Below are 56,489 nucleotides of genomic sequence, written 5' to 3'. Positions count from 1 at the left end.
CGTCCATTGGCGGCATGAACGTGGTGCAGGTACTGCGGGATGTGGTAATCATTCTGATTCCGATGCTACTGATTCTGCTGCTGATCATCGTCTTCCCGGAGCTCGCGCTCTGGTTGCCGAAAATGCTGCTGCCGGACACCTTTAAATAGGCCAGGGGCCTCAGTGACAGGCAAGCTGTAGTGTTGCGGTTTTTGCGCCCGGCGATTCATTTCCCGGGCGTTTTTTTGTATATGGACGTATTTATTGTTGCTTTACCTGCAATAACGACATTTTTCCCTCTCTGGCGGTTCTTTGGAAAATGCTCCCTGTATTAGGGAAATGGCAGTCAGGCTGCACTCGCTTTAATGCACAGGCGCGGGGTTGGATTCTGAGGGGCTTAAAGCGAAAGTCTGGGCTGGAAGAAATCAAGAAAGGCGCTGATGCGTGCTGACAGCGCCGTGTTGCGATAGTAGACGGCGTTGACCTGCTCGCGCGGGTGGGGTGACTGTATCTGATCCATTAGCAGCGGGATCAGTCGCCCTGCGGCGAGGTCGTCGGCGACCATGAAGTGGGACAGGCTGGCGATGCCCTGGGATGCCAGACACAGCTGGCGGATGACTTCGCCGCTGCTGGCCGAGACTGCGGCATTGATGCGCATGCCGGTGCCCACCGGCCACTGATTAAGGCTGGCGGGGGAGGTGAAGCCGATACAGTCATGCCCGGCAAGTTCCGCCGCTGACTGCGGCGCCGGGTGAGTTGCCAGGTAGGTGGGGCTGGCCACCAGGTGGAGTTTGGAGCGGCCAAGAAAGCGAGCGTGCAGGCTGGAATCCTGCATCTCGCCAATGCGGATGGCGACATCGGTGCGTTTTTCTAGCAGGTCGATAAAGCCCTCGCTGGTGGTGAGTTCCAGTTCGATCTGTGGATAAGATTCGCGGAATGCCCGAATGTGGGGCACCAGCTGATGCAGCATAAAGGGGCTGGCGGCATCGACGCGCAGGGGGCCGGCCGGTGCCTGGTGACGCAGGCGCAGCTGTTCCTCGGCGCCTTCAAGCTGAGCCAGGCCCTGGCGTACCTGGGCGACAAAAATTCGCCCGTCTTCGCTGAGTTCAACCCGCCGGGTGGTGCGATTGAGCAGGGTCGTGGCCAGCTGTTGTTCCAGCCGGGTCACTGCGCGGGAGGCCCGCGCCACCTGAATGCCCAGTAGCTCGGCGGCGGTGGAGAAACCGCCGCTATCGACCACGGCCAGCAGTATTTCCAGATCATCGGATCGGCTTATCATTGTTGTTTCTGCAAATATGTTTTGATGTTTATGGCGTTTATTGAAAAAATATTGCGCCGCACAATGCACGCCGTCAAGTATTCATTCTGGAGACGGCTCATGCCCCTTGCCTTGCTGGCGCTGACACTCAGCGCCTTTGCCATTGGTACCACCGAATTTGTGATCGTCGGATTGGTGCCCACTATCGCCCAGGACCTGGGTGTTTCGCTGCCCTCGGCCGGGCTGCTGATCAGCCTGTACGCCCTGGGCGTTGCCATAGGTGCACCGGTGCTTACGGCCCTGACCGGACGCTGGAACCGCAAAACAGTGCTGCTCAGCATCATGGCGCTCTTTGTGCTCGGTAACCTGCTGGCCTGGATGGCGCCCGGCTACAGCTCACTGATGAGTGCGCGCATTCTGACGGGCCTGGCCCATGGCGTATTTTTCTCCATTGGATCCACCATTGCCACCGGTCTTGTGAGCAAGGACAAGGAGGCGAGTGCCATCGCCATTATGTTTACCGGCCTGACCGTAGCGCTGGTAACTGGTGTGCCGCTGGGCACCTGGATCGGACAGCATTTTGGCTGGCGCGCGACCTTCCTGGTGGTGTCACTGCTGGGGGCTTTGGCGCTGATCGGCAGTGCAATACTGGTACCGGGTAATCTGAAACAGCCCGCGGCGGCGACAGTGTCACAACAGCTGGCGGTACTGAAAGAGCCACGCCTGCTACTGGTCTACGCCATGACGGCGGTGGGCTATGGCGGCACCTTTGTGGCCTTTACCTACCTTGCTCCCATTCTGCAGCAGGTATCGGGCTTTGAGCCCAGCGCCATCGGCCTGATCATGCTGGTTTATGGTGTCTCGGTGGCGGTGGGCAATATCTGGGGCGGCCGACTGGCTGACCGCCTGGGGCCTATTCCTGCGCTGAAAATTATTTTCGCGGCGCTGGCACTGGTACTGCTGGTCTTCACGTTCAGCGCGGCCAACCCGATTACAGCGGTACTGACAGTATTGATCTGGGGCGGCTTTGCTTTCGGCAATGTGCCGGGCCTGCAGGTGTATGTGGTACAGCTGGCGGAAAAATATGCGCCCCATGCGGTTGATGTGGCCGCGGGGTTGAATATCGCCGCCTTTAACGTCGGCATCGCCCTGGGCTCGCTCATCGGCGGGGTCATCATTGCCGATATGGCACTCACCGATACTGCCTGGATCGGAGCCCTGATTGTACTGCTGGCATTGCTGCTGACCCGCTGGTCGGGCGCGCTCGATGCGCGCGCCGCGGCGGCGGGTGTTTAAGCCTGGCCGGTAGTGCGCACTTGCGGTGCATCTTTACGGTTTGCTGCGCTTTATCTGTCCACAGGCGCGCCTTGATGCTCGGTAGCAGGAGCAATTTCCGGGCGCGCAGCAGGCACCTGAGTGGCTGTTTACGCGACCCTAAAGCGGATAACGGAGCTTAGGCACGACTATTGCTTTACCCAGTATGAGTTTTGACAGGTAGGGTTTTCAATCCTGTTAGGTGGATTGCCATTGGGCCGCCCCAGACTTCTACAAATTGTTTGTTACGGACAACGGCGTCCTCACTGAACTGCTTTTGCAGGTCGGTTGTGGGCGCTTTTTTGTGCCTGTTCACACGCAAGTGTCGGAGGCTGCAGGCGTAGGCCAAGGGATGGGTCGCCAATGCGCAGTGACATATTTTTCCTGGAAAGAGGCAATAGCTATGGCTTATCTGGTTCCGTCTGAGTTTGTGACAAAGATGGTCGATGCCGGTGAATCCAAGATTCACATGTCGACTCGCGATACGCTGATCAGGGCCTATATGGCCGGAGCCATACTGGCGCTGGCGGCGGTGTTTGCCATTACTATCGCCGTGGAAACCGGTGTCTTTTTGATTGGGGCCATTCTGTTTCCGGTGGGTTTTTGCATGCTGTACCTGATGGGCTTTGACCTGCTCACCGGGGTATTCGTGCTGACGCCGCTGGCATGGCTGGATCGGCGTCCGGGGGTGACCGTTAATGGCATTCTCAGGAACTGGGGTCTGGTGTTCATCGGCAACTTTGCCGGCGCCCTGACGGTGGCCGTGATGATGGCCTTCGTTTTCACCTACGGCTTCAATACGGACCCCGGTGCTGTGGGTGCGAAGATTGCCAGCGTGGGCGAAGCCCGTACCCTGGGTTATGCGGAATACGGAGCGGCGGGATGGATCACCATCTTCCTGCGCGGCATGCTGTGTAACTGGATGGTATCCATGGGAGTAGTTGGCGCCATGATTTCCACCACGGTGAGCGGCAAGGTCATCGCCATGTGGATGCCGATCATGCTGTTCTTCTTTATGGGCTTCGAGCATTCAGTTGTGAACATGTTCCTGTTCCCCTCTGGCATCATCATGGGCGGTGATTTCTCCATCATGGATTACCTCATCTGGAACGAAATCCCTACTGTGCTGGGTAACCTCGTCGGGGGTCTGGCGTTCACCGGGCTGACGCTCTATACCACTCACATTCGCACCGGCAAGAAACGTACGGTTCAGACTGTTTCTGTCTGATATATCAACCCGGTGAGTTAATACATGAAGCAGGGATGCTTCATCATTGGTCGCAGGCCAATGCGAACGCCATCTCTTCGCCCCCAAGAAGACCAGCAAGTCCATGCACTTGCGCCCATTCTTTTAGGCTAAAGAGTTCTGGCGTGACGGACAAATAGGGAGGGAACCTATTTGTGTCCACCGGGTTAATAGCCAAGCCCCGGTCACTTATGGTGGCCGGGGCACCGGGGAGTACCCATGAGCAGTCGCTTAAAAGTATCAGTGGGTCAGTATGCCGATAAGGGCCTCAAGGCCTCCAATCAGGACTTTCACGGTTGTTACCTTCCCACCGAGCCCTTGCTCAGTCGCAAGGGAGTGGCCTTTGCCATGGCGGACGGGATCAGTAGCAGTGAACTGAGTCATATCGCCAGTGAAACGGCGGTAAAAAATTTCCTCGATGACTATTTCTGCACCTCGGATGCCTGGTCGGTACAGCATTCGGTGGAGCGTGTGGTTAGGGCCTGCAACGCCTGGCTGCATAGCCAGACGCTGAACAGCCCCTACCGGTTCGACAAGGACCGGGGCTATGTCTGCACGCTCAGTGCCCTGGTGTTCAAGGCGACTCGGGCGCATATCTTTAACGTCGGTGATACCCGTATCTACCGGCTGCACGACAAGGGTCTGGAGCAGCTGACCCACGATCACCGTCTCTGGGTGACGCAAACCGAAAGTCACCTCAGCCGCGCGCTGGGGGTTGAAGCTCATATTGAACTCGATTATCAAATACGGCCGCTAAGCGAGGGGGATATCTACCTGCTGGCAACCGATGGCGTCTATGAATACGCCGACACGGCCTTTGTGCTCGACAGCATTGCAGGCAGCAGCGACCTGGACACTGCCGCCAGGAGCATCGTCGAGCATGCGCTGGAGCAGGGTAGCGGGGATAACCTCAGTTTGCAGATCGTGCGTGTAGATGCGCTACCAAAGCCCGGTTCAGCTTCGTTGCAGCGGGATGCCGAGGCGCTGGAACTGCCACCCATACTGGCGGCGGGGGCACGCTTTGATGGTTATAAAATCCTGCGTGAACTCCATGCCACCAGTCGCAGTCATGTGTATCTGGCGCTGGATGAGGCCGCCAGTAGCCGGGTGGTGCTGAAAACGCCGTCCATTGATCTGGGTGCTGACCCAGCTTATCTGGAACGTTTTCTGATGGAGGAGTGGACGGCGCGGCGCATCAACAGCGCCCATGTACTCAAAGCTGCGGCCCAGAGCCGCCCCCGCCAGTACCTGTACACGGCAATGGAGTTTATCGAAGGCCAGACGCTGAAACAGTGGCTTGTGGATAATCCCAGGCCGGAACTTGAAACCGTGCGCGGCATTATCGAACAGGTCGCCCGCGGGCTGCAGGCGCTGCATCGCATGGAAATCCTGCATCAGGACCTCAGGCCCGACAACATCATGATCGACAACAGTGGCACGGTGAAAATCATCGACTTTGGCGCCGCTCGGGTGGCGGGCATTGTGGAGTCTGAGCCAGACGCACAGCAGGACGTGATTCTGGGCACTGCGCTCTATACGGCACCTGAGTACTTCATGGGGGAGCTGGGTACTTCCTGCTCCGATCTGTATTCCCTGGGCGTGCTGACCTATCACATGCTGTCGGGCAATTTTCCCTACGGCACCGAGGTCTCCAAATGCAGAACCGCGGCGGCGCAGCGGCGACTGCACTACGGCTCAGTACTGCATGATGAGCGCGAGATTCCCGCCTGGGTGGATGAAACCCTCAAAAAGGCTGTTCATATAAACCCGTACAAGCGCTATCAGGAACTGTCTGAGTTCATGGCCGACCTGCGCCAGCCCAACCGGCAGTTTATTAACCGGACGCGTCCGCCTTTGCTGGAACGCAACCCGGTACGCTTCTGGCAGGGCGTCGCGGCCATTCTGGGCGGCATTATTGTTGTGCTGCTGCAGCGCTAATCCGGCGTCCAACGACTTCAAGGTTGTTTTAAATCAGTTCTATTTCCCCAAAGCTAAAGAGGACACAGCAATGATCAGTAATCGTGATGAAGTCACTCAAATGATTCTGAGCGCCAAGGTCGCGAGGGGTATTAAATGGAAGGATGTCGCTACGGCAATTGGCTTGTCGAAGGAGTGGACCACCGCTGCCTGCCTGGGGCAGATGACGTTTAACAAGGCGCAGGCGGAGATCGTCGGCGAGCTCTTTGGCCTGTCGGATGAAGCCATGGCCTGGCTTCAGGTGACGCCCAGCAAGGGCTCATTGCCGACGGCAGTGCCGACAGACCCATTAATCTACCGCTGGTACGAGCTGGTGAATGTGTATGGCAGCACCATCAAGGAACTGATTCACGAAGAGTTTGGTGACGGCATTATGAGTGCCATCGACTTTTCTATGGACTTGCAGCGCCAGCCCGATCCCAACGGTGACCGTGTCAATGTGGTGCTGTCGGGCAAGTTCCTGCCTTACAAAGCCTACTGACAGGTCTGTTCGCTGCCAGAACGCCAATATTCTGCTGAGGTCTGTGCCCGCTTCGATTAGCATGGGCGGGCATTACCGCATCAGGCTTTTACAGCAGGACAGACTCTCTTGATGGACTTATTGGACTGGCTGCGGCCCGCCGCGCTGGAGCAGGGGCAGTTTCTTTTTCTGATCGGCCTCAGTGCCTTTACCTCTGCAATGACGGCCATGATGGGGGTGGGCGGCGGCGCCGTGCTGATCGCTGTCATGGCCAATGTGATGCCGCCCATCGCCGTGATTCCCGTACACGGCACCGTGCAGCTGGGGTCGAATCTGGGTCGTCTCTGGACCATGCAGGAGCACATTCGCTGGCCGCTGGTGGGCTGGTTTGCCCTCGGCTGCCTGGCTGGCAGCCTGCTGGGTGGCCAGATCGCTGTAAGTATTCCGGCGCACTGGCTCAAACTCATTATTGGCAGCTTTATTCTTTACAGCTGCTGGTTGCCGCTGCGCACCCGGCTGGCGGGCGGCAAGTCCGGCGTGCTGCTGGGGGCCATCACCGCCTTTGTGGCGATGTTTGTTGGCGTCACCGCCACCTTCATTATTGCCGCGCTGCGCAACAGCCTGTCCGAGCGCATGGAGCTGGTAGGTACCATGGCGGCGCTGATGACGGTGCAGCACGCCCTGAAAGCACTGGTGTTTGGTCTGTTCGGCTTCGCTTTCGCAGACTGGCTGGGGCTGGTGCTGCTGATGATCATCACCGGCTTTATGGGTACGCTTGTCGGCAAGAAGGTGCTGGATCGCATCCCCAACGAGCGCTTTTCCCAGGTGTTGAAGCTCACCCTGACGCTGCTGGCCCTGAAGCTGCTGTGGGACGGTATAAGCCAGTGGCTATGATCTTTGGGCAGGCTTTTGTTATCCACCGCCTGCGACAGCTATTCTTCAAGCGTGTAAATCTGATTTCGACAGCTTTTCTATGCTCGAAACGGTGCTGTTATCCGAGGGATCGCTGATGCTGAAATCAAGCCGGCTGTGCATGTTACTCGTGGTGGGTTTGCTGATGGGAGCGCCAACGCAGCTTTGGGCGCACAGCTTTGATATTGCGGTGATCGCTCCCTTCTCTGGGCCTGAGGCGGCGGTGGGATCAAGCCTGTGGCAGGGCATGCGAGTGGCCACCCGCGAAACCGATGGCCATCCGCAGGAAACATCGGATGGTCACCTGGGGGGCGTGGATTCGAACCTGCGCCGGATCGACAGCCAGGCGGGCACCGTACAGGTCGCGCAGCAGCTGCGCGCCCTGGGTGAGTCCCAGGGTTTTCTTATCGCCGTACTGAGCCCGGATCAGGCCTCTATGCTTGAGACGTTGCCAGAGGGCATAGCTGCGGTGGTAATGCTTACCGCAGACCAAGATGACCAGGTGCCCAATCATTTCACGCCGCCGACGTTGCCTGCAGCATCCAGGCTCGCCTTCAGTGACGCCTATCGACAGTTCTACGGCAGTGAACCGGACGAGATGGCGCAACGCGGCTATGCCATTGCACGCCTGATCGACATAGCCGTGCGCCCGACTGACGGCCATTTCAGTGACAAGGCGCTGCTGCAACAGCAGTTTGCCGACGCGCTCTTGCTGCAGCGGCAGCAGAAATAACAAAAACCACAGCAATAACCGTCACGGGTTTGAGGTGGACTCACCCTCGATGTTGGTCGCCTGCCGGGCCGCCAGCTTGCGCTCGAACAGCTGCAGCAGGCGTTGGAATGGTGGCTGCTCAAGGTCGGTATTTTGGAAGAACTGCAGCAAAGCGTGCATCTGCTCCTGATCTCCTTCCTGCCAGTTGAATGCCGCCAGCTGCACCAGTGGGCGCTTGAATGCTGGTCGGCTGTTGTAGTCAGCTCCCGGAGGGCCGTCACGCCCAGGCAGACGCCGGCGCTCACCGAGAAAACCGGCAAAGCTGTAAAAGGCATCATCGGGCGGGATAAACGCCAGTTCATACTCGGCTTCCCGTACCGCTTGCGTCAGATCATATCCGGTGACCCAGGGTTTGGGTTCGCCTGTTACCAGGTAGGGCAGGGTGTCGGGGTTCAAAAAGCGCACTACCGGATGCTCTTTTATTCCCGGGTGCCAGGGATAAAGCTCGTTTGATCTTTTCGCCGCCACCAGACGCACGGCAAGGTTGTCTGGCGTCAGCAGGTCGACGCCCAGTACATAGCTGCGCAGGTTGTTATGTTGCTGCAGCATCAGCGCCAGAGGTTGGGACTGCGGATCCAGCACCAGGGTGGCAGCGGTGTAATGATCCAGCTGGTGCCAGTCGTCAAGATCGCCCGCCAGTGGCAGCAACAGGGACTGCCAGCCGGGTAAACTTGCGACTATGCCGGAGTTGCGAAACACAAAGTGGTAAGTTAAAAAACTGAGCCTGCCGAGCACTGGGTGCTGATCATAATCGACGCGGCCAAAGGCTTGTGGGTTAACGGGGCGGGACTCAGGTTGGTGACTGAATACAACCTCCGAGCTGGCTTTGTACTGGTTCAGTAGCTGGCTGTCGACCTGGCGGGAAAGCAGGGTTCCGTCCGCCGCACTCAGGCTGCCCTGGGCTATATAGTCAGCATAAAAACTGATCGGGCCTTCAGCGTCCTGATCCAGAAACAGGCGCGGGCGAAAGCGTTGCAGCAATGCCTGCTCGGCGGCCGTCGCGGCCTGGGTGCTGCGCGGATGCTGGGCGTAATAGTCACTAAAACCCGGATACTGCGAAAAATTGCTCCATGAGCGACTGCATCCCGTTACCAGGGCTGCCATGGCTAGCAGCGCCAGCAACACTAGCCCTGCTGTAAAGTAGCTACTCCTTGTTGCCCTAGGCATAGGCGCCGATCTCCGTGTCTGTTGCAGCATCTGACCCTGTATCGGGGCTGAGGCCGGATTAGTTTAGGCTGCAGAGTACCCCGCTCCGGGGCACGATGGTAATTTCCCCCTGATCAGCATCGGCATTATTTACGCGATGGCTGTCTCTGTGCTGTATGGGCTGGCGTTCAGAAAATGGCGGGGCTGTGGCATATTGTCACCGGCGCTGCTGGCAGAGCGTTACTGTTGGCGCTCTGTCGTTACCTCTATGTACACAGGACAAAAGGAATTCGCTGATGACCGACCTTTCCGCCTTTGACGTGACCCGCAAGTGGCCCGCCCGTCAGCCAGAGCGGCTGCAGCTGTATTCGCTGCCGACGCCAAACGGGGTCAAGGTTTCCATTATGCTGGAGGAAACCGGCGTGGCCTACGAGGTCCATCGGGTGGATTTTGCTGCTAATGATCAGCTGTCGCCGGAGTTTTTGTCGCTTAACCCTAACAACAAGATTCCGGCGATTCTTGATCCCCAGGGGCCGGGGGGCAAGCCTCTGGCGTTGTTCGAATCCGGGGCCATTCTCGTCTATCTTGCCGACAAGAGCGGGCAGCTGTTGCCAGAGGATCCTGCCGAGCGCTACGCGGCGCTGCAGTGGCTGATGTTCCAGATGGGGGGTATCGGGCCCATGTTCGGACAGGTGGGTTTCTTTAATCGTTTTGCCGGCAAGGAGTATGACGACAAGCGCCCACGGGATCGCTACGTGGCCGAGTCCAGGCGTCTGCTCGGGGTTCTGAATCAGCGGTTGCAGGGGCGTGAATGGATTCTGGGCGACAACTATTCCATCGTCGATATAGCCACCTTCCCCTGGGTGCGTAACCTGATCGGCTTCTATGAAGCGGGGGATCTGGTGGGCATTAGCGACTTTCCTGAGGTTACCCGGGCGCTGGATGCCTTTCTGGCGCGCCCTGCGGTGCAGCGAGGGCTGATGATACCTGCAGCGCCTTAACGGCTTGAGTGCGGTTGAGTTGCCTAGCCTGGGATAGGTGCCGCAGCCTTTTTCAGGCTGAGATCAGCAGCTCATGGCCGATTACTTCCTTGATAATGGGGTAGGGGACTTTGTATTTTTTGCCATCGTACTTGATGACGGCATAGTCCGGACACATGGTAACGACGGTGCAGTTAACGACTTTCTTGCCATCGGTGATGCGTACGATATTAAAGTTTCGAAGAATTACAGCCAAGGTCATCACCTCTGTGGTTAGGGCATGCAGTGTATTTTAAAGCGGAAAGCTGAGCGTATGGCAGCAGCTATGTTAGTGCTGCTGTAACAGCTTGGCCTTGCTGCGCGCAGGTTTCAATCCCCAATATTAATTCCCGGCTAATAGTAGCAGAGGTCGGGCTTATCACTACAGGGTGCTCCGTTCAGTGCCGGGCCATACCATGGCCTTAGCGGCTATCAGCCGTCGGAGGCGGTTGGCGAAACACTTCGGTATCCGGATGAAAGGCCGCCCAGGCAAACCAGTACAGTGTGACCGGCGGTAGCAGGTTGCCGTTGTTATCTCGGATACTGGCTGAACCGTGTTCAGGATCGAAGTGCACCACAATGGGCATATCACCGAGGCGGTCCTGCAGCGGGCTCTCAACTTTACCCAGCTCTACGAAAGGCCAGGCTTTGGTCTCGCCGTTCAGTTCCAGGCCGATCACGCGCTCCTTGGGGTGATAGCCCAGTGCCCGGAATTTGACCGGGAAGTAGGTTGCCGCTGAGTCTTCATAGCCGCCATAGGGGTTGGAATCGTAGTCGCGCCCAAAGCCGGTTTCAAAACTCAGCACCTGGGTATCGGGGTGGCGCTGGCGCCAGTCGAGCCAGCTTGTATGTTCGACGGCGATCTGTGTCAGGAGCTGACCGCGGTAGTGTCCGGTGAGGGCGCGGGCCTGAATCTGGGACCAGAGCGACTCGGTTTCGCGGTCGTAGAGCAGCACGTCACTGTTGTAGAGCAGGCCCGACACGCCAAAGCTGAGTGGCTGGCTTTTCACCTGGCCCGTTCCCTCAGGCGTCACCTCACGTAAAAAAACCATGCCGGAGCCGCACAGCGGACAGAAGGTGATGGCCACGGGCTCATCCCCAAAGTGGTCGTTGACGATCTCATGCCAGTTGAGAATGCGGATCGGATAGGCCTTGCTGATACCGTTTCGACTCAGCCCCATGACCCTGTCCGCGTCGCGCAGGGTTGTGGCCTTATGGGCTTGTACGAAGCGCGGCGCATCGATCGACGGGATGCCGTCCCGGGGTGGTCCGCCGCGCAGGATGTCGTCAGCCGGAACCAGCGCGCCCTGCAAATTGAAGCCATTCAGCTGTTGTGCAAAGACCTGTGCGCAGAGCATCAATGCCAGCGCGGACAGAATCCTGAGCCTAAGACGTTGCATGCTTTTCATCCAGCCCTCCCGCTTTTTGTTTGCGACCGGCACTCAACCTATCATTATGCCCAGTCACCTTTGACCCCGGCGCGGCCATTAGCTTCCATTTGTTTCCGGGGTGGCGTGATTGGCGTTTGCGTCCTTTAGGGTAATTCAGCGGATAGTCGGTTAGGTCGATAGTGCGTACTTACTCTGTCTCTATCGACGGCCGCAGCTGCAGTAACAACGCCTGAATCAGGGCGTTGTCGCGGTTTTCCGGTGAGCAAACCCAGGCAAAGCGCCGGGTCAGGTTGAGTGAGGTGTCCAGCAGTATCAGTTGGCCTGCGGCCACTTCATCGGCGATGGTGAGGCTCGACAGGCAACCGATGCCCAACCCCGCCCGTACGGATTGCTTGATGGCTTCGTGGCGTGTCAGTTCCAGGGCTATGCGGGGCCTGAGCCCCTGCGCCTGCAGGGCGGCATCCAGTACCGCGCGGGTACCGGAGCCCGCCTCGCGCACTATCCATTCCTGATCCTCCAGGGTACGGGTATCCAGTGGGCTTTTGCGGGCCAGCGGGTGTTCGGGCGCACAGAAAACCACCAGCCGGTCCGAGCGCCAGGGCACTATATCGAGGCTGGGGTGCAGGGCCGGGCCTTCGATCATCCCCAGCTGTGCCTGGCCCTTTTCGAGCCGGCTCAAGACGCCCTCGGTGTTGGTGATTTCCAGCTTGGCGTCGGCTTCAGGATGCTGGCGGCGAAACTGGGCAATCAGTTTGGGCAGCAGATAGCTGGCGATGGTGACGCTGGCCGCGATGCGCAGGGTGCCGGCGATGCGGCGATCGTCCGGGCGGGTCAGGCTGTCGCTCAGGCTGAGGATCTGGCGCACGCGGGGCAGAATGGTCTGGCCGGCTTCTGTTACCACCAGCTCGCGGCCGATGCGATCCAGCACCTTGTAGCCCAGGGCACGCTCCAGTTCCTTGATCGCCTGGCTGGCGGCGGACTGGCTGATGGCTTGCTCTTCTGCTGCCAGCCCGAGTCGCCCCAGACGCACGGTGGCTTCAAACAGATGGAGCTGACGCAGGCTTAGATTCATCGGTTTTTCTTAAGTTATATGTAAGTACAATCCAATATACTTACAGTATTGGCGATTATAAAGTCCTCCTTAATTGGAATAAGGGGACCAGGCCATGCTCATTCGACTGTTACTTATCGCTATTGCCGCGACAGCGCTGGCTCAAACCGAGTCGTTCAGCGCCATCGGGCTCAGCGCGCTACCGCTGGCGATCCTGATGGGCATTACCTACGGCAATGTTGCCAAGCCCGCGAGTAGCGGGCGCGATGCTGCGGTACTTGCGTTCAGCCAGCAAAAACTGCTGCGCCTGGGCATTATTTTGTTTGGCTTCAACCTCAGTTTTCAGCAAATTGCGGCGGTCGGTTATCAGGCGATTCTGCTCGACATGATCGTGATCACTGTAGTGCTGTCGATGGGTATTTTTGTCGGTATTCGGCTGTTCGGGCTGCCACGGGAGATCGCCATATTGACCTCGGTCGGCAGCGCTGTGTGCGGCGCCGCCGCCATCATGGCGACGGAACCGGTGATTCGTGCCAAGGAGCAGGACGTGACCGTGGCGGTGGCAACGGTGGTGCTGTTCGGCACCCTGGCGATGTTCAGCTACCCGGTGATTTACAGTTTCGTTGGTATGGAGTCGTCGCTGTTCGGTATTTATATCGGCAGCACTGTGCATGAAGTGGCCCAGGCGGTGGCGGCGGGCCAGTCCATTGGCGGTGAGGCCATGCAGAATGCCGTGGTCGCCAAGCTGATCCGGGTGATGCTCTTGGCCCCGGTGGTGATTGTGCTGGGCAGCCTCTATTTCCAGCGCGCCGCCGGCAGCAGTGAGCGCCGGCCGGTGCCCATTCCCTGGTTCGTCTTCGGGTTTATTGCCACGGCGGCCCTGAACAGCGTGCTGACCCTGCCAACCATTGTGCTGGAGGGCTTGCAGCTGGCATCTCAGCTAAGTCTGGCCATCGCCATGGCGGCGCTGGGGATCAAAACCCGTTGGGCCACCATCCGCCAGGCGGGTATCAAACCGCTGGGGCTGTCGCTGGTGCTCTTTATTGTGTTGATGGTGGGCGGTTTTGGTCTGAATGTGCTGTTCTACGGCTAACAGCTTCCAGGGCGCCGCTTGGGCAGCGCCCGGTACAGATTCGTGACAGCCAGATGTCATATCGGCTCACGCAAGGCGGAGGCAGATCAGAGACAATAGCGGTTGACCATCTGGTAAAAATGCTGCTATGTTTCTGGTCTCACAGCCTGCATACAATAATAAAAGGTTCTGATCATGGTGAGCATTCTGATGCAATATCATGCCTCCTGCCGTCATTCATTCCAGAGGTTGCAGGTACTGCTTGCGGGCACTTGTCATTTAGTGACCCTGCTTACGCAGCCCTTCGCCTTGATAACCTTGTTATACGCCCTGATGACGCAAAGCCTGTCTTTCATCGGCGCAGCCCGCGGCCGACATTTTCACGTTATTCCCCCCTCCTTGCTGTCCATCTATCTGTTCAACCAGAAGCAAACCAAGCTGTTTACCCTCGTTAACGCCTGATTTTCCGCTCACACCTTCACCTGCTTATTCGTCTGCCTTTGCGCTTTTTTGCATTGATTTTATATTGCCTGGGCTTTATCCGGCGATGCATCAACAGTGGCGGACTCCATCTTATTGTTTGAATGCGGCAGTCGGCAGACCTTATATTCAAGGCTGTTTGTGGTCGCGTATTTAAACGAAGCTCATTTTAGTCTGAGGATTCAAGCATGCTGGATATGCTCGTGCGTAATGTGAACTTGCCCGATGGTAGCAAGGGCATTGATATTGCCATCAAGGACAAGCGTATTGTCGACATGGCGTCTGGCATCCAGGCGTCGGCCAGCATCGAGATTGATGGCCAGGGTCAGCTGGCATCGCCGCCCTTTGTAGACAGCCACTTTCATATGGATTCAGCCCTGAGCCTGGGTCAGCCGCGGCTGAACACCAGCGGCACCCTGCTTGAGGGTATCGCCATCTGGGGCGAACTCAAGCCGGATCTCACCGTGGAGGCCGTCAAGGCGCGGGCGCTGGAGATGTGCCGCTGGTCCATCGCCCGCGGCACTCTGGCCATTCGCAGCCATGTGGATATCTGTGACGACCGCCTGCTGGCGGTGGAGGCCCTGCTGGAAGTGCGCCAGCAGATGAAACCCTACATAGACCTGCAGCTGGTGGCTTTCCCCCAGGATGGTTACTACCGTTACCCGCGCTCCCATGAAAACCTGCTGCGGGCGCTGGACAAAGGCGTCGATGTGGTGGGCGGCATTCCCCATTTTGAGCGCACCATGGCAGACGGCTCCGCCTCCATCCGGGCGCTGTGCGAGATCGCCGAACGCCGCGGGTTGCGGGTCGATATGCATTGCGATGAATCGGACGATCCGCTGTCGCGACACATAGAAGTGTTGGCTGCAGAAACGCAGCGCCTGGGGCTGAACGGGCGGGTCTGTGGCTCCCATCTAACCTCGATGCACTCCATGGATAACTACTACGTCAGCAAGCTGTTGCCGCTGATACGCGAAGCCGGTGTGCACGCGGTTGCCAACCCGCTGATCAATATCACCCTGCAAGGGCGTCACGACACTTACCCCAAACGCCGTGGCATGACCCGAGTGCCGGAAATGCTGGCGGCGGGGATTAACGTCGCCTTCGGCCACGATTGCGTGATGGATCCCTGGTACAGCTACGGCACCCACGACATGCTGGATGTGGCCCATATGGGCGCTCACGTGGCTCAGATGACGGGGCTAAAACAGATGCAGCAGGCCTATGGGGCCGTGACCACAAACGGCGCCCAGGTGCTGGGGCTGGATGATTACGGCCTGGAGGTGGGCAAGCCCGCTGATATGGTGATTCTGCAGGCCAGCAGTGTGGTCGAGGCGCTGCAGCTGAGGCCCGCGCGGCTGTTTGTGATCCGTGGTGGCGAAGTGATTGCTAAAACGCCGCCGACCCGCACCCAGGTGGTACTGAATGAGGGGCCGGCTGACGTCAGTTTTTCTAGAGGCTTGTTTTAGCCGCCGGCTCTCTGCGTTTATCGAATGATTAACCGTATCTATCAGCGAACTCTATTTAAAGACGAGTAATTATCACACCCGAGGCGCCGTCGGTACTAACCGATGGCGCCCATTATCCCAACAGGAGACATTCCAATGTCTGAACAGCAAGAAAATAAAAACTATGCTGCTGAACATGATGACTATGCATTAACCCCGGTCCCCGAAAACGCACGTCGCGGCTTGCTGTCCATGTCGGCGGTGATGCTGGGCTTTACCTTTTTCGCCGCCAGCATGTGGACCGGCGGAACCCTGGGGCAGGGTTTTAAACTCTGGCCGGATCTGATTATCGTCATCCTGGCCGGCAATCTGATACTGGGGGGCTATGGCGCGCTGCTGGGATATGCGGCGGCGAAAACCAATCTCTCCACCCATATTCTTTCCAGGTACGCCTTTGGCACTTTCGGCTCCAAGCTGCCATCAATGATGCTGGCGATTACCCAGATCGGCTGGTTTGGCGTGGGTGTAGCGATGTTCGCCTATCCCATCAACAAGTTTATGGATATTCCCAACCTGCCACTGATCCTGGGCGGCGGCATAGTGATGACCTACACCGTTGTGGTGGGGTTCAAGGCGATCGAATGGCTTAGCGCCATTGCTGTGCCCGCCATCCTGATTCTCGGCTTTACCTCCGTTGCCACGGCGATTTCCGATACTGAAGGGGGGCTCGATACGCTGATGAACCTGAATCCGGTGGAGAACATGAGCATGGCGGTGGGTATTGCGCTGGCAGTCGGGTCCTTTATCAGTGGCGCAACCCTGACGCCGGATTTTGTGCGCTATGCCAGAACGCGGCGCGTCGGCGTGATCGCGACCATTATCGGCTTCACCTTCGGTAACAGCCTGATGTTTATCTTTGGCGCCGTGGGAGCAACAGCTACGGGCATGTCCGATATCGCCGAAGTGCTGGCACAGCAGGGCCTGCTGGGCGCCGGCATCGCATTGCTGGTGCTGAATATCTGGACCACCAATGACAACGCGCTTTACGCCGCAGGTCTGGGGCTGACCAATATCACCGGCCTGAAACGGGTGCATCTGGTGCTGGCGGGCGGCGCCGTGGGCACCATTCTGGCGGATTTCCTGTACAACAATTTCGTCAGCTGGCTGGTGTTCCTGAGTGTGTCTCTGCCACCGATTGGCGGCATCATCATTAGCGACTTCTACCTGCGCTGCAAAACCCGGTACCCGGACCCGGCAAAACACGCCTTCAAGCATATCAACTGGGCCGCGATGGCCGCCTGGGCCACGGCCATCTGTGTGTCTGTGATCTCGCCAGCGGACGGTATCTTCAGCATAGCCCCGCTGAATGCGATTATTACCGCCATGCTCGCTTATGTGCTGTTTTACAAACTGATCTATCGCAAAGATGGGGTGGCCCTGAGCCAGGCGGCCAGTCGATAAAGGGCGCCTGAAAGCACCATGCTCACCCAGGGTGTAGGGGAGGATTGAGAGTTAAGCGTATTGGCGTTTTCTAAAAAGGAGCTTTCTGCGTTCGTGAGCTGTGCCAGGGCTGCCCTGGCACTGTAGCATGACGAGCCTGGTGCATTGCCTGCCTGGGTTTATCCCGGGCAACCGGCTGAGATTCCGCGCACCGGGGGCGCTTTTGCGTGTTTGAATCCCGTGTGCTTTCAGCTGGCCGTTCAGTATTGCGGGGCTAGTTTTAACAAGGCCTGCTTCCGGCATTTGCCATGCAGGGCGCGGGAATGCTGGGACTCCAGGCTTGTGCGTAATTTTCCATAAAGACTCCAGCTCATCGCGCCGGCGAGCAGGTTGCCGGCGAGCACACCTGCAAAAAGTCCTGTCAGGCCGGCCAGCTCGGAGCCTATCCACAGCAGCGGCAGGTAGCAGCCGAACAGTCGCAAAGCGGAAACCGCCAGGGCCAGCCTGGGCGCACCCACGGCGCTGCAGACTGACACCACGATCATGCAGGTCCCAAGCGCACCGAAACTCATCGGCACCAGCCAGAGAAACTCGCTCAAAATGGCTGCCGTATGCCGGTCGCGCGTCAGCAGGCCGGCCAGCGCGTCTGCCCCTGCGAACAGCAGTGCGGCAACCGCCAGTTGCCACAGGAGGACAATCCTGACCGCCATGCTGACCAGCTTCAGGATGTGGTCCAGATCGCCACTGCCGCGCAGGCTGCCAATGATGGGCGGCATCGCCATCGTTAGCGCCAGCACGATGATCAGGGAGAAAAACTCAAGCCGGACGCCCAGTCCCCAGGCGGCAATGGCAGTGTCGCCATGACTGGCAACTACCGCTGTTGCCAGCATCGCCGCCAGCGGCGGAATGAATTGGCTCAGGGTGACCGGTGCCATAAAGTTCAACAGGCGTTTCAGTCGGGCGATCTGCTGCGCCGGTACTGCGGGCCAGCGGACCAGGCGTTTTCTCCATAGCCGGTAAAACAGAATGGCGTTTCCGGCGGCAAAGGCAGCAGAGGTTGCCCAGGCCGCGCCAGCCAGGCCCCACTGGAAGGTGAAGATGAACAGCGGATCAAGAGCGACGTTGATGATGCTGGTTAGCACCATCACCATTCCCGGTGCATAGGTTTCCCCGTGGGCACGGAACAGGCTGTATCCGATGTGCAGCATGGCCCCCAGCCAGCAGCTGATGAGCCAGGGGAACCAGTAGGCGCGAATCAGCGGATAGATCTCCGGAGTGGCTCCCAGTAGTGCCACCAGGGTTTCCTGAAAACACCACAGCAGAACGCCGATAATGGCCACCAGGACCAAACCGGTTCCGATCACCAGTACGCCAAACTCCCGGGCGTAGCGGTTATTTCGGGCGCCGTTTTCGGTCGAGATAATCGCAGTAGTGGCAATCCCCAGCCCAACCTGGAAACCGATTACCAGCTGGTAAACGGGGATGGAAAAGCTGACCGCTGCCAGGGGCTTTACACCCAGCTGGCCGATGAAGGCACTGTCTACCAACTGGCAACTCAGAATAGAGAGCAGCCCTATCAACATTGGCCAGGTCATGCGACAGAGTTGCCTGCCGAGTGAAGCCGAAGATAGCGTCATGTTTCACCTTGAGTTTCGATTGGCCGGCAGGGCTGTTGTGCAGGCGGACGCGAAGGGCAGGAGAGAAACCTAGCAGCCTGTCGGACTTACCACTGATCTACTGCGGAAAAGCCCCTCTCTTTAACAAAGAGGGGTCATTTTCGTGCTTTTTAATAGAACCACTATTCACAAGCTACATCCCTGTAGCTTGCCCGGTGGGCAGCTTACACTGTGTAAATCGGCTATCCTGCCGATTGATTGCCTCAAAAGAGCTCAAAAACTGCCTCTAAACGGCCTTTCCCTCGCTACGATCGGCCAAGTCCGACAGGTTGCTAGAGCACCGTTCAGTGCTGGTTGATCACGAGCAGGGGCGCCGCAATGACCGGCGTCCCTGTTTCTGTGGATTTCTGTTCGGTGTCCGCAGGCCGATTAAATTTCGACCACCACCTTGCCAATGGCTTGTCCGCTGCCAAGGCGCGCATAGGCATCGCCAACTTCCGTAAGGCCAAAGCGCTTGTCATCCAGCAGGGGTTTCAGGCCTCCTGCATCCACAATCTCGCTCAGCTTCGCCAGGATGGCGCCGTGCGCTTCACGCTTGTGATTGTGCAGCATGGGGATCAGCATGAAGATGATGTGCAGTGACAGGCCTTTCAAGTGCGCCGGCGTCAGATCCAGCTCAGTCATGGCCAGGGTCGTGGTGATGTTGCCATTCAATGCCGCCGCTTCGAATGAATTGGTCAGGTTGGGGCCGCCAACCGAATCAAAAATGACCTCGAAACCGGCGCCGTTGGTGTACTGGGCGACATAATCGGCGACAGTCGCTTTGCGGTAATCGATGGCGGTGGCGCCGTACTGTTCGATGATACTTATCTGCTGGTCGCCGGTACCTGTGGCATAGACGCTGGCGCCAAAATGCCGGGCCAGCTGCACGGCGACATGGCCGACGCCGCCGGTACCGCCGTGCACCAGAACGTTTTGGCCGGCCTGGACATTTACGCGCTGCAAGCCTTCATAGGCTGTGATGCCTACCATCGGCAGCGCGGCCGCTTCGCGCATCGACAGGCTTTTGGGCTTGTGGGCAATCAGCTTGGCATCGGCCAGCATGTACTGGGCCAGTGTACCCTGCAGGTCGGCCAGGCCTCCGGCGCAACCATAGACTTCATCACCCGGTGCGAACTGGGTAACGCCTTCGCCGACCGTCTCAACGGTACCGGCAAAGTCCATGCCCAGCACCGCCGGAAGGTTCGGTGATAGCGGCAGGTTTTCCTGACCCAGCTGGCGAATCATGGTGTCGATCGTATTCACACTGGTGGCCGCAACGCGCACGACGACGTGGCCAGCCTTGACTGCGGGCTGGGCCAGTTCGGTTAACGTAAATTCGGCATTGTCGCCGTACTCGTTCAGGATCATGGCTTTCATCGGGACTCTCCGGATGTGGGGTTGGTGTGCCTTCAAATATATAGAGTTCCGGGAGGATATAAACGCCACGTATTACGAATCAGTTTTCTGTTTTTCTATATAATGTTGTGCGACCAGGTAACCCTGGGCCGCAAAAGGTCCTGATGGGGCGCTTTGTGCTCTGGGGGCCGGAGGCAGTAGGGCAGTGCTTTTAGGTGGCGAAAGGCAGGCTCGGAATGGCTTGGTGTGACGAGGTGATCAGTGGCGTGGCAAGAAAGGGCTGGCGTTCGTGTTGCCCTTTCTTGCCGCGGACAGGCTGTGCCCGTGCCCGCAATGCCGGGCTTGGCCGCAGATCCAGCTCCCTGGCGCTATTTCTCCCAGGCAGGTGAGTCTCCAATTTTTTCTATCAGAAAGTCGATAAAGACCCGGACTTTGGCCGTCAGCACGTTTGATTTCGGGTAGACGAGCCAGATTGCAGACTGGTCCTCGATTTCGTAGTCAGGCAGTACCCGTACAAGAGACCCGTCCCCTATTTCCTTATAGACGCTCCAGTAGGCATTCATGGAAATGCCAACGCCCGCCTGGGTCGCAATCCTCATGCTGGTGCCGTCATCGCAACTGACGCGGCTTTTGGCACCCGTGGGCGGGAAGGTGCCCGCGGGCCCGCCCTCCAGGTGCGAGAGTTTTTTCGCAGCTCCCTCCCTGAATACCAGCATCTGATGGTCAGCCAGGTCATCCGGCGTTCGGGGTATGCCATGGCGTGCCAGGTATGCTGGAGAGGCGCAAAGAATGCGTTTGTCGTCGGCCAGTTTTCTGGCTCTGAGGCCACTGTCCTCAATGGCGTAGTTGCGCAGAGTCAGATCGAATCCGCCTTCAATCAGGTTCGTCTGGGTATCGGACAGTTTCAGCTCCAGGTTTATGCCAGGGTGACGTTCGAGAAACTCCGGCAGAATGGGGGCGATGAACAGCTGTGCAAAGGTGCTGGATGCCGCAAAGCGCAGGGTACCCGTAATGTCGGCTCTGCCATGCCCGAGGGCCGCCCGTGCTGCGCTTTCCTGCGCCAGAATTTCCCGGGCAAAGGGCAGGAATTCAGCGCCCTCCATGGACAGGGATACCTTGCGGGTGGAGCGGTGCAGCAGGTCGGCTCCGACCTGGGTCTCCAGCTTTGACAACCGTGCGCTGGCGACAGCCGGTGCCAGCCCGAGGCGACGCCCCGCAGCACTGATATTGAGCATATCTGCGGCCAGTACAAAGAGCCGTATGCCTTCAATGTCCATGCAACTATATCCAAAAGAAGAAAAGTACCGCCATTTTCCCTTCTTCTTTTTGGGTTATGCAAGAAAAACAGGGCAATGAGGACTGGGGGCGACGTCAGTCCCGCAGGGTCAGCATGTTGCCGTGCAGTTGCTGCAGCAGGCCGTTGAGCCGCTTGATCTGGGCGGCGGTCAGCGCCTGGAAGCAGCGCTTGAATATTCCGCTCACCGATTCGCGCACAAGCTCGGGGCGCTCGCGCCCCTGCGGGGTCATTGATGCCAGGGTTACCCGTCCGTCCGTGGGGGAGGTGATCAGCTCTATCAGGCCCTGGTCTCGCCAGCGGACGGCATTTTCAGCATAGCCCCGCTGAATGCGATTCTCACGGCCATGCTCGCCTATGTGCTGTTTTACAAACTGATCTACCGCAAAGATGCGGTGCCCCTGAGTCAGAGCTGCCAGCAGATAAAAGGTGTGGTGAAAGACGCCATGATCACCCATGGCATTGAGGATAATCTCTTTATATTTCTGTGTATTAGCGTTTATCTACAGGAGGAAGTCTCTGCTTTTATAAGCTTAATCAGGCTATCAGGGCAGCCCGTTGATTCAGGCTGCATAGCACAACAGCGTAATTAATTTGTGGGCCTGCGGATCATGGACACAGTTAGCGGGCTTCCCGCTGTATATGGCACTTTAATATAAACGTTTGTTTGAATTTATGGCATTGCCTGCCTATATCTATCTAGGGCAATCGGATGGGGATCCCCGCATCCACTTTTTACAGGAGCGGGGATAGCCCGCTTTTTCGTTTTGGAAAACGTTGATACTCCCTCCCGTTCAGTCCCGGCATCCAGGCTGCGTTTTTGGTTTTCCCCGGCAAGGAACTGGCCGGACCTAACTCGGTCGCGCATAGCGCACTGTCTTGATTGCCAAGCCATCGAAAATAACAAGGAGTTGACCCATGGCCCATTTGACCCTGCACGACCTGCTACACCGCAATCCCATGCCCACCCATACCGATACGCTGGTGGTGGGGGCCGGCATGGCCGGTCTTTACACCACCTGGCGCATGCTCGAGAACGACCCCAACGCCGACGTGTTTATCATCGACAAGTCCAATCGCACTGGTGGCCGGCTCGATTCCGATGTTGTGAAGATCGGGGATGCCGAGGTGAAGGAAGAAGAGGGCGGAATGCGCTTCACCTTCGATGACATGGACAATCTGATGAGCCTGTTCATGCTGCTGAACATCGAGGATCAGATAGTGCCCTTCCCGATGAACAGCGGCGGCAATAACCGTCTGCTGTTCCGTGGCCACAGCTTCAATAACGCCATAGCTGCGCAAGATGATTTCGCAATCTGGTCGCAGCTTTACAACCTTGAGCCAGCCGAGCAGGGCATGAGCCCGAGTGCGATTATCAACACCGTATTCAACCGCATCCTGGAAGCCAACCCGAACTTCAGCGCAAGGCCCGAACAGCGGGGACCGGAGTTCTGGCAGCAGTTTCGCCTCGACTGCCAGTGGAACGGCATCAAGATGAAAGACTGGACGCTGTGGAACCTGTTCAGCGATATGGGCTACTCCAATGAGTGCATCACCATGCTGTATCGGGCAGCCGGTTTCAACGGCACCTTCCTGTCAGATATGAACGCCGGCGTTGCCTACCAGCTGCTGGAAGAGTTTCCGGCAGATCCGCAGTTTCGCACTCTGGAGAATGGCTTCAGCACCCTGCCCAATGCTCTGGTGGAGCGCATTGGCAAGGAGCGCATTTACCTCAAAACCCAGCTGTTGAGCATCGGCAAGGCGGAATCGGGGCAGGGCTACCAGCTGAAATATCAGACTATCGATGAACACAACCAGATCCACTACGGCGAGTTGACGGCTAACAGGGTTGTACTGGGGATGCCGCGCCTGGCTTTGGAAAAACTCTTTGTGAGTTCCAATGTACTCAACACACTGCCGCCGCAGCAGTCGGAGAAACTCTGGGACAGCCTGCAGACCGCCAGTAACCAGCCACTGCTCAAGATCAACCTCTATTACGACAAGGCCTGGTGGGGCAATAAACTGAGCGGCCAGCCCGAAGTTGCATTTGGCCCCAGTTTTTCCGACTCGCCGCTGGGTTCGGTGTATCCCTTCTATGCCATCGACCAGCCCAGTTTCGCGGCGCTGGAGTACAGCGATTGGCTGAAGCGCCAGGGCAAGGAGCCGTCGCCGGAGATCGCCAAGGAGCTCGATCAGATTAACCAGTCCCGCTATCAGAAGCCTGCGGCCCTGACCATCTACTGTGACTACCTCAATATCAACTACTGGCGCACGCTGCAAAACAATGGCGCACTCTTCGACTCGCCGCTGCAACGGGACTTTACGCAGTGCGAGCCGCAAACTCTGTATGCCGCATCCCAGTGCGTGGTGGAGCGGGCTACGCATTTCTTCCGCGAGCTCTTTAATACCCACTATGTGCCGACACCTATCCTGACCAGTGCCCGGGTCTGGAGCGGCAGTACCCGCTTTAACGTGAACGCGAGCCAGCAGTTTGGCTTTGGTGTCCATCAGTGGGCTGTGGGGGCCGACGACCGGGAGGTTATCGAATTCCTCTGTGAACCCATAGACAACATCTTCACCTGCGGTGAAGCCTTTTCCGACTACCAGGGCTGGGTGGAGGGCGCGCTGCGCTCGGCCAACCTGGTGCTGGAAAAGGCCTTCGACCTGGCACCCATCAGCCAGGTGTTCGAACAACAAAGTGGCCAATCGCCGTCCAGCGCCATCAAGGCAGCCTACCAAAAACGGGCGCTAGTCCAGATCAGGAAGTACATAGACCCAGGCTTTGACCCCGGCACCTCGCTGGCCTCTGAGTCCTGTTGCGCCATGCCCGCTACCGATTGCCTGGTGGGCAGTGTCAATCTCAGCTACTTCGATCAGGAATAGGGAGAGCGGTCATGAAAAGCTTTGATACCAATGCATTTCAGCGCCTGGGTGGTGCCTCAAGCAGGCGCCTGAGCCAGGATCCGGGTCAGGAACTGCTGGAGAGCACTGCAACGGTGAGCCTGACGCCGTCCCAGCTCACAACGCAGTTTTTCAACGATCTGCAAGGAAACTGGTTCGGCAACAAGGGCTGGAACATCATAGCGCTGCCGTCCAGAGGCTCGACGCCCCAGAGCCAGGGGGATTTCAAGCTGCTGGTCATCCCCTATGCCGAAACCCTGGATGTGCGCGATGCGGGGGCACCGGCGCGCAACCGGGGCGGTAGCGTCGACCAGTTCGTTGCGGCGCTGGAGTACCAGCAGCGGGTGTTCAACAAGGACACGGCGGAAGCCCTTCACGTTGAGAACGGCATGTTTATGAACCTGTCCGCGATCGTCGACAACAACAACCAGATGCAGCCGCCCCCCGGTTTCAACGTGGCGCGCAGTGGCACCATTCCTCACGGGGACTCCATCATGCTGCTCAGCAAGCCGCCCTTCGTTGAGCAGGGGGCGCCGAATATTCCGGATATCTCCAGCCTGCCGCCGGATATCGGCCAGGGTGCCCCTCTGGGCTATACCGATCCTTATCTGCTACCGAACAAGGACATCAATGTCGGCAATCCGAACGCGACCCTGCGTCAGGATCTGGAAACACAGGCCGCCGAGGGCTTTGAGATTCTGGAAACCAAGACCCTGGTGCTGGATTCAAGCCATTCGGGCGGGATCAGCAATATCCCCTTTATCGTCCACCATGCCAACGCCACCCGAATGCAGGCGGTGTTCTGGCTCGAAAAAGTGCGCAACACCAAGACTGGGCAGGAGTTTGATCAACTGCAGTACACCCAGATTATCGACCTGGTGTTTCATCTCAAGTTTGGCCAAACCGATCCGAAGGAATTGATCACCTGGCCCCACATCACGATCAACACCATGGTCAAACAATAGGAGCCAGGGATGGAACAGGACATTACGGTCGCCCAGTATCTCAAGCTCAGGCTGGAACAGCTGGGTCTGCGCCAGCTGTTCGGGGTCGCGGGCAACTACACAGCGCCGCTGCTCGACACCATTCTGGCTGACGACAATTCGCCACTGCGCATTTCGGGCAATGCCAGCGAGTTATGCGCAGGCTACGCCGCCGACGCCTATGGTCGGCTGACGGGCTTTGCCGCTGCCTACGTGACCTACAGCGTTGGCGCTTTCAGCATGCTCAACTGCATTGCCGGCTCCTACGTCGAACAGGTGCCGGTGCTGCTGATCAATGGTGCGCCGACTAACAAGGAAAACAGCATCGAGAAGAACACCGGGCTGCTCTATTCCCACACCACGGGCTACGAGTTTGTCGACATCAACATGTTCCGCCCGATTACAGTGGCGGCGGAGCGGATCACCAATGCCCGCCAGGCCTGCTATCAGATCGATTCTGTGCTGACAGCCATGCTGACGGCGCACAGGCCGGGCTATCTGGAGGTGTGCGAGGATGTCTGGCGCGCGTCTTGCCGCGCACCTGTCGGCTGCCTCGAATCCGGCCGTGGCGACATAGTGACGGTCTCCGAGGTCGAGGCCGCCGTTCAAACTACCTTGAACAGTCTGATCAACGCCAAAAAGGCCATCGTCTGGGCAGGCATCGAGCTGCAGCGCTATGGCTTGCAGGACAACTTCGTCCGGCTGATGGAGGTGCTAAATCGCACCCTGGCCAAGCATGATCAGCCTATTCATTTTGTTACCAGCGCCTGGAGCAAATCAGTGCTGTCGGAGCAGCATCCCTATTTCGAGGGCTGCTATACCCTGACAACTCAGGAGATCGACAGCCTGATAGGCCCGGACGGCGTGCTGTTAGGCATAGGCGCCAACACCATAGGCAAGGATACCGGCAGCCAGAACATTCGCGGCGACCGAACCCTGCTGGCCTGCCAGGACAGCCTGTTCGCCGGGGCCAGTTTCTACCCAGGGGTGGAGCTGGGCGCCTATATAGACCGGCTGATTCAGGCGCTGGAACAGCACCAAGCCAGCGGCCACCTCAGGGGTCTGCGCCTGAGTCAGCTTATGCCCATGAACCTGATGGCCCGCCCGGCGAAGCTGGGCTACGACAGCTTCTTCGAGCGTCTGGGGAGCTGGCTGACCGCAGAGGATGTGCTGGTGGTTGATGCAGGTTTCCCGCTGATCGGTGCCCAAAGCGTACCGATAGCCGCCCAGAGTGGCTTTATCGCCCAGGCGGCCTGGCTGTCCATCGGTTACTCGGTTGCCGCCGCCACCGGGGTGAAATGCGCCCGCCCGGACAAACGCGCCGTGGTGGTGGTGGGCGATGGGGCCTTTCACGAAACTTGCCAGGCGGTGTCGGATCACCACGCCTATGGCCAGAACACCGTCGTCTTCGTTCTCGCCAACGGCATCTATGGCATCGAGCAGAAACTGGTGAACCCGAATCCGTTTCGCACCGGCAGCGGCAAACGGGACTATCCGGATCCGCTGCAGAACAAGGTCTACGCCTACAACGAGCTGCCCGCCTGGAACTTCAGCAAGCTGCCGGAAGTGTTCGGCGGCAAGGGCCACAAGGTCGCGAACCTGGACGACCTGGCCTCGGCAATGGCAGACATCCGCGACAACCCGACGCAGAACTATGTGGTCGAGGTGGTGCTCGACAAGACCGACGTACCAGCGTCGATTGCGGCCCATATCAACACCGAAGTCGGGGAGGACGAGATCGAAAACCCAAACTGGCCGCCCGGAGGAATTTTCTGATGTTCAGGGCAGGCGCCTGACGCTCGTCATTCAGGGTCTGGCGTATTGATGCGGCCATAGGGCTGTTTTACAGAGTTATTCCAGCTTTGCCCGGGCTCCTTTCCTTGTATGGTGCTCGGGCTTTTTTGTGCCTTATTGCTTTTGGCAGGAATGTGGCAGGAATACGGAGCTGGGGGTACTAAGCGCAGCCATCAGAATGAAAAAAGAGACGCAACCTTAGTCAGCATCCAGCACTCCTCGCGCAGTTGCCCGCTATCTTATGTTCTTTCGTCAAACAGGCATTACGCAAATATTACAAATGCGTATTGATTGGAGCCGGTCGGGCGGCTCTGACGGGCAGTGCTGCATAAAAGATCGTTATCCACCTGATAATTTTTGTTGAGTTACCTTATTCAAAAGGCCCGCGTAAGCTAACTATCATCTTTAAAAATTACTTTGGAATATTCATGAAAAACTACCGCGTTGCGCTGCTGCCAGGTGATGGCATCGGCACCGAAGTGTTGCAAGCTGCCTGGCCCGTACTGCAGGCTGTCGCCGACAAACAGGGCTTTGGCCTTGCGGGTGACTGGCTACCCTGGTCCTGCGATTATTACCTGGAACAGGGTGTGATGATGCCAGCCGACGGCGTTGAACAGTTGCGGGCTTTTGATGCCATCTACCTGGGCGCCGTGGGGTTGCCTGCGACCGTGCCGGATCATATTTCTCTGCGCGAACTGCTGCTGGCGATCCGTCAGGGGCTGGATCTGTCGGTCAACGAACGTCCGCATCGATTGCTGGCGGGCGTCACGGGGCCACTGCGCACGGAAAAGACCTTCGATATCCTGTGCATCCGCGAAAACACCGAAGGCGAGTACAGTGGCGCCGGGGGCCGAGTGCATCGCGGTGGTGACCTGGAAGTGGCGGTGGAAACCTCCATCTTTACCCGCGCTGGTGTCGAGCGTGTACTGCGCTACGGCTTCGAACAGGCCCGCCTTCGCAGCGGCAAGCTGGCCTCGGTCACCAAGTCCAACGCCCAGCGTCACAGCATGGTGTTCTGGGACGAAATGACCGACCGCGTTGCCGCCGATTACCCGGACGTAGAGGTGACCCGTTACCATGTCGATGCCATAGCGGCGCGCATGATCACTCATCCAGAGACGCTGGATGTGGTGGTTGCCTCCAACCTGTTTGGTGACATCCTCAGCGACATAGGTGCCGCAATCCAGGGTGGGCTCGGCTTTGCCGCCTCGGCCAATATCAATCCGGTCAGTGGCGGTCCTGGCATGTTCGAACCGGTGCATGGCTCGGCGCCCGATATCATGGGTAAGGGGCTGGCCAACCCGCTGGCGACACTCTGGGCCGGTGCCCTGATGCTGCAGCATATGGGTGAAACCGCCGGTGCCGCGGCGTTGATGACCGCCATCGAGACGGTGACCGGCGCCGGTGCCGGGACCCCGGACATGGGGGGAAGTCTCAGCACAGCGGAGCTCGCCCAGGCGGTGCAGAACGCACTCTGATTCCGGTGATATCACCGCATGCTGGTGGAGGCGGAGTATTCAACCTTCCGGCGACGCCTTGTGTGCTGGGCAGCCTCTATTTCCAGCGCGCCGCCGGCAGCAGTGAGCGCCGGCCGGTGCCCATTCCCTGGTTCGTCTTCGGGTTTATTGCCACGGCAGCACTGAACAGCGTGCTGGCCTTGCCAACTATTGTGCTGGAAGGCTTGCAGCTGGCGTCTTAGCTGAGCCTGGCTATCGCCATGGCGGCGCTGGGGATCAAAACACGCTGGGCCACCATCCGCCAGGCGGGTATCAAGCCGTTGGCACTGTCGCTGGTACTCTTTATTGTGTTGATGGTGGGAGGCTATGGTCTGAATGTGCTGTTTTACGGCTGATATTAATTCGGCCGATTAAACCAGAAAGCAGGATGCTTCAGCATTGGGCCTTTCGTTGCAACGAAGGGCCCAATGCGAACGCCCTCGCTTCCCCTCGAAGAAGTCCCGCATTTTCACCCGAGGCCTGAATTTCGTAATAGATATCGCTAGCAGCCGCCTGATGTCAGGATTTAGCATAACGTCTGGGGTTTGAGTTTTTAACCCAGTGGTAACGATCAGGATCTACTTTAAGTAGGTGAGCACGCATCTCATATTGAAGAGCTTTATCGGCACGCATAAAGATGCTGCGTAGGTCGCTATCAATAGTTCGTTCACTTGCGCCGCGTGCAACGGCTTTATCGTACCATTCCTGTCCCAGACTGTAACAACCCGTCTCCATATAAACGGCTCCGATAAGGGTGCAGGGGCGGAAATCGTTATTCATCAGCAGGTGGGCTTTTTCACCAAGTTTGATAGCTTCATCCTTCTGCTTCAGGTCTCGTTTCACACCACCGTGAGTCGTGAAAAGGGCGGATTTAAGCTTGGGATATTTATTTTTTTCGATAGCAATATCACTGAGTAATATGTCAGCAACCCTTGCTTTGTCGCACTTTCTGTAATGACTACTGGCATTAATCGCCATCCACAGGTCTTGGCTCTTTTTGAATTGGTTATCATAGAACTCAGCTTCAATTTGATGATAGGCTGACCTCAATGCATCGCTATAGTACTCTTCGCCATCTGTTGACAGCCAAACTATATCTTTCTCAGTTAAACGCTTTCCTGTATCGACCTGCCGAAGAATATCCATAAGGGTGGCGAAACAGTGTTGTTCAATAAAGAAATCAAGGCCGTAACTCGCGCGAAGTTTTTTATTCCTCATCTTTGCGATGTATTTCGGGTCTTGCTCAAGCGCTTGGCGTGCAGCTTTTGCTCTACCTTGCGCTAGCTTTATTTGGGCTTGCCGAGCGATCTCTTGCTTTTTCTGTTCAGCCTCTTTTACGATCCTTAATGCCTCTGCTTCTTGCTTGCGCTGGATCTGCTCAGCGTTGGCATCTTTATGAAATTCATCAGAAGTTGAGCCGCCGGTAGCATGGCGATGCATAGCCAACAAGCCTTGCCGCTCAAGATAGGTTAAAGCCATGGGGGTGAGGGGCAGGCCTTGTTGCAGTCGCTCAAGGATTGTGGCTAACCGTGTAGCGGGACTGTGAGCACCTGGGAGGTCATCCACGGAATAATAGAACGCCCGATCACTCCAGCTATTGCCGACATGGTTAGTGCCTTTATTGGTTTCTATAAGCACCTTTTTGTTCGAGTAAAAACGCATTTCAGATCCCTCCGTTCCCACATCCATTTACGCTCTGATATCGAAGTTACAACTTTACCCTGTTGAATGCCATCCAGTAACTTTCAAGGTGGCGTAGTCAGTAAGCAAAAGTATGTTTCTTGAGTCAGCGGGGCTTAGCATGTAGTGCGCAATGAATCCGGACACTGATTTAGGGGGTACAGTCGCCACCGCAGGTGAAGCTCTACATAAGCCTGTATTCCAGCCAAACACCGTGATTTCCAGACTCACCGCTCATCAATATTGATGATGCCTCGGCATTTCGGGAAGCGCGGGCAGCCCCAGAAGGCCCGCCCTGCATTTGCCCCCTGACGGGCTTTGCGTTTAACCATTACCGACGAGCACCGCGGGCATGCGGGTATCGGAGTTGTGCTTATCGATGTTTCAGGCGTCTCTTGCGGCAGTGTGGCTGCTGCACTGCGGAGCATCTTGTCGAGCTTGACGCCGTTGAGCAATCCGATTCTCTTGTCGCTGGCAAATGCCCGCGCATCGTCTGTGAAGTCACCCGAGGTTACGACGAAGCCGCCTCGCGCGCCTGCGGCGGCCATAACGCCATATAACTCACGCACTACGGCCACACCCACACTGCGCGTCTTCCAGTGTTTGCACTGGACGAAGAACCTGTAACCGTCTTTTTTCAAGTGAACATCGACCCCGCCGTCAGGGCCTTCCTCGCCTCCATCAATCACAGAGTAGCCGGCCTGCCGGAAGGCCTGGCCCACAAGCAGCTCGAACTGCTGCCAGTTCATGGTGTCCGTGCCTGAGCGCGGCGCTGACGGCCACTTGTCGACGCTCGGGCGCGATGGCGTGGCCAGATACTGCTTGGCCAGCCTGCGTCCGCTGAAGGCTTTGAATATGGATACCAGCGCACCAAAAACAAGGACCATAGGGATAGCATACTGCAGTACATGGAATAGGGGCTGTAGCAGGATTTCGAGCATATTGGTCGGAATCGCGCTCCCAGGCCTGGTTGCTACCTGCACGGTTCGGTCGGCCAAAGGATGCAGCACGAGGTAGCTGGCCGGGGCCAAGATGAGGCAGACCCAGGCGGGTAGTCTGGATGCTGCATGAATAAAGAGCTCAAAGACTGAACTGCGACCTTTGCGTCCCATATGACGATCCCTGTTTTTCTAGCCTTGTTTTCTGTCGTACAGCCGCTCAAATCAATCGCCTGTTGAAGTCTGCCGGCCAGCCCGTGTATCAACGCTGGCCGCTGCTGCTTGAGCGCGTCAGTCTTCTTCCAGTGCTTTAAAGCGTTGCCCCAGATAGTCGATCAGCTTTCGGATCGACGGCAGCAAGCCGCGTCGCGAGGGGAACACGGCGTGTATGATTTCCCGGCGCGGTGCCCAGTCCGGCACCAGCTTGATTAGCGTGCCCTGTGCGAGTTGCTCCTGCATGATCATGGTCGGGAGTTGCACCACCCCTATGCCGCCGATCGCTGCGCTGCGCAAGGCGTACATGTCAGTCGTGACGAAGCGAGGCCTGTGGGGAATCATTGCATGGGCGCCATCCGGCCCCGACAGACTCCAGACATGCTCCTGCTGCGGCGTTCCCAGACCCAGGCTGGGAAATTCACTCAAGCCCGCGGGCGTTTGGGGAAGGCTGTGATGCGCGAGCAGTGACGGGCTCGCCACCAGGGACTGGCTGCGGTCTGCCAGCACGTGCATGACCAGGTCGCTGTTTTCGAGGGGCGGCGGGCGTACCCGTATGGCCAGGTCGATCGCTTCACTGACGGGGTCGACACGACGATTTGTCGCTTCCAGGTAGACAGTGATTCCAGGGTACTGAACCATAAAATCGGTCAGCATGGCGCTGATATGCGCATGCAGCAACGCCACCGGGCAGGTCATGCGAATAATGCCCCTAGGCTCTGCCCGGGTCATTTCAACGGCTTCCTGGGCGGCCTCGGCTTCAACCAGCATGGCCTTGCAGTGCTCGTAATAGGTATGGCCGATATCGGTCACTGAAAAATGGCGGGTGGAGCGGTTTATCAGGCGCACACCGAGGCGCTCTTCCAGCATGCAAATACGGCGACTCAGTTTTGATTTGGGGACCCCCAGGGCTCTGCCGGCCGGTGCGAATCCGCCATGATCCACTACGTTCACGTAGTAATAAAGATCGTTTAAATCCTGCATATCGCTCCTATCGTTCACCAAACAGGACGCTGAGACTCAATTTTAGCCTCTACCCAAAGCCGCTGCGCCAATCTATTTTGCTTATCGTATCGCAACGGTGAGGTGGTCATGAAAAAAGTTCTTGGCGTATACAGCGCGCCCCGGCCGCACTGGGTAGGAGACGGTTTTCCCGTGCGGTCCTTATTTTCCTACGAGGGATATGGCAAGCAGCTCAGTCCTTTTCTGCTGCTGGATTACGCCGGCCCTGCGGAATTCACGCCGTCGGGTCGGCCCCGGGGAGTGGGTGAACATCCCCATCGCGGCTTTGAGACGGTCACTCTGGTGTACCGCGGAGAGGTCGCGCACCGAGACTCAACCGGGCAGGGCGGTGTCATAGGTCCCGGTGATGTGCAGTGGATGACAGCCGGCTCCGGCATCCTGCATGAGGAGTTTCATTCCGAGGCTTTCAGCCGTTCCGGCGGCGCCCTGGAAATGGTGCAGCTCTGGGTGAATCTTCCGGCCCGCGACAAAATGACGGCGCCGGGCTATCAGGCCATTGGTAGCGGCGAGATTCCGGAAGTTCCTTTGGCTGAGGGTAGCGGGTCGGTACGGGTTATTGCCGGTGAGTTCGACGGCCATGCAGGCCCTGCCCGAACCCACTCGCCGATGCATGTCTGGGATATGCGCTTATCCCAGGGCGGGAGTGTCGAGTTACCGCTGCCTGAAGGGTGGAACACCGCGCTGGTGGTGCTGAAAGGCTCCGTCACCGTAAACGGGAACACCGTCGCCACGGGCCCGCAGCTTGTGCTGCTGGGCAACGCCGGAGATGGCCTGGCGCTGGAAGCGACGGTCGATTCGGTGATGGTGTTATTGAGTGGCGAGCCGATTGACGAGCCTATCGTGGGCTACGGCCCCTTTGTAATGAACACCCAGGACGAGATTAGCCAGGCCATCTCCGATATCAATAACGGTCGCTTCGGCCAGATCTCCTCCTGAAACCGCCCGCAGCCGCTCATCCCGGGCGGGCAGGGGCTTCAACCGGGCAGCCTCCTGGCAGCCTGTCGAAATCTAAGGAGTAACGACATGGTTAATCCAGCCAACTTCAACGGTCAGCGCCCGGTCATCGATCCAGATGACGCCGTCATGCTGCTGATCGATCATCAAAGTGGTCTCTTCCAGACGGTGGGGGACATGCCGATGCCAGAGTTGCGCGCACGCGCCGCCGCGCTGGCCAAGATGGCCTCCCTGGCGAAGCTGCCCGTTATTACTACGGCGTCGGTGCCGCAGGGGCCTAACGGCCCGCTGATTCCGGAGATTCACGAGAATGCTCCCCATGCCCAGTACATAGCGCGCAAGGGCGAGATCAATGCCTGGGACAACGCGGACTTTGTCGCCGCAGTGAAAGCCACTAACCGCAAGACGCTGATCATCGCCGGCACTATTACCAGCGTATGCATGGCTTTTCCCGCGATCAGCGCCGTCGCGGAGGGCTACAGGGTTTTCGCCGTCGTGGATGCCTCTGGCACCTATTCCAAGATGGCGCAGGAAATCACCCTCGCCCGGGTAATGCAGGCGGGTGTGGTCCCCATGGATACGGCCGCGGTGGCATCCGAGCTGCAGCGCACCTGGAATCGGGAGGATGCGCAGCAGTGGGCTGAAGTCTACACCCGGATATTCCCCGCCTATCAGCTGCTGATCGAAAGTTATCTCAAGGCGCAGGATGTGGTCACGAATAACGAGGTGCTGGATTCCCAGCGTTAGCCCTGGCAGCCCAGGGCATGGTACTCGGCTGGCGTTAAATGACGCCGACTGGGCTGAGTCGGAGACCGTTTTATGATGCAAGCATTGCAGTTTTCCGCCACCGGAGACCTTGCGGCACTGCGGTTCCTTGAACTCGAAATGCCGGTTGCTGCACCGGGCGAAGTGCTGGTGGAAATTCGTGCGGCCGGCCTCAACCCCAGTGATGTCAAAAACGTACTGGGGCGTTTTCCATACACCACGCTGCCGCGCATACCTGGGCGCGATTTTGCCGGTGTGATCCTTTCGGGCCCTGAACAGCTGCAGGGGCAGGAGGTCTGGGGCAGTGGCAAGGAGCTGGGCTTTACCCGGGATGGCAGTCACGCTCAGTACATGAGGTTGCCCGTCAGCGCCGTCGCCCTGAAACCCGCGACTATGAGCTTTGCTCAGGCGGCGGCAGTGGGTGTCCCCTATATCACCGCGCTGGACGCGCTGGATCGTTGTCAGGTGGTGCAGGGTACGCGGGTACTGATCATAGGTGCTGGCGCCGTGGGTTCAGCCGCGTATTTGCTGGCGAAGGCGCGTGGTGCCCGGCCGCTGATGGCGGTCCGCCGCCGTGAAATTTTCGAACATTATCTCGAGCGTGGCGATAGGGCCATGCTGCTGCAAGGAGAGTCTGATCTTGCGCCCGCGGTGACGCAGGCCTTCGACGGCAGCACCTGCGAGGTCGTCTTCGATACAACCGGTTTCTGGCTGCCAGCGGCCATAGACGCCGTCGGGCGGTTCGGGCGCATTGCCGTGGTTGCGGCGCCGGTCAGTGGGGTAGTAGAGGTGCCAATCTTGAACCTTTATCGCCGCGGTGGCGCCATCCTTGGGGTGAACTCTGCGCTCTACAGCATGCAGGATTGCGTACCTTTCCTGGACCGCATTGGTGAGCACTTCACGCAGCAGGGAGGCGGGCCCTCGGATTTCAGGACCCTAACGCTGGAACAGGCACCGGATGCCTACCGTCGCTGCGATGCGGGCAGCTCCGAAAAGATCGTATTGGTTCCCTGAAGGTCAGGCCACCGGCCTAAGGCCTGGCCGACTGCTAAGAATATATAGAAAGAGGCATTCAGCATTGCTGCCCGGCAAGTGCGGCAATGTCCTACAGAGCCGGGCGCCCAGGCGCGCTGGCGAAACAACCGTAACGAGGAATTTATCATGACAACTCCCTATGTACGATTGGACAAGACGCAGGCCGCAGTTTTGCTGGTGGACCACCAGGCGGGTCTGCTGTCTCTGGTGCGGGATATAGAACCGGATAAGTTCAAGAACAACGTGCTGGCGCTGGCCGATCTGGCCAAGTACTTCGAACTGCCGACCATATTGACCACGAGTTTCGAGACGGGGCCCAACGGGCCTTTGGTGCCGGAGCTGAAAGAGCTGTTTCCCGATGCTCCGTACATTGCCCGTCCCGGACAGATTAACGCCTGGGACAACGAAGACTTCCTCGCGGCTGTCGAGGCGACGGGCAGAAAGCAGCTGATCATTGCCGGCGTGGTGACCGAAGTCTGCGTAGCCTTTCCGGCGCTGTCGGCACTGGAGGCCGGTTACGAAGTCTTCGTGGTGACAGATGCGTCCGGCACCTTCAATCCCCTGACCCGGGATGCTGCATGGGATCGCATGTCGGCGGCGGGAGCCCAGCTGATGACCTGGTTTGGTGCTGCCTGTGAACTGCATCGGGACTGGCGCAACGATGTTGAAGGGCTGGGCGCGCTCTTCTCCAACCATATTCCGGACTACCGTAACCTGATCTCCAGCTACAGTACTTTTCAGGGCGATAAGTGATCAGCGGCCAGCTGTTTATTAACGCTTGTTGAGCGAATAGGCGGGGGATGCGGTAGTGTCAGTATTCCCCGCTATTTTTTGCCGTCGAATTATTCTGGCTGATTAGGCTGAAGCCTTATTGTTCTTGGCACTAAAGGTTTTCGAAAAATTCCGCCGACTTTCAAGGGCGGCAATTCAATCAACAGGGATGCCGGTTTGATTGCCGAGTTAATAACAGGAGGTTACGGTGCCACATGAAGCCAGTTTGTTGCAGGCCATCGTTGTTTTTCTGGCGGCGGCGGTTGTGGCCGTTCCGCTGGCAAAGTATCTGAAGCTGGGAGCGGTGCTGGGTTACCTCTTCGCAGGCGTTGTAATAGGCCCCTCCGTATTGAGATTGATCGAGAACCCCGAGAGCGTGGCGCATATTTCCGAGCTTGGGGTCGTGTTGCTGCTGTTTATCATCGGGCTCGAGCTCTCGCCGCGGCGGCTTTGGGTCATGCGCAAGTCGGTGTTCGGCGCGGGCCTGGCCCAGGTACTGCTCACCGCAATGGTCATAGGTGCAGTGGCTGCGCTGGGGTTCGGGCTGTCTGTACAGGCTGCCGTCGTATTGGGGCTCGGGTTGGCACTGTCATCAACAGCGTTCGGCCTGCAGACGCTTGCCGAGCGCAAAGAGCTCAAAAGCGCCCATGGCCGGCAGGCGTTCGCCATCCTTTTGTTCCAGGACATCGCTGCCATTCCCCTGATTGCGCTGGTGCCGCTGCTCAGTGGCGCCGGTGCTGATGCAAGCGGGGATACCGGCCTGGTGCCTGTGCTCAAGGTGCTCGGCAGTATCGCCATTTTGGTTGTTGGCGGACGCTACTTGCTGCGACCGGTGTTTCGTATCGTGGCCAAGACCGGCATACAGGAGGTCTCGACCGCAACGGCGCTGCTGGTGGTCATCGGGACTGCCTGGCTGATGGACCTGGTGGGTATATCCATGGCGTTGGGAGCCTTTCTGGCAGGTCTGCTGCTGGCTGATTCCGAGTATCGTCATGAGCTGGAATCGCAGATTCAGCCATTCAAGGGGCTGTTGCTCGGCTTGTTCTTTATCAGTGTCGGCATGACGGCGGACATCGGCCTGCTGCTGGTGGCGCCCGGCCTGGTGCTGGCTTTGACGGCCTTGCTGATCGCGCTGAAGCTGCCATTGTTGTGGCTGATAGGGCGGCTGCTGGGCGGGCTCGATGCCGCGAGTGCTCTGCGCCTGGGCGTGGTTCTGGCGACGGGCGGTGAGTTTGCCTTTCTGGTGTTCAATATGGCGCAGGATCAGCAGCTGCTATCGACGGTCACCCATAGTTATCTCGTGCTGGCGATTACCCTGTCGATGGCTGTCGCGCCCTTGCTTATGATGCTGGTTGGGCGACTGCTCAAACCGAAGTCGGAACCTGCAGAGATACCTGAGGGTTTTCAGGATATTGAAGGTGATGAGCCCAGGGTTGTTATTGCGGGCATGGGCCGGATGGGACAGATGGTCGCCCGCGTCCTGCACGCGCAGCGTGTGCCTTTTCTGGCACTGGATACGGCGGTCGACAGCATCGAGCTGTCGCGCAGTATGGGGCACAGGCCCATCTTTTACGGTGATCCCCTGCGCCCGGACATTCTGCTAGCGGCCGGCGTCCCGGCAGCGAAGCTATTCATCATTGCCACCGATGACCCCGAAACCAGTATCAGCATCGCGCAGCTGGTGCGCCGGCTCTACCCCGATATCAGGGTGATTGCCCGAGCGCGCAATCGTCAGGATGCGCTCCGGTTGGCGGGTCTGGGGGTGGAGGCTATACGGGAAACCTTCCACTCAAGCCTGGAGATGAGTCGCCAGTCGCTGCTGGGGCTTGGGTTGAGCGCCGACCAGGCAGACGCGCGCATAAAACGCTTCCAGCGTCATGACGAAGAGATACTGAAGGCCCAGCAATTGGTGCATGACGACAAGGCCGCTGTTATCCAGACGGCCCTAGACGCCCGTGCGGAGCTGGAGACATTGTTTGAGTCAGATGTGCTGGACGGCTCTAAAAAAGGCTAGGGGGTACCCGGCCTCGATCATTCTGTGGGGGCAATGCCCTTGGTGAAGACAGCGATGGCTTCGTCGATCAGCCGTTCCTGCTCAACCGGTGCCGGATTTTCGTGCCCGAGCAAACTGCGCAACTGGAGTTGGCCGGTCAGGGAGTCGAGAAAAAGGATGGCCCTGGCATGGGCATCGCCCGGAGTCACGAGTCCGGCGCCGTCGGCCCAGATAAAGTACTCGGTGAGACAGCGGTAGGATGTGGCCGGTGCGGCGTTGAAAAAGGTACGGGCAGAGGCCGGTGCCCGCAACGCCTCGGCGATAATCAGGCGGTGCAGGGCAATGGTGCGGGGCGACAGCAGAACTTCGAGAAAGGTGTGTGCTATTGTCGAAAGCGCCTCACGCAGCGACAGCCTTTTGAGATCCAGGTGCGTAAGCGGGGTGACGATTTCCGAACACATCTGCTCGACGATGGCGGCGAAGAGGCCGTCCTTGTCGCCGAAATATTTGTAGAGCGTGCGCTTGGAGCCACCGATCTGCGCGATGATGCCGTCGACGCTGACACCGGCGTATCCCGCTTCGAGAAACATCTCGCTCGCTGCGTTAATGATGGCTTTGCGCTTTTCGATCTGCCGTGGCTGATTCATGAATCTGATTCTTTCTCAAAAAAGGTACGGTAATAGATCGTACAGTTTAGGGTGCGCTCAAGGATAAGTGCCTTCGCGCATCGCATCAAGCCTGTTAACAGGCTCGTTACGGCCGCCAGGGGGCTCGACTTTCGTATTTCAGCCGCCAGCCGCCAGCTTTCTGCAGGCGTGGCCAGGGGGCTGAGCCGGTGTTTTTCATTGTTAGAAAGTATCAAGTTTCAATTTGTAATAATTAAAAGCAACGTAATAGTCATTGACTCAGAGCATTTACGGGTTTAGTTTAATCTCAAAAGGTACGGTACAGTACCGTACCTAATAATTAAAAGATTACTCGAGAGGTGCCGTGATGCGTTTCGTGAACTTTGCACAGAGTGGCCGTAAAGGCTTGGCTATTGAGAAGGAAGGTACGCTGAGAGGGCTGCTGGCGGGGGATGCGGCTTATCCTGGCAGCCTGCAGGATCTGGTTTGCGGGGGCGCTGAAGCATTTCGGGCTGCTGAGCAGGTTCTGGCGGAGGCTCCGATCATTGATAGCGGTACGATTCAGTACCTTCCGCCGTTCGAGCGTCCGGGAAAAATTGTCTGTGTGGGTCTCAACTATGCCGATCACACCAAGGAAAGTCCCTACGAGCAGCCTGATTATCCGACCTTTTTTCCGCGTTTCGCGACATCCCTGATCGGTCACGAGGCTGCTATGGTTCGGCCTCGCCTGTCCGAGCAGCTCGACTTCGAAGGCGAGTTGGCGGTGGTTATAGGTACTCTGGGGCGTCATATCCCGCGAGACCAGGCGTTGGCCCATGTTGCCGGTTACTCGATCTTTAATGAAGGCTCGATACGAGACTATCAGTTCAAGTCCCCGCAATGGACGGTAGGCAAGAACTTCGATGGGACAGGCGCCTTCGGTCCGGTGTTTGTGACTGCTGATGAACTGCCCGCGGGAGCCAAGGGGTTGGGCCTGATCACCCGGCTGAATGATCAGGTGGTGCAGCAGGGCAACACCAGCGACATGATATTCGATGTGGCCCAACTGATTTCGATTCTGAGCGAAGCCGTTACCCTCGAGCCGGGTGATGTGATCGTGACCGGTACGCCCGCGGGTATTGGCTGGGCTCGTCGCCCGCCGCTGTTTATGAAGCCCGGCGATCTTTGCACTGTCGAAATAGAGGGTATCGGAACCCTCAGTAATAAAGTCGAAGACGAAGCAGTATTGGCTTGATTCATTCGACCAGGATGCCTTCGCTGATAAGCGAATGAAAGCTTAGATACTGTCGATAATCGCCATTATTGATAATTGGGTTCGCGGCTTTTCTGGCTATTTATGGAAGGCTGCGTGCTTGAGGAGTTCATGAAATGCTAAGAATAAAAGATATTAATCATGTTGTTTATCGCCACCGAGATCTGGACGCCGTCGAACGCTTCCTGACGGACTTTGGCATGGTGACTGCGCAAAAGACTGCAGATCGACTTTATATGCGCGGTACCGGTCCACTGCCGTATGTTTATATTGCCGAGCGCTCGGAGCAGACGGGCTGTTCGACCCTCGCTTTCGCGGTCGAAGAACGGGCCGACCTGGCATTTGCACAGACGTTGCCGGGTGGCTCGCTGATTGAAGCCATCGAGGGGCCCGGAGGTGGCGAACGCGTGGTACTGACCGACCCGGCTGGGCTGCGTGTCGAACTCGTTCATGCTGTGGAGGCCGCTGAGCCTTTGCCGATGCGCAAGGCGCTGACGTTGAATTCTGCCCAGAAAAAACAACGCTTTGGTGAAGTGCAGCGCCCGGCAAAAGCACCGGCGCAGGTGATGAGGCTGGGCCATATCGCCATCGGTGTCGAGGACATGCCGGAAAGCCTCAGCTGGTACCGGGAGATGCTAGGCTTGATTCCGTCAGATCTTGTGGTCGAGTCTGATGATCAGAATCAGCCTGTTGCTGCGTTTCTTCGACTCAACCGGGGCGCGGACTGGACCGACCACCATACGGTCGCGCTCTTCCAGGCGCCGCAGGACAAAGTTCATCATGCCTCCTTCGAAGTACAGGACTTCGATGCCCAGTGCCTGGGGAATACCTGGATGCATGAGCGGAACTGGACACCCTTCTGGGGCATTGGTCGCCATTTACTGGGCAGCCAGATATTCGATTATTGGCTGGACCCTTCCGGCAATATTATTGAGCACTTTACCGATGGCGATCTTCTTAATCATGAATCTCCACTGGGGCATACGGCCGCCTGCGATGACAGCCTCTATCAGTGGGGGCCATCAATGTCGGTAGAAGATTTTCTCGGCGAGGCTTCAGCCTATTCGCTGAATAAATAACAGCAGTAAACAATAACCTTCAATTATTAAAGCGGAATTTTATCAATATTCTCTTCGAGGTGAGTCGAGTTTTATTGTGACAGCGGCACAAGCTTCGGAAATCTTCGGAGTGGTTGTTTTGCGGATTATAAACGGTGCAGATTAACCCAAACGACAATAAATATAAGGAGAGTCACCATGTGGCATAAATACCTAATGAGTGCCTGTATCGCCTCTTGTCTGACGTTGTTCCAGGCAACTGTGGCCCATGCCGGAGAAACCTTCAGGTTAACGGTCGGGGCCAGCCATCCCAAGATCCTGCCCTGGGTGGGGGTTATCTCGAATCATTTCATTCCCGAAGTCACCCGGCGGGTCGAGGCACTGGGGAAGGACTACAGCATCCAGTGGCAGGAGGCCTACGGAGGGCAGCTCTACAAGGCGAACGCCACGCTGAGCTCAGTGGCCGAAGGTATCGTCGATATCGGCTGGGTTTTCAGCAATCTGGAGGGCGCGAAGCAACCCCTGAGCCAGGTGACCATCTATGCGCCGGCGGTGACGGATGATCCGGCGCTGATGATGGAGGTTTTCAATGAGTTGAACGAGACGGTTCCGGCGCTGAAGGCGGAGTGGGAGCAGAACAACCTGGTCTTTCTGGGCGCCTGCAGTGGCGACACCTACCAGATGTTCACGACTTTCCCGCTTAACTCGGTAGAGGACCTGGAGGGTCGCCGAATTTCGGCGCCCGGTGTACTCGCGTCCTGGATGCGCGGAACCGGGTCTGTGGCGGTCAACGGTGCGCTCACGACCTATTACACCGATTTGCAGACCGGCCTGTCCGAAGGCGCGCTATCGCTGACATCGGGAGTCATGGGAATCAAGCTGTACGAGGTTGCGCCTTACGTGACCAAGGTCAATCTCGGGTCGACTTACTTCGGTGCGCTGGCCATCAACAAGGATACCTGGGGGCGCTTGCCAGAGGATGTGCAGCAGATCATGAAAGAGGTTGGCCTGGAGTACTCGCGCAAACTGGGTGAAGCCGTTATGGCTAACTACCACAACGGAATGCAGAAATTGGCCGAGGAGGGTGCCGATGCGACGCCGGCGGTGGAGGTCCTCGAGTGGTCCCGCGAACAGCGACTGGCCTGGGTCAGTGCCATGCCCAACATCGCGGCACAGTGGGTACAGGAGAATGAAGCCAACGGCTTGCCTGCTCGCGAAGTGCTCAGTGCCTACATGAATGCGATGCGTAAGCAGGGCGTCGAGCCACTGCGCAACTGGGATCAAGAGCTGTGAGCACGCTGGAGGTCAGCATGAATACCAATACGGCACTGCAGCAACCGGCGCAGGCAAGCGGCTGCCGGGCCAGGCTGCGACTCTCGCCATTGCATTACCTGATCGACGGGATGAACGGCATCGGCTCGCTGTTGATATTCGCGATGATGCTGTTGATCTGTGGCGATGTGGCATCCCGGTCGTTGCTGAGCCAGCCCATCTACGGTGTTGCGGAGTTCGTGTCACTGTCGATCGTCGCCATCGTGTTTATGCAGCTTGCCAGCACCCTCAGGCACAACCGCATGGCGCGGGCCGATATCTTTCTGGACAGCTTTATCGGGCTCTGCCCGCGCCTGGGTAGGCTCCTGCGGGCGCTGTTCAGTCTTGGCGGGCTTGTGGCCTGTCTGATCGTGCTGCATGCGACGCTGCCCATGTTCCTGAACGCCTGGCACGACAATGATTACGTAGGGGTGCCGGGGCTGTTTACGCTGCCCACCTGGCCCGTTCGACTGGTGATACTGGTGGGGTCTGCCGCCACCATTATCCAGTACGGGCTGCATATCTATGGCGATGTTCGTGGCTGTATGGCCCCGGCCAAAAGCCTGCAGGAGGAATGACAATGACTGCCATTGAAATAGGTTCGCTTTCGATTGTACTGATGCTCGCCGCGATCTTTTTCGGCATGCATATTGGTATGGCGCTGATCCTTATTTCTTTCTCGAGTCTGGCGATTCTGAGGAACCCGGAAATCGCGAGCCGCATGGTCGGCGCTGCGGTCAATGACTCGATCAGCGAGTACCTGTTTGGCGTTGTACCGCTCTTTGTGCTGATGGGCATGCTGGTCTCGGTCTGCGGGGTGGGGCGCGATACCTTTGATGTGGCGGAATGGTTATTGCGCAAGATCCGCGGTGGCCTGGGTATGGCGACCGTCGGTTCCAATGCCGTTTTCGCCGCCATCACCGGCGTCAGTATCGCGTCCGCTGCCGTGTTCACCAAGGTTGCGGTGCCGGAAATGATGCGACACGGCCATAGCGCCCGTTTTTCGGTGGGTGTAGTCGCGGCCAGCTCGATTCTGGGCATGTTGATACCGCCCAGTCTGTTGATGATTGTCTATGGTGTTCTGGCGGAGGAGTCGATCGGTAGCCTCTTCATCGCCGGCGTGATTCCGGGCATCCTGCTGGCACTGTCTTTCTGTGTGCTCATCGCCTTGATGACCCGGTTCTGGCCCGGCTTTATCGGTGAAGCCAGCGCTGACGAGAGCCTGCGTAACAAGGAAACCCCGGCGTCGGCCAGCCGCAAGGCCTTGCCAATACTGTTGCTGATTCTGCTGGTGCTCGGCGGACTTTACGGCGGTATCTTCACACCGATCGAAGCCGGTGCCGTCGGGGCCTTCGGCGCCTTTTGCCTGGCCCTGGCGCTGAGAAGGCTGACGCTCGCCTCGCTGTGGAAGGTACTGGTCGAAACCGGTCATGTGTCGGTGGCGGTATTGTTTCTGATCATGGCCGCCAGCCTGTACAGCCGCATGCTGGCGATGACGGGCCTGCCCGCGGGGGTCGCGGACCTGATGGGCAGCTATGGGCTGGGGCCCTATCAGTTCCTGCTGGTCTATATCGCAGTGCTGCTGTTGCTGGGCTGCATTCTGGATTCGGTGTCCATCTTGCTGATTCTGGTGCCGATCGTACTGCCGATTGCCCAGGCGTTCGGAATGGACCTGATCTGGTTCGGCGTGATCACCATTATCGCTGTCGAGATTGGCCTGATCACACCGCCATTTGGGATCTCGGTTTATACCGTCAAGGCGGCGCTGGATGATCAGAGTATCGGCATCAAGGAGATCTTTATCGGCGTTATGCCTTTTATCGGCTGCATGTTGCTATTGCTGGCATTGCTGGTGGCTGTTCCGGGAATTACAACGGTTCTGATTCGCTATTAGCCTGACGGAAAAATAGGTTCCCTACCTATTTTTCCGTCACCCCACAAAAACAGGCGCAAGTGCGTGAACGTGCTGGTTTTTGTGGGGTTCGCATTGCCCTGCGGGCAATGATGAAGCATCCCTGCTTCATGTATTAACCCGTCGGGCCAGTAATTATAAAATATAAATAAAGCAGAGGTGTTTATGTCAAACGGGAATATTGAAAGTCATAAGATCGTTGAACTTTGTGAAAGTAAAGGATTCCTGGCCAAGCAGCTTTTCGTGGTTAAAACCTACTCAGCAGGTAATCTGGATGAGGTATTGGCGAATGTCGAAGAACACCTTAAATTCCAGGTCGAACTCGAGCGCAAGGGCATCATGTTTGCTGCAGGCCCTCTATTTACCGAAGATGGTAAGGAGTGGGACGGTGAAGGTCTCGTTATCATCCGTGCCGAATCGCTTGAGGGTGCAGATCAAATAATGGCATCAGATCCAATGCACAGCTCTGGCGCAAGACGTTACCAGATCCGCCCCTGGCTGCTGAACGAAGGCTGCATGACGGTGCGCATCAGTTATTCAGACGGTAAAAGGGAAATTATCTGATTTTAACGTCGGGGCCGGAGCTTATGAGTGCAGTAAACATCCGGTTGATATTCACGCCTTTTAAAGTGTCTGGAAAGAAAAATGTCCAATCATATAACAAGAGACCTGATTTCCGAGCTGGAGCTTCAGCGTTACCAAGCCATGCGGGAGGCCGATACCGATACGCTGGATAAACTTCTGGCGGCGGATCTCAGTTACACCCACTCCGATGGTGTGACCGATAGCAAGAGATCCTATCTGCAGGGGGTTCAGGCGGGAAAATGGAAATATCGTCATATCGAGTGTCAAGACCATGATATTCGCATATTTGGGGAGCTGGCGGTTATTACCGGCAATATCCAGATCGATGTTGATATAGAGGGCATAGCAACGCATCTGAACTGTCGTTTCCTCTGTATCTGGCAACAGATGCCTGATGGCTGGAAATTGCTGGCCTGGCAGGCCTGCCGCAGACTGAACGAATCACAATAAACCCTGGCTGAATGCCGTTGGCGGAATCATCGCGCGTCTGTGCGGATGAGTTAAACGACGCCTGCGGACGACCCTTTACTCACTAAGGTGCAAAGAACAATGAATACTCTGACACATTATATTAACGGCCAGACGGTCGAATCCCGCAGCGAGCGTTTCTCCCAGGTGCTTAATCCGGCGACCGGTGCCGTGATCGCCAGAGTACCCATGGGAACGGTCGATGAAGTAGGTGACGCGGTGCGGGCGGCGAAGGCGGCTTTCCCTGCCTGGTCAGGCCTGACGCCGCTGCGGCGCGCGCGCGTGCTGGGTAAATTCAAGCATTTGCTCGAGCACCATGCCGACGAGCTGGCGGCGCTGATTACTGCTGAGCACGGTAAGACGTTGTCCGATGCAATGGGCGAAGTGACCCGCGGGATCGAAGTGGTGGAGTTTGCCTGCGGTGGTCCGCATTTGCTCAAGGGTGAGGTCACCGAGAATATCGGCGGCAGTATCGATTCCCATTCACTGCGCCAGCCGCTGGGGGTTGTGGCCGGTATCACGCCGTTTAACTTCCCGGCCATGGTCGCGCTCTGGATGTTCCCGGTGGCGCTGGCATGTGGTAACACCTTCGTGCTCAAGCCTTCGGAACGCGATCCCTCCGCTGCGCTGTTTCTCGCCGCATTGTTGCAGCAGGCCGGTCTCCCGGAGGGCGCTTTCAATGTAGTGCAGGGCGACAAGGCGGCGGTTGATGCTCTGCTGGTTCACCCTGATGTTCAGGCGGTCAGCTTCGTTGGCTCCACGCCGATAGCCCGCTATATCTATGCCACAGGTGCAGCGAACGGCAAGCGGGTACAGGCGCTGGGTGGCGCTAAAAACCATATGGTGGTGATGCCAGATGCCGATTTCGACAAGGCCGCCGATGCCCTGATGGGGGCAGCCTACGGGGCGGCGGGTGAACGCTGCATGGCGATCTCGATTGCGGTGGCGGTGGGCGATGAGGCGGCCGATGCGCTGATCGAACGCCTGGCACCCCGTGTACAGGCCCTGAAAATCGGTGCCGGCGACGACCCGGATATCGAAATGGGCCCGCTGATCAGTCGTGCTCACCTGGACAATGTCCGCTCCTGTATTGACCAGGGCGTTGCTGAGGGTGCCCGGCTCGTAGTCGATGGTCGCGAGCCCCGTGTGCTGTCCAAGGGCTGCGAGAACGGCTTTTTTCTGGGCGGCAGTCTGTTCGATCAAGTGACGTCGGAGATGAGCATCTATCAGGAGGAAATTTTCGGGCCTGTGCTGGGCGTGGTGCGGGTGCAAAGTTACCGGGAAGCCGTCGACCTGATCAACGCTCATCAGTATGGCAATGGCACCGCTATTTTTACCCGTGACGGCGATTCCGCCCGGATGTTTGCGCACGAAATTCAGGTAGGCATGGTCGGGGTCAATGTTCCGATTCCGGTGCCGATGGCATTCCACAGTTTTGGCGGCTGGAAGAATTCGCTCTTCGGCGACCACCATATGCACGGCCCCGAAGGTGTGCGCTTTTATACCAAGCTTAAAACGGTCACGTCCCGCTGGATGAGCGGTATTCGCACCGGTGCGGATTTCGTTATGCCGACGATGAAGTAGGGCGATGATGAAACAGGGCGGGACGGCCTGTTTCATCGCCAGGTTAAAAACCAAGGGGTCAATATCTGAAGCAGGGATGCCTCATCATTGTGTCTTCTGCATAAGTGATGATCCAGTGGCGCCAGGTTAATAGCTTATTGGAGGTATTCAATGTTGTTTCCACGCCGGCATGCGCAGCTGGTTTTCTCGGTAATGATGTCAATCTATATGGTGACCATCATGACGGCGATAATAACCTGGGTGAATACAGGCTTGGTCGAGGGCTTTTTGTCGCGCTGGTGGCGTTCTATTTATATTGCATGGCCGATAGCGTTTTTGTTGATCAAGGTCGGGGCTCCACGATTACAGGTCGTCGTGACGAAGCTTTTAAAATAGATTTATTAGCATGCGTAAGTTTTTACTGAACAGCCATTCTTAATGGCTGCATGAGCGAGTGTCGTATTTATAATTAGAGTTTTTCTGATTTTCTATTCTTGAGTAGTGCCCGCAGACTTAAAGGTTTAGCCAGAGTGTGTTTGGCTGCTTTAAAAACGGATTTATCACAGGAGAAAAATAACGATGAAAACCATCGATACGCCTGTTCTTGTTGTCGGCGGTGGTCCAGCCGGCTTAACGACATCGCTGGCGCTGTCCCGGTATGGGATCAGCCATATGCTGGTATCAAAATATCCCGGTACGGCCAATTCGCCCCGGGCGCATATTACCAACCAGGGCGCGATGGAGGTATTTCGCGATCTTGGTGTCGAGCAGCAGGTGCTGAAAGTTGCCACCCGCTCGGACTGGATGGGGAACAATGCCTGGGCCACGGGTTTTAACGGCACCGAGATTGGTCGGTTATCTACCTGGGGGCAGGGGCCTGAGCGTCGCTCCGATTACGATAAAGCCAGCCCCACCGGCATGTGCAATATCGGTCAGCATCTGCTCGAGCCAATACTGCTCGATACGATTCGTGATGTGGCTGTTGCCGATGTGCGCTTCAATCACGAACTCCAGTCTTTCAGCCAGGACGAGGCGGGCGTGCTATCCCGGGTATTGGATCGCGCCTCAGGCGAGGTCATCACAGTACGCAGCCAGTACCTGGTGGGCGCCGATGGTGCGCGCAGCCAGGTTGTCGAAGGCCTGGAGCTCACGCTGGATGGTGAAATGGGACTGGGGCATGCCGCCAACGTCTGGTTTGAAGCTGACCTGTCGCACCTGGTCGATTACCGTCCGAGTGTTCTCTACTGGATGCTGACACCCGGCAACGATTACTGGGTCGGCAGCGGGACCTTTATCAATGTCAAACCCTGGACCGAATGGGTCATGCTCTTCATGTATGACCTCAAAGAGGGGGAGCCTGTTCTGAGTGAGGCGACCGTCAAGGCCCGTATCGCGCGCCTGATTGGTGACGACAGCGTCGAGATCAAAATCAAGGCGGTCAGCCAGTGGCAGATCAACCATATAGTCGCGCAGCACTACTCAAGGGGGCGTGTTTTCTGCGTCGGGGATGCCGTGCATCGGCATCCGCCAGCCAACGGTCTGGGTTCCAATACCTCGGTACAGGACGGCTTCAATCTGGCCTGGAAACTGAAGTGGGTGCTCGAGGGCAAGGCAAACCCCAGGCTGCTGGAAAGCTACTCGGCGGAACGCCAGCCGGTGGGGCGGCAGGTTGTCGACCGGGCGATGCAAAGCGTGGGCAATATGGCGCCGATTCCAGCGGCGCTGGGGTTCGAGCCAGGGCAAACCGAAGCCCAGGGGTGGGATAACCTGCATCGCACCTTTGCCCCAGGGGAGGACGGAAGGCTGCGCCGGCAAAAGCTGGCAGCCGCTATCGAGCTGCAAAACTATCAGTTCAACGCCCACGGCGTGGAGCTGGGGCAACGTTATGGCAGCTCGGCGGTTGTTCCTGATGGAACCCCAGCCCCTGAATATAGGCAGGACCCTGAGCTCTACTATCAGGCCTCGACCTGGCCTGGCTGCCGATTACCCCATGCCTGGCTTAACCGAGATAGAACCAAGCTGTCAACGCACGACATTGTCGGCAAGGGCGAGTTCACCCTCCTGACCGGCATCGGCGGGGAGGCCTGGCAGGATGTGGTCCGTTCTATCGAGGATCAGATGGGCATCCATATCGATGTTCGCGTTATCGGGGCGGGGCAGGATTATATCGACTGCTTCGGCGACTGGGAGAGGCTGCGTGGGGTCGATGATGACGGCTGCGTGCTGGTGCGTCCCGATCACTTCGTTGCCTGGCGGGCCAGGTCTTGCACCGATGCCAGCCTGGGTACGTTGCCGGGCGTGATTGAGAAGATTCTCGGGCGCAGCTGAATCGATCGAACAGGCGGAGGAGGGTGGCGAAATCGTCCCCAAACCCGCCGGAGGGACTATCACCATGCTCAATAGGTACGTTGAAACATCCGCCACAGCGGCGGTGCACTCGCTGGATCACTTCGCACTCGAGGTGCCGGAACTCTCCGTCGCCCGTGCATTTTACGAAGCTTTCGGTCTGGACGTTAAAAAGCAGCAGGACAGCCTGGCATTGCATGCCTTTGGCGGCGATCACCGCTGGGGGCAACTGTTCCCGGGCGAGAAAAAACGCCTGCGTCATCTGTGCTTTGGCGCCTATGAGCAGGATATGGCGGCAATAGAACGGCAGCTCGAAGCGGCGGGTGTCGCACTGCTAGCGGCCCCCGAAGGTGAGCCGGGTAAAAGTCTCTGGTTTCATGATCCGGATAACAATCTCATACAGATTCGAGCGGCTGCCAAAGTGACACCTGACGCAAAGGCATCCAGCGTCATGCCCGCGGCCGGCGTGGGAACGCGTGGTGCCCCCAATCGTCAGGACACGGCCAAAGTCCGCCCGAACCGGCTGTCCCATGTGCTGATTTTCGTCACTGATGTCGAGCGCAGTATTCGTTTCTTCGAAGACACGCTCGGTCTGCGCCTGTCGGACCGGTCACGGGATATTGTGGCCTTTATGCACGCCCCCTACGGCGCCGATCACCATACCCTGGCCTTCGTGAAGTCTGGCGGCGGCGGATTTCACCACTGCAGCTGGGATGTCTCCAGCCTTGATGACGTTGGGCTGGGCGCGATGCAGATGGCCGCCGCCGGCTGGTCGCGCGGCTGGGGTGTCGGTCGCCACGTACTGGGCTCCAATTATTTCTACTACGTGCGGGATCCCTGGGGGAGTTATTCGGAGTACTCCTTCGATATCGACTTTATCCCGGCAACGCTGGACTGGGTGGCCAATAACCACCTGCCGGAAGACTCCCTCTACCTCTGGGGCCCCGATGTCCCCGAAGACTTCGCCAGCAACTACGAAGTCGATTGAGCCTGCCTGGAATCTCAACAAAACGCATGCAAAGTCGCCCCGGCTGCCTGGGGCATCAAATATGTGAATCAAAGCGGAGAGAACAACATGGAACTTAACCTCAAAGGGCGTACAGCGGTCATCACCGGTGCGAGCAAAGGTGTGGGTAAAGGCGTGGCGCGCGCCCTGGCTGCCGAGGGCGTCAACCTGGTGATGCTGGCGCGCGGCGAAGCGCAATTGAACGCGGCGGCGAAGGAACTGGCAGAAGAGTTTTCGATCAAGGCGCTGCCGGTGGCGACCGATGTTACCGATACCGAGTCAGTGCGTCATGCGGCCCGGGAGGCGCGCAAGCACTTTGGTACTTTCAATATCCTGGTCAACAATGCCGGTGCGGCGATACAGCGGCAGGACCGCGAAATCACCTGGGACGACAGTGACTGGCTCAGCCAGGTTCAGGTCAAATCCCTGGGCGCCCTGCGGACGATACGCGAGTTTCTGCCGGCCATCGCGCAGGACGGAACAGGCCGCCTTATCACGATCACAGGTGCGTCTGGGTCGATGACATGGATGCCGGCCTTGACCTATGGCATGAACAACGCCGCCCTGATCCACATGACAGGCTATCTGGCCGCCGATCTTGCTGCACAGAAGGTCACCGCCAATACCATTGTTCCGGGGATCGTCGGTACAGAGTGGCGCCATGAGTGGGCCGCAAAGATGGGCGCTGCCCAGGGTAAGGATGCCGACAGCTGGATGCGTGAGTTCTGTACCGGCAAGGGCATCATCAGCGGTCGCTGGGCGCAGGTTCAGGAAGTAGCAGACATGGCCGTGTTTCTGGCATCGGACCGTGCAGCCTATATCAACGGTGCCAAAATCGCCGTTGACGGTGGCCTGACGACGAATGTGCGTTAGGTTTATTCGCCGCTCGGTAGAGTGATCTGCATGATCAATACGACGGCTCTTGGTCGAGGCCTTCCTGCGGAAGGCGGCCAAGGCCGGCGCCTGTTCCCGGCCCGTATCGGCATCGTCCACTTATTGGCGATATGATGTAAGGCGAGATAGGGCGCCTTCATCACAGATGTATTGTTCGGGAACGAGCGGCGGGTCCTGATGACCTCGCCGTTGTGATGATCTTGAGCCGAAAAAGGCTGCCTGGCTGCAACTACAAGGTTGCGGAGTCGTCGGGGGGCGCTGATTCGCAGTTGCTGTCAGAGGAGAGCTCCTCTTGGATATAACGCTGAACGTGACCCTGAATCTTGCGGCTGGTTATATATGCCCACAGACCCACCATAGTACCGGCTGCGCCGAAAATAATACGCCCTTCGGGTATGAGCAGCATCAACAGTAACGTCAGCGGAATAATAATCATTAAACCGTACTTGCCGCGTTTGCCTACGGTCTCTATCAGCTGCTCGGCATCGGCCCGGGTGGTGACGCCTGCGCCTGGTAGTTTCTGCCGTAGCGAGGCGTATTCGCGCTCGCTTCTTTTCGCCTGGCGTCCGAATGGGTCTCTGAAGTTCATCGGCTAGTCTCTGTGTTTGGTCATTGTGAGAGAGCCCGTTTTCAACTTGGCTTGCAAATGGCTTCTCGCTGCGCAAGCAGGGTGCGGGTGTTTGCAGCACCTCTGCGTCCATTCAGGCTTCTGTTGCAGTATCCCATTGTGCTGCGCCATGACTGATCGGGGGCTCCTGCCTGGCATCAGGAGGTTTTCATGGGCCAGAAACGAAAAAAGCCTGCATTTCTGCAAGCCTCTTCTGAGATGGTACCAGTGGCCGGACTCGAACCGGCACGCTTTTAAGGGCGGGGGATTTTGAATTTCAGACCTCTATTATATTGTCTTTGATTACAAGGTCTTAGGTGATAATATGGCGAAGTCTACAAATATCTCTACATATTTTATTGCAAAAGGAATTGCAAATATGAATAAGGAAGCACTGATTCTTCGCATCCTCAATATGCCTGCTCTACAAGCCAATGCACTGCTTTCTCATCTCGATTCGGGTGAAGATATGCCGACTATTGAGAATAAAGAGAACGTTAGAACAGAGCGCTTTAAGGTTGATGGTACGCTTTCGTTATATCGTCAGAAATACAAGACACGATTTTGGTCTGCGCGAATTGTCTTGGACAACAAGGGTGTCAAAGAAGAAAAACGTTTCTCGACGGGGAAGGAGTCCGTGGAGGAAGCCGTCGTGAGCGCTATTGAAGAACGCTTTAAGCTAATCGGAAAGCTAGAAGCCGGATACTCGATCAAGGCGGGGACGAACCTGTTCTTCAAAACTATCGCCCTTAAAGTCGTTGATGAAATGAAGACCGCTATGGCGGACCCAGCAGTCACGAAAACAACCTACAAAAGCTACGTTTCCTTGCTGGAAAATCACATCATTCCATTTTTTAGCGATTGCAATATAAAGAACGTTGACTATCCCATGCTTGTGGAGTATTTCGATCAGACAACAGTCAGGTCGAAGTCTCAAATAACAATGCAGAAAACAAGTATCAGCAAAGTGTTTGAGTACGCTGTTAAGAAGCGATTGATCGACCAGCTGTCGGTGCCCAAGTTCCCGAAAGTGGTCGTGACAAGCGATCCGGACTATCGTGTAGAGCCTTTCAGCGAGCACGATCTCAATGTTTTGAAGGAGAACTACCCTGCATTTATACAGAACAGCAGGAAAGAGCAGACTAGGCACTATCGGAATGCGTTCCAGCACTACTTTGCCTTCTTGCTATCAACCGGTGTTCGCCCTGGCGAAGAGCCGAAAGGTATCCGTTTCAAGGATATAAGCAAGCATTACGATGCTGAAAGTGGTCATCATTATTATGTAATTAAGTTGCATAAAGGGAAAACGCAGAAGAGTACTATCAAATATCGTCAAGTCGCGATCGATGCAACCGCTGTTAAAGCGATTGAGTCAGCGGCAATGGTATTGAACGGGTTTATTGTTGAGGAGCGTATTGATCACTTGATCAAGCACTATGCTGATCGGTTTGTATTCAAAAGCTATCGATACAATGCTTTTCCATCTTACGAGAAAATTTTCAGCAAAGAGCAGTATTTGGGCTACGTTGCAGATAAGCTGCATCATACTAACTACAAGTCCTATAGTTGCCGGCATACCTATATCAATAACCAATTGGCTGCGGGCATTTCACACAATGACATAGCAGAGCATTGTGGGAACTCAGTCCAGGTTATCGAAACGCATTACAAGAAAGCAAAACTGTTGAACAAAGCGCCGTCGCACATTGTCGGAAACATCGTAGACTACGAGGAAGCTCCTGGCATGCAAGGTTTATTCGAGATGATCAGGGCGAAGCATGCTCGAGGTGAAAAGTTGTTTGAGTCGAAGAGTAATAAGTCAGATGAGGATGAGGATGACCTGTCAGTCTAAGTTTGAAACTATTATTTTCGTAATGTACTGGCACGGATTATGAACCTTTACGTTGGACGGTGTTCATAGTATTGAATTTGTTTTTAGGTGCTGGTTTGTATTTCAATTGATACTCATGGGCTTTTATAGTGTCGGTGTATCTTCTTTTTGGGTCTCTGTAGTCTTTATTTTGTGTTTGTACATTTTTTATGAGTTTTGTTGACTTTGTATATCAGGATTTGAGTGGTTTTATGAACTGTAAACATGGCACGGATGCCATTTAAAGGCTTATTGGAGAAGGATTTCTTGGCGGGTTACCAATTCATTCACTACGAAGCATACGGAACTAAGGGGACGAGTAAAAAACGCAGTTTGACGTCAATTGCGCGGGAAGCTGAACGGGTGCCTTACAGCCACCCGCATGTTAAGTCGCCGTTGCCGCCTGAGTACTTACTTGGCACTTCGTTCGTTGCGGTGGCGGAGAAGATTGCAATAGCGGCAGATGCGAGCACCACCTTGCATGGCGGTAAAAAGCGCAAGGTAAGGGCCGATGCCAATACAGGTATTGGGCTGATAGCGAGTTATCCGCTGTCAGTCGCGGATCTGGACGCGCTGCCGGACGAGCAGAGACAACTGCGTCTGGAGGAGATACGGGAGTGGGCGGAAGACACGATTACGTTCGCCCAAAGCGAATTTCCCAGCCGCGTACAGGTTGCTGCGCTGCATTGGGACGAGAGCCATCCGCATATTCATATTCTGGTGGGGGCGACAGAGCCCAGTAGCGATTTTACGCAGCTGCACAAAGGTGAGTTAGCCCGCAGAGCTGCGCAGGGCAACGACCGCACAGGCCAAGGTAAAAAAGCCGGTAACGACGCGTACAAAGCTGAAATGAGAAGGTTTCAGGACCGTTACTATCAGGAGGTTGCCGTGCACTACGGTCAGGCCCGCATAGGGCCGCGGCGTCAGCGTCTGACACGCTCGCAGTGGCAACGAGAGCAAGCAAAAGCGGAAGCCCTGGCCAATGCAAAGCGACAGGCCGAAACCGTCGATCGGCAAGCAGCTCAGGTCCTGTCGGACGCCCAGGCGCAGGCTACGTGGCTTGTGGAAGCGACTCAAGACGAGGCAAGGTTGCAGATCGCGCGCATTGCGCAAGAAAAGGAGCAGGCAGAAAAACTGCATCAGCAAGCCCAGGTGGATGCGCGGGTCGCCGCTCAGGCGCGCAAGACGGCGGAGGAGGCGCGGGTAGCAGCCCAAGCACTGGTGGAAAAATTCAAACCGTACGAAACGCTGGGCGGCCGCGTACTGAGTTTTTTTGGCCTCAAAAAGCTCTTCGAGCAACGTGCGGCGAAGCGCTGGCGGCAAAAAACAAAAGTGCTGCATGCGCAGATCAATCGGTTGACCGGCGAAGTGAGCCGCGTGGATGCGATTGATCGTGAGCGTGAGTCCGCAACACGCGCGCTGAATGCGCTTAAGATTGCTTTACAGGTGCCTATCGATGCTCAGGCCTTTCGGAGCGACGGCGAGGCTGTCAGGGCGCGATTAGGGCAATTGCAGCAATTCATGAAAGCCAGCTCGAGCGATCAGGTGCTGGCGGATGTGCTGGATAACTATGTGGTTCAACTGCGGTTGATGGCACATACGCAGCCTGGCAACGGGGTAGGGGGCGAGGTTACAGATCCGGCACAGTCGTTGTAGGCTTGCCAGACCAAGCCGTCGGTGATTTCTTTTTGAGAAGCACCAGCCCATCCCCTGGGTTCAGGCCTAGGGCTTCACAGTACTGCACATACTCGTAGACATTCAATTTGCGCTGCCCGAGCTCGACTTTGCTAACAAACTGGAAGGGCTCATCCAGGCGCACTGCCAGTTCCCGCGTAGTTAAGCCTGCCTCTTCACGGGCGCTGCGTAGCCAGCGAATCAGGTCATCGTAGCGAGTATTGTTAATCGTCTTGATCATTGTCCCTATTTTAGAGACGTGATACATTGTCCCCAAATTAGGGACGGAGGGAGAGCATATACATCATCTTCAGACGAATATACGCACTGACAGTCTAAAAGTGGTGTTCATTTGTGATGCATTGATGGCATGTGCGGATCACTGGACTGTGTACAATCCTCCTGCTTGTCCGATCGCGTTTACCGACACCTTTTTGCCGACTGAGGGGGGGGGCTGGAGAAGGCATTGGGCCTGTGTTAGGAAAATGATCTTGCTGGGCGATTACTCGCGGACTGCTCATGTAGCTGCAAGCACAAAGCGCATGATCGAGTCTTTTATTATAAAAGCCCCTCCTGGCCTATCAAGGGGCGAAATTGATAAATTTTTTGTCGGCGAAAATGGATTGGATGTTTTTAGGACAAACTCACTTTTGCCATTATATTTCGTTGATGTAATTATGCATGATATTCTTCGTGTGGCGGTTCAGGATGCTCAGCCTGCATTGGACTCTTCTGACCATTACACAATGGAATTTTCCAGACTTTTCGGATCGGCCATATTTACTTAAAAATACAATAAACTATCGAGCGCTTCACTTTCTTCTACGCTATTCTATCGAAGAAATCTACGGCATATTTTACGACTGGATGATTAGCGACGGACTTGGTTTTACTCAACTATGCGAGGGGATTAGTGCTGATATTTCTAGGATTTATTTTTTAGCGTCCGTAGGTCCCGTCCCGATCAGAGTTGCCCGTTAATAAGCTCTCCACTTTTGTAAAAGTTCTCATGATTCGGTGGTTTTATGTCTTTAATGACCGCGAACTTTCTGAGTTTAGACCGAAAAGTATAATGCCGAATTCAGAGCCTCTGGAGTGATAGTGTAAAGTCCTTGGTCGCCGGTTTGTCTATCGGCTCTGCTTTGCTAAGCTTCGTAGAGCTACTGGAGGGGTATCAATGCAAATTATGCGCGTATTATTTAAGCACCGCCTATTTTTTCGTTCACTGAATCACGACCTAAAATACCTCTCGAACGGTACGGTTGCCGTTCGTGTGATGGTTGTGACAGAGGAACCGCCGTTACTGATCCTCGACAGCATTGGCAATCCGCACTACCCGGCGAACGCAATGTGGCAGCGTTACCTGCGTACAGGAAAATTACCATGTTAGGTCTATCAAAATTAGCGGAAACCTTAGTTTTTCCGGCTATCTGACTGCTAACAATATCTGTTCGGAATAGCTTGCCCTTATACCAATCTGACGCTGCCGAAGACTCCT

Annotated in this window: 53 protein-coding genes and 1 pseudogene (1 of these 54 running past the window's edge); 38 read left to right on the top strand and 16 right to left on the bottom strand. The window is 56.9% G+C overall.

The annotated features are described in order from the left end of the window. Positions 1-149 carry the end of a TRAP transporter large permease gene (locus MPRO_RS10420; RefSeq protein ID WP_067291517.1) on the top strand. Its footprint begins 1,162 nt before the window's first position, so the window shows 149 of its 1,311 coding nt (coding positions 1,163-1,311); its start codon lies beyond the left edge, outside the window; the stop codon is at positions 147-149. Between the two features lie 227 nt (positions 150-376). Here the strand turns inward: MPRO_RS10420 and MPRO_RS10415 are convergent, their stop codons facing one another. After that, the gene (locus MPRO_RS10415) at positions 377-1,258 is read right to left on the bottom strand and encodes a LysR family transcriptional regulator (protein ID WP_067291515.1); all 882 of its coding nucleotides are present in this window, start codon (positions 1,256-1,258) and stop codon (positions 377-379) included. Between the two features lie 99 nt (positions 1,259-1,357). Here MPRO_RS10415 and MPRO_RS10410 point away from each other — a divergent pair, with 99 nt between their 5' ends. The 6 genes from MPRO_RS10410 to MPRO_RS10385 all read left to right on the top strand — a co-directional run bounded on the left by MPRO_RS10410 (position 1,358) and on the right by MPRO_RS10385 (position 7,879). After that, positions 1,358-2,533 (top strand): MFS transporter, encoded by a 1,176-nt coding sequence (locus tag MPRO_RS10410; RefSeq protein ID WP_067291511.1) that lies wholly within the window; start codon positions 1,358-1,360, stop codon positions 2,531-2,533. A 421-nt stretch (positions 2,534-2,954) separates the two neighbouring features. After that, complete coding sequence (locus MPRO_RS10405; RefSeq protein ID WP_067291508.1) at positions 2,955-3,779, top strand: formate/nitrite transporter family protein; 825 nt, start codon at positions 2,955-2,957, stop codon at positions 3,777-3,779. Positions 3,780-4,016: 237 nt separating this feature from the next. Continuing rightward, positions 4,017-5,735, top strand: a complete 1,719-nt coding sequence (locus tag MPRO_RS10400; protein ID WP_067291505.1) for a bifunctional protein-serine/threonine kinase/phosphatase — start codon at positions 4,017-4,019, stop codon at positions 5,733-5,735. 70 nt (positions 5,736-5,805) lie between these two features. Then, positions 5,806-6,255 (top strand): cyanase, encoded by a 450-nt coding sequence (gene cynS / locus MPRO_RS10395; RefSeq protein WP_067291502.1) that lies wholly within the window; start codon positions 5,806-5,808, stop codon positions 6,253-6,255. Between the two features lie 111 nt (positions 6,256-6,366). Then, positions 6,367-7,128: a sulfite exporter TauE/SafE family protein gene (locus tag MPRO_RS10390; RefSeq protein WP_067291499.1), complete on the top strand. Its 762-nt coding sequence runs from the start codon at positions 6,367-6,369 to the stop codon at positions 7,126-7,128. A gap of 115 nt (positions 7,129-7,243) precedes the next feature. Then, complete coding sequence (locus MPRO_RS10385; protein ID WP_158651788.1) at positions 7,244-7,879, top strand: hypothetical protein; 636 nt, start codon at positions 7,244-7,246, stop codon at positions 7,877-7,879. A gap of 21 nt (positions 7,880-7,900) precedes the next feature. On the opposite strand, the gene MPRO_RS10380 is transcribed toward MPRO_RS10385, so the two are convergent. Further along, complete coding sequence (locus tag MPRO_RS10380; RefSeq protein ID WP_158651787.1) at positions 7,901-9,085, bottom strand: hypothetical protein; 1,185 nt, start codon at positions 9,083-9,085, stop codon at positions 7,901-7,903. A gap of 275 nt (positions 9,086-9,360) precedes the next feature. Between MPRO_RS10380 and MPRO_RS10375 the strand changes: the two genes are divergently transcribed. After that, entirely contained in the window at positions 9,361-10,065 is a 705-nt protein-coding gene (locus MPRO_RS10375; protein ID WP_067291490.1) for a glutathione S-transferase N-terminal domain-containing protein, read from the top strand. A gap of 52 nt (positions 10,066-10,117) precedes the next feature. On the opposite strand, the gene MPRO_RS10370 is transcribed toward MPRO_RS10375, so the two are convergent. The 3 genes from MPRO_RS10370 to MPRO_RS10360 form a co-directional block, all read right to left on the bottom strand. Next, positions 10,118-10,306, bottom strand: coding sequence for a hypothetical protein (locus MPRO_RS10370; RefSeq protein WP_245635069.1), 189 nt, complete (start codon positions 10,304-10,306; stop codon positions 10,118-10,120). A gap of 199 nt (positions 10,307-10,505) precedes the next feature. Beyond that, positions 10,506-11,492, bottom strand: coding sequence for a DUF3179 domain-containing protein (locus tag MPRO_RS10365; RefSeq protein ID WP_245635068.1), 987 nt, complete (start codon positions 11,490-11,492; stop codon positions 10,506-10,508). 169 nt (positions 11,493-11,661) lie between these two features. Beyond that, positions 11,662-12,546 (bottom strand): LysR substrate-binding domain-containing protein, encoded by an 885-nt coding sequence (locus MPRO_RS10360; RefSeq protein WP_067291483.1) that lies wholly within the window; start codon positions 12,544-12,546, stop codon positions 11,662-11,664. A 94-nt stretch (positions 12,547-12,640) separates the two neighbouring features. Between MPRO_RS10360 and MPRO_RS10355 the strand changes: the two genes are divergently transcribed. The 4 genes from MPRO_RS10355 to codB all read left to right on the top strand — a co-directional run bounded on the left by MPRO_RS10355 (position 12,641) and on the right by codB (position 16,986). Beyond that, positions 12,641-13,618 carry a YeiH family protein gene (locus MPRO_RS10355; RefSeq protein ID WP_067291480.1) on the top strand — a complete coding sequence of 326 codons (978 nt, stop codon included), beginning with the start codon at positions 12,641-12,643 and terminating at the stop codon, positions 13,616-13,618. Between the two features lie 174 nt (positions 13,619-13,792). Beyond that, the gene (locus tag MPRO_RS10350; RefSeq protein WP_067291476.1) at positions 13,793-14,059 is read left to right on the top strand and encodes a hypothetical protein; all 267 of its coding nucleotides are present in this window, start codon (positions 13,793-13,795) and stop codon (positions 14,057-14,059) included. A gap of 206 nt (positions 14,060-14,265) precedes the next feature. Then, positions 14,266-15,546, top strand: a complete 1,281-nt coding sequence (locus MPRO_RS10345; RefSeq protein ID WP_067291473.1) for an amidohydrolase family protein — start codon at positions 14,266-14,268, stop codon at positions 15,544-15,546. Between the two features lie 135 nt (positions 15,547-15,681). Beyond that, entirely contained in the window at positions 15,682-16,986 is a 1,305-nt protein-coding gene (gene codB / locus MPRO_RS10340; protein WP_067291470.1) for a cytosine permease, read from the top strand. Positions 16,987-17,225: 239 nt separating this feature from the next. Here the strand turns inward: codB and MPRO_RS10335 are convergent, their stop codons facing one another. The 4 genes from MPRO_RS10335 to MPRO_RS10320 all read right to left on the bottom strand — a co-directional run bounded on the left by MPRO_RS10335 (position 17,226) and on the right by MPRO_RS10320 (position 21,731). Beyond that, on the bottom strand, positions 17,226-18,560 hold the full coding sequence (locus MPRO_RS10335) for an MATE family efflux transporter (RefSeq protein ID WP_216821285.1): 1,335 nt from the start codon (positions 18,558-18,560) through the stop codon (positions 17,226-17,228). Positions 18,561-19,010: 450 nt separating this feature from the next. Beyond that, positions 19,011-20,000: a zinc-dependent alcohol dehydrogenase family protein gene (locus tag MPRO_RS10330; protein WP_067291466.1), complete on the bottom strand. Its 990-nt coding sequence runs from the start codon at positions 19,998-20,000 to the stop codon at positions 19,011-19,013. Positions 20,001-20,347: 347 nt separating this feature from the next. Further along, positions 20,348-21,256, bottom strand: coding sequence for a LysR family transcriptional regulator (locus tag MPRO_RS10325; RefSeq protein ID WP_067291462.1), 909 nt, complete (start codon positions 21,254-21,256; stop codon positions 20,348-20,350). Between the two features lie 94 nt (positions 21,257-21,350). Further along, positions 21,351-21,731 (bottom strand): winged helix DNA-binding protein, encoded by a 381-nt coding sequence (locus MPRO_RS10320; RefSeq protein WP_067291458.1) that lies wholly within the window; start codon positions 21,729-21,731, stop codon positions 21,351-21,353. A 460-nt stretch (positions 21,732-22,191) separates the two neighbouring features. Here MPRO_RS10320 and MPRO_RS10315 point away from each other — a divergent pair, with 460 nt between their 5' ends. The 6 genes from MPRO_RS10315 (at position 22,192) to MPRO_RS26500 (ending at position 28,803) form a co-directional block, all read left to right on the top strand. Further along, complete coding sequence (locus MPRO_RS10315) at positions 22,192-24,156, top strand: FAD-dependent oxidoreductase (protein ID WP_067291455.1); 1,965 nt, start codon at positions 22,192-22,194, stop codon at positions 24,154-24,156. An 11-nt stretch (positions 24,157-24,167) separates the two neighbouring features. Then, positions 24,168-25,139 carry a heme-binding protein gene (locus MPRO_RS10310; protein WP_067291452.1) on the top strand — a complete coding sequence of 324 codons (972 nt, stop codon included), beginning with the start codon at positions 24,168-24,170 and terminating at the stop codon, positions 25,137-25,139. Positions 25,140-25,148: 9 nt separating this feature from the next. Further along, entirely contained in the window at positions 25,149-26,933 is a 1,785-nt protein-coding gene (locus MPRO_RS10305) for an alpha-keto acid decarboxylase family protein (RefSeq protein ID WP_067291450.1), read from the top strand. A 446-nt stretch (positions 26,934-27,379) separates the two neighbouring features. Continuing rightward, on the top strand, positions 27,380-28,429 hold the full coding sequence (locus tag MPRO_RS10300; protein WP_067291447.1) for a tartrate dehydrogenase: 1,050 nt from the start codon (positions 27,380-27,382) through the stop codon (positions 28,427-28,429). Between the two features lie 62 nt (positions 28,430-28,491). Continuing rightward, on the top strand, positions 28,492-28,650 hold the full coding sequence (locus tag MPRO_RS25765) for a hypothetical protein (protein WP_158651786.1): 159 nt from the start codon (positions 28,492-28,494) through the stop codon (positions 28,648-28,650). 18 nt (positions 28,651-28,668) lie between these two features. After that, a complete protein-coding gene (locus tag MPRO_RS26500; protein ID WP_281177166.1) occupies positions 28,669-28,803 on the top strand; it encodes a hypothetical protein in 135 nt (44 codons plus the stop codon). A 163-nt stretch (positions 28,804-28,966) separates the two neighbouring features. Here MPRO_RS26500 and MPRO_RS10295 read toward each other — a convergent pair whose 3' ends face one another. The 3 genes from MPRO_RS10295 to MPRO_RS10285 all read right to left on the bottom strand — a co-directional run bounded on the left by MPRO_RS10295 (position 28,967) and on the right by MPRO_RS10285 (position 32,262). After that, a complete protein-coding gene (locus tag MPRO_RS10295) occupies positions 28,967-30,109 on the bottom strand; it encodes a hypothetical protein (protein ID WP_067291444.1) in 1,143 nt (380 codons plus the stop codon). A gap of 245 nt (positions 30,110-30,354) precedes the next feature. Next, a complete protein-coding gene (locus MPRO_RS10290; RefSeq protein ID WP_067291440.1) occupies positions 30,355-31,239 on the bottom strand; it encodes a restriction endonuclease in 885 nt (294 codons plus the stop codon). A gap of 117 nt (positions 31,240-31,356) precedes the next feature. After that, positions 31,357-32,262, bottom strand: coding sequence for a LysR family transcriptional regulator (locus MPRO_RS10285; RefSeq protein WP_067291437.1), 906 nt, complete (start codon positions 32,260-32,262; stop codon positions 31,357-31,359). Between the two features lie 171 nt (positions 32,263-32,433). On the opposite strand from MPRO_RS10285, the gene MPRO_RS10280 reads away from it, so the two are divergent. From MPRO_RS10280 to MPRO_RS10260, 5 genes are all read left to right on the top strand, one after another. Next, a complete protein-coding gene (locus MPRO_RS10280; RefSeq protein ID WP_245635067.1) occupies positions 32,434-33,237 on the top strand; it encodes a pirin family protein in 804 nt (267 codons plus the stop codon). Positions 33,238-33,324: 87 nt separating this feature from the next. Next, positions 33,325-34,002 carry an isochorismatase family protein gene (locus MPRO_RS10275; RefSeq protein WP_067291431.1) on the top strand — a complete coding sequence of 226 codons (678 nt, stop codon included), beginning with the start codon at positions 33,325-33,327 and terminating at the stop codon, positions 34,000-34,002. Positions 34,003-34,074: 72 nt separating this feature from the next. Further along, on the top strand, positions 34,075-35,034 hold the full coding sequence (locus MPRO_RS10270; protein ID WP_245635066.1) for a quinone oxidoreductase family protein: 960 nt from the start codon (positions 34,075-34,077) through the stop codon (positions 35,032-35,034). A 147-nt stretch (positions 35,035-35,181) separates the two neighbouring features. Continuing rightward, positions 35,182-35,808 (top strand): isochorismate family cysteine hydrolase YcaC, encoded by a 627-nt coding sequence (gene ycaC / locus MPRO_RS10265; RefSeq protein ID WP_067291428.1) that lies wholly within the window; start codon positions 35,182-35,184, stop codon positions 35,806-35,808. A gap of 226 nt (positions 35,809-36,034) precedes the next feature. Next, the gene (locus tag MPRO_RS10260) at positions 36,035-37,840 is read left to right on the top strand and encodes a monovalent cation:proton antiporter-2 (CPA2) family protein (protein WP_067291425.1); all 1,806 of its coding nucleotides are present in this window, start codon (positions 36,035-36,037) and stop codon (positions 37,838-37,840) included. Between the two features lie 17 nt (positions 37,841-37,857). Here MPRO_RS10260 and MPRO_RS10255 read toward each other — a convergent pair whose 3' ends face one another. After that, a complete protein-coding gene (locus MPRO_RS10255; RefSeq protein WP_067291421.1) occupies positions 37,858-38,466 on the bottom strand; it encodes a TetR/AcrR family transcriptional regulator in 609 nt (202 codons plus the stop codon). A gap of 346 nt (positions 38,467-38,812) precedes the next feature. On the opposite strand from MPRO_RS10255, the gene MPRO_RS10250 reads away from it, so the two are divergent. The 12 genes from MPRO_RS10250 to MPRO_RS10195 all read left to right on the top strand — a co-directional run bounded on the left by MPRO_RS10250 (position 38,813) and on the right by MPRO_RS10195 (position 50,819). Beyond that, positions 38,813-39,679 carry a fumarylacetoacetate hydrolase family protein gene (locus MPRO_RS10250; protein ID WP_067291420.1) on the top strand — a complete coding sequence of 289 codons (867 nt, stop codon included), beginning with the start codon at positions 38,813-38,815 and terminating at the stop codon, positions 39,677-39,679. Positions 39,680-39,813: 134 nt separating this feature from the next. Then, positions 39,814-40,776: a VOC family protein gene (locus MPRO_RS10245; protein WP_067291419.1), complete on the top strand. Its 963-nt coding sequence runs from the start codon at positions 39,814-39,816 to the stop codon at positions 40,774-40,776. A 177-nt stretch (positions 40,777-40,953) separates the two neighbouring features. Next, positions 40,954-42,048 carry a C4-dicarboxylate TRAP transporter substrate-binding protein gene (locus MPRO_RS10240; RefSeq protein ID WP_082708633.1) on the top strand — a complete coding sequence of 365 codons (1,095 nt, stop codon included), beginning with the start codon at positions 40,954-40,956 and terminating at the stop codon, positions 42,046-42,048. A gap of 17 nt (positions 42,049-42,065) precedes the next feature. Next, positions 42,066-42,644 carry a TRAP transporter small permease subunit gene (locus MPRO_RS10235; protein ID WP_067291414.1) on the top strand — a complete coding sequence of 193 codons (579 nt, stop codon included), beginning with the start codon at positions 42,066-42,068 and terminating at the stop codon, positions 42,642-42,644. Positions 42,645-42,646: 2 nt separating this feature from the next. Continuing rightward, on the top strand, positions 42,647-43,960 hold the full coding sequence (locus tag MPRO_RS10230; protein WP_067291411.1) for a TRAP transporter large permease: 1,314 nt from the start codon (positions 42,647-42,649) through the stop codon (positions 43,958-43,960). Between the two features lie 183 nt (positions 43,961-44,143). Further along, entirely contained in the window at positions 44,144-44,542 is a 399-nt protein-coding gene (locus MPRO_RS10225; RefSeq protein ID WP_067291409.1) for a YciI family protein, read from the top strand. Between the two features lie 81 nt (positions 44,543-44,623). Beyond that, entirely contained in the window at positions 44,624-45,013 is a 390-nt protein-coding gene (locus tag MPRO_RS10220) for a nuclear transport factor 2 family protein (protein WP_067291405.1), read from the top strand. 99 nt (positions 45,014-45,112) lie between these two features. After that, complete coding sequence (locus tag MPRO_RS10215; RefSeq protein WP_067291402.1) at positions 45,113-46,615, top strand: CoA-acylating methylmalonate-semialdehyde dehydrogenase; 1,503 nt, start codon at positions 45,113-45,115, stop codon at positions 46,613-46,615. Between the two features lie 107 nt (positions 46,616-46,722). Continuing rightward, positions 46,723-47,019 (top strand): hypothetical protein, encoded by a 297-nt coding sequence (locus tag MPRO_RS10210; RefSeq protein ID WP_439646782.1) that lies wholly within the window; start codon positions 46,723-46,725, stop codon positions 47,017-47,019. Between the two features lie 154 nt (positions 47,020-47,173). Next, positions 47,174-48,922, top strand: coding sequence for an FAD-dependent monooxygenase (locus MPRO_RS10205; RefSeq protein WP_067291397.1), 1,749 nt, complete (start codon positions 47,174-47,176; stop codon positions 48,920-48,922). A gap of 64 nt (positions 48,923-48,986) precedes the next feature. Next, positions 48,987-49,928 (top strand): VOC family protein, encoded by a 942-nt coding sequence (locus tag MPRO_RS10200; protein WP_067291393.1) that lies wholly within the window; start codon positions 48,987-48,989, stop codon positions 49,926-49,928. 87 nt (positions 49,929-50,015) lie between these two features. Further along, positions 50,016-50,819, top strand: coding sequence for an SDR family NAD(P)-dependent oxidoreductase (locus MPRO_RS10195; RefSeq protein WP_067291390.1), 804 nt, complete (start codon positions 50,016-50,018; stop codon positions 50,817-50,819). A gap of 2 nt (positions 50,820-50,821) precedes the next feature. Here MPRO_RS10195 and MPRO_RS26320 read toward each other — a convergent pair. Then, positions 50,822-51,025, bottom strand: a pseudogene (locus MPRO_RS26320) (hypothetical protein); the annotation flags it as partial. 44 nt (positions 51,026-51,069) lie between these two features. Beyond that, positions 51,070-51,429 carry a hypothetical protein gene (locus MPRO_RS10190; RefSeq protein ID WP_067291387.1) on the bottom strand — a complete coding sequence of 120 codons (360 nt, stop codon included), beginning with the start codon at positions 51,427-51,429 and terminating at the stop codon, positions 51,070-51,072. A 343-nt stretch (positions 51,430-51,772) separates the two neighbouring features. On the opposite strand from MPRO_RS10190, the gene MPRO_RS10185 reads away from it, so the two are divergent. After that, the gene (locus tag MPRO_RS10185) at positions 51,773-53,299 is read left to right on the top strand and encodes a site-specific integrase (RefSeq protein ID WP_158651785.1); all 1,527 of its coding nucleotides are present in this window, start codon (positions 51,773-51,775) and stop codon (positions 53,297-53,299) included. A gap of 243 nt (positions 53,300-53,542) precedes the next feature. Next, the gene (locus tag MPRO_RS10180; protein ID WP_067291381.1) at positions 53,543-54,973 is read left to right on the top strand and encodes a plasmid recombination protein; all 1,431 of its coding nucleotides are present in this window, start codon (positions 53,543-53,545) and stop codon (positions 54,971-54,973) included. Here MPRO_RS10180 and MPRO_RS10175 read toward each other — a convergent pair. Next, the gene (locus MPRO_RS10175; protein WP_067291378.1) at positions 54,948-55,232 is read right to left on the bottom strand and encodes a helix-turn-helix domain-containing protein; all 285 of its coding nucleotides are present in this window, start codon (positions 55,230-55,232) and stop codon (positions 54,948-54,950) included. The two genes, MPRO_RS10180 and MPRO_RS10175, sit on opposite strands and share 26 nt — an antisense overlap. A gap of 250 nt (positions 55,233-55,482) precedes the next feature. Here MPRO_RS10175 and MPRO_RS10170 point away from each other — a divergent pair, with 250 nt between their 5' ends. After that, positions 55,483-55,779, top strand: coding sequence for a hypothetical protein (locus MPRO_RS10170; RefSeq protein ID WP_158651784.1), 297 nt, complete (start codon positions 55,483-55,485; stop codon positions 55,777-55,779). The last annotated feature ends 710 nt before the right edge of the window (positions 55,780-56,489 follow it).

The sequence above is a fragment of the Marinobacterium profundum genome, assembly GCF_001528745.1.
GTDB classification, from domain to species: Bacteria; Pseudomonadota; Gammaproteobacteria; order Pseudomonadales; family Balneatricaceae; genus Marinobacterium_A; species Marinobacterium_A profundum.
Note: the sequence above shows the minus strand (reverse complement) of the source record. Positions and strands in the feature narration are given on the sequence as shown.

What these genes read in the sequence shown, in the direction of transcription:
- MPRO_RS10335 (WP_216821285.1), bottom strand. Translation starts at nt 18,560, where the DNA reads ATGACCTGGCCAATGTTGATAGGGCTGCTCTCTATTCTGAGTTGCCAG.
- MPRO_RS10310 (WP_067291452.1), top strand. Translation starts at nt 24,168, where the DNA reads ATGAAAAGCTTTGATACCAATGCATTTCAGCGCCTGGGTGGTGCCTCA.
- MPRO_RS10185 (WP_158651785.1), top strand. Translation starts at nt 51,773, where the DNA reads ATGGCGAAGTCTACAAATATCTCTACATATTTTATTGCAAAAGGAATT.
- MPRO_RS10365 (WP_245635068.1), bottom strand. Translation starts at nt 11,492, where the DNA reads ATGAAAAGCATGCAACGTCTTAGGCTCAGGATTCTGTCCGCGCTGGCA.
- MPRO_RS10405 (WP_067291508.1), top strand. Translation starts at nt 2,955, where the DNA reads ATGGCTTATCTGGTTCCGTCTGAGTTTGTGACAAAGATGGTCGATGCC.
- MPRO_RS10305 (WP_067291450.1), top strand. Translation starts at nt 25,149, where the DNA reads ATGGAACAGGACATTACGGTCGCCCAGTATCTCAAGCTCAGGCTGGAA.
- MPRO_RS10390 (WP_067291499.1), top strand. Translation starts at nt 6,367, where the DNA reads ATGGACTTATTGGACTGGCTGCGGCCCGCCGCGCTGGAGCAGGGGCAG.
- MPRO_RS10375 (WP_067291490.1), top strand. Translation starts at nt 9,361, where the DNA reads ATGACCGACCTTTCCGCCTTTGACGTGACCCGCAAGTGGCCCGCCCGT.
- MPRO_RS10190 (WP_067291387.1), bottom strand. Translation starts at nt 51,429, where the DNA reads ATGAACTTCAGAGACCCATTCGGACGCCAGGCGAAAAGAAGCGAGCGC.
- MPRO_RS10410 (WP_067291511.1), top strand. Translation starts at nt 1,358, where the DNA reads ATGCCCCTTGCCTTGCTGGCGCTGACACTCAGCGCCTTTGCCATTGGT.
- MPRO_RS10350 (WP_067291476.1), top strand. Translation starts at nt 13,793, where the DNA reads ATGGTGAGCATTCTGATGCAATATCATGCCTCCTGCCGTCATTCATTC.
- MPRO_RS10215 (WP_067291402.1), top strand. Translation starts at nt 45,113, where the DNA reads ATGAATACTCTGACACATTATATTAACGGCCAGACGGTCGAATCCCGC.
- MPRO_RS10250 (WP_067291420.1), top strand. Translation starts at nt 38,813, where the DNA reads ATGCGTTTCGTGAACTTTGCACAGAGTGGCCGTAAAGGCTTGGCTATT.
- MPRO_RS10240 (WP_082708633.1), top strand. Translation starts at nt 40,954, where the DNA reads ATGTGGCATAAATACCTAATGAGTGCCTGTATCGCCTCTTGTCTGACG.
- MPRO_RS10255 (WP_067291421.1), bottom strand. Translation starts at nt 38,466, where the DNA reads ATGAATCAGCCACGGCAGATCGAAAAGCGCAAAGCCATCATTAACGCA.
- MPRO_RS10220 (WP_067291405.1), top strand. Translation starts at nt 44,624, where the DNA reads ATGTCCAATCATATAACAAGAGACCTGATTTCCGAGCTGGAGCTTCAG.
- MPRO_RS10235 (WP_067291414.1), top strand. Translation starts at nt 42,066, where the DNA reads ATGAATACCAATACGGCACTGCAGCAACCGGCGCAGGCAAGCGGCTGC.
- MPRO_RS10195 (WP_067291390.1), top strand. Translation starts at nt 50,016, where the DNA reads ATGGAACTTAACCTCAAAGGGCGTACAGCGGTCATCACCGGTGCGAGC.
- MPRO_RS10330 (WP_067291466.1), bottom strand. Translation starts at nt 20,000, where the DNA reads ATGAAAGCCATGATCCTGAACGAGTACGGCGACAATGCCGAATTTACG.
- MPRO_RS10270 (WP_245635066.1), top strand. Translation starts at nt 34,075, where the DNA reads ATGATGCAAGCATTGCAGTTTTCCGCCACCGGAGACCTTGCGGCACTG.
- codB (WP_067291470.1), top strand. Translation starts at nt 15,682, where the DNA reads ATGTCTGAACAGCAAGAAAATAAAAACTATGCTGCTGAACATGATGAC.
- MPRO_RS10210 (WP_439646782.1), top strand. Translation starts at nt 46,723, where the DNA reads ATGATCCAGTGGCGCCAGGTTAATAGCTTATTGGAGGTATTCAATGTT.
- MPRO_RS10345 (WP_067291473.1), top strand. Translation starts at nt 14,266, where the DNA reads ATGCTGGATATGCTCGTGCGTAATGTGAACTTGCCCGATGGTAGCAAG.
- MPRO_RS10205 (WP_067291397.1), top strand. Translation starts at nt 47,174, where the DNA reads ATGAAAACCATCGATACGCCTGTTCTTGTTGTCGGCGGTGGTCCAGCC.
- ycaC (WP_067291428.1), top strand. Translation starts at nt 35,182, where the DNA reads ATGACAACTCCCTATGTACGATTGGACAAGACGCAGGCCGCAGTTTTG.
- MPRO_RS10225 (WP_067291409.1), top strand. Translation starts at nt 44,144, where the DNA reads ATGTCAAACGGGAATATTGAAAGTCATAAGATCGTTGAACTTTGTGAA.
- MPRO_RS10370 (WP_245635069.1), bottom strand. Translation starts at nt 10,306, where the DNA reads ATGACCTTGGCTGTAATTCTTCGAAACTTTAATATCGTACGCATCACC.
- MPRO_RS10295 (WP_067291444.1), bottom strand. Translation starts at nt 30,109, where the DNA reads ATGCGTTTTTACTCGAACAAAAAGGTGCTTATAGAAACCAATAAAGGC.
- MPRO_RS10400 (WP_067291505.1), top strand. Translation starts at nt 4,017, where the DNA reads ATGAGCAGTCGCTTAAAAGTATCAGTGGGTCAGTATGCCGATAAGGGC.
- MPRO_RS10180 (WP_067291381.1), top strand. Translation starts at nt 53,543, where the DNA reads ATGGCACGGATGCCATTTAAAGGCTTATTGGAGAAGGATTTCTTGGCG.
- MPRO_RS10385 (WP_158651788.1), top strand. Translation starts at nt 7,244, where the DNA reads ATGCTGAAATCAAGCCGGCTGTGCATGTTACTCGTGGTGGGTTTGCTG.
- MPRO_RS10415 (WP_067291515.1), bottom strand. Translation starts at nt 1,258, where the DNA reads ATGATAAGCCGATCCGATGATCTGGAAATACTGCTGGCCGTGGTCGAT.
- MPRO_RS10285 (WP_067291437.1), bottom strand. Translation starts at nt 32,262, where the DNA reads ATGCAGGATTTAAACGATCTTTATTACTACGTGAACGTAGTGGATCAT.
- MPRO_RS10355 (WP_067291480.1), top strand. Translation starts at nt 12,641, where the DNA reads ATGCTCATTCGACTGTTACTTATCGCTATTGCCGCGACAGCGCTGGCT.
- MPRO_RS10315 (WP_067291455.1), top strand. Translation starts at nt 22,192, where the DNA reads ATGGCCCATTTGACCCTGCACGACCTGCTACACCGCAATCCCATGCCC.
- MPRO_RS10325 (WP_067291462.1), bottom strand. Translation starts at nt 21,256, where the DNA reads ATGGACATTGAAGGCATACGGCTCTTTGTACTGGCCGCAGATATGCTC.
- MPRO_RS26500 (WP_281177166.1), top strand. Translation starts at nt 28,669, where the DNA reads ATGGCGGCGCTGGGGATCAAAACACGCTGGGCCACCATCCGCCAGGCG.
- MPRO_RS10230 (WP_067291411.1), top strand. Translation starts at nt 42,647, where the DNA reads ATGACTGCCATTGAAATAGGTTCGCTTTCGATTGTACTGATGCTCGCC.
- MPRO_RS10200 (WP_067291393.1), top strand. Translation starts at nt 48,987, where the DNA reads ATGCTCAATAGGTACGTTGAAACATCCGCCACAGCGGCGGTGCACTCG.
- MPRO_RS10175 (WP_067291378.1), bottom strand. Translation starts at nt 55,232, where the DNA reads ATGATCAAGACGATTAACAATACTCGCTACGATGACCTGATTCGCTGG.
- MPRO_RS10360 (WP_067291483.1), bottom strand. Translation starts at nt 12,546, where the DNA reads ATGAATCTAAGCCTGCGTCAGCTCCATCTGTTTGAAGCCACCGTGCGT.
- cynS (WP_067291502.1), top strand. Translation starts at nt 5,806, where the DNA reads ATGATCAGTAATCGTGATGAAGTCACTCAAATGATTCTGAGCGCCAAG.
- MPRO_RS10320 (WP_067291458.1), bottom strand. Translation starts at nt 21,731, where the DNA reads ATGGGTGATCATGGCGTCTTTCACCACACCTTTTATCTGCTGGCAGCT.
- MPRO_RS10245 (WP_067291419.1), top strand. Translation starts at nt 39,814, where the DNA reads ATGCTAAGAATAAAAGATATTAATCATGTTGTTTATCGCCACCGAGAT.
- MPRO_RS10275 (WP_067291431.1), top strand. Translation starts at nt 33,325, where the DNA reads ATGGTTAATCCAGCCAACTTCAACGGTCAGCGCCCGGTCATCGATCCA.
- MPRO_RS10290 (WP_067291440.1), bottom strand. Translation starts at nt 31,239, where the DNA reads ATGGGACGCAAAGGTCGCAGTTCAGTCTTTGAGCTCTTTATTCATGCA.
- MPRO_RS10300 (WP_067291447.1), top strand. Translation starts at nt 27,380, where the DNA reads ATGAAAAACTACCGCGTTGCGCTGCTGCCAGGTGATGGCATCGGCACC.
- MPRO_RS10380 (WP_158651787.1), bottom strand. Translation starts at nt 9,085, where the DNA reads ATGCCTAGGGCAACAAGGAGTAGCTACTTTACAGCAGGGCTAGTGTTG.